The 56,947-nt window shown below is 68.5% G+C and carries 52 protein-coding genes (1 of these 52 cut by a window edge); 31 read left to right on the top strand and 21 right to left on the bottom strand.

Annotated elements, in window-relative coordinates; all coding sequences use genetic code 11:
• From L978_RS13315 to L978_RS13290, 6 genes are all read left to right on the top strand, one after another.
• Nucleotides 1-106: the end of a Gfo/Idh/MocA family protein gene (locus tag L978_RS13315; RefSeq protein WP_047523715.1), read on the top strand. The gene continues 896 nt to the left of window position 1, outside the view; the window shows 106 of its 1,002 coding nt (coding positions 897-1,002); the start codon falls outside the window, past its left edge; its stop codon occupies nt 104-106.
• A gap of 34 nt (nt 107-140) precedes the next feature.
• Nucleotides 141-1,172: a Gfo/Idh/MocA family protein gene (locus tag L978_RS13310; RefSeq protein ID WP_047523711.1), complete on the top strand. Its 1,032-nt coding sequence runs from the start codon at nt 141-143 to the stop codon at nt 1,170-1,172.
• A gap of 15 nt (nt 1,173-1,187) precedes the next feature.
• The gene (locus tag L978_RS13305) at nt 1,188-2,051 is read left to right on the top strand and encodes a Gfo/Idh/MocA family protein (RefSeq protein ID WP_047523709.1); all 864 of its coding nucleotides are present in this window, start codon (nt 1,188-1,190) and stop codon (nt 2,049-2,051) included.
• 234 nt (nt 2,052-2,285) lie between these two features.
• Entirely contained in the window at nt 2,286-3,563 is a 1,278-nt protein-coding gene (locus L978_RS13300) for an extracellular solute-binding protein (protein WP_052193733.1), read from the top strand.
• Nucleotides 3,563-4,543, top strand: coding sequence for a carbohydrate ABC transporter permease (locus L978_RS13295; protein ID WP_231555067.1), 981 nt, complete (start codon nt 3,563-3,565; stop codon nt 4,541-4,543). Before L978_RS13300 ends, L978_RS13295 begins: the two co-directional genes overlap by 1 nt.
• Entirely contained in the window at nt 4,540-5,445 is a 906-nt protein-coding gene (locus L978_RS13290) for a carbohydrate ABC transporter permease (protein ID WP_081997056.1), read from the top strand. Before L978_RS13295 ends, L978_RS13290 begins: the two co-directional genes overlap by 4 nt.
• Nucleotides 5,446-5,521: 76 nt before the next feature.
• Here the strand turns inward: L978_RS13290 and L978_RS13285 are convergent, their stop codons facing one another.
• Both L978_RS13285 and L978_RS13280 read right to left on the bottom strand, forming a co-directional pair.
• Entirely contained in the window at nt 5,522-6,874 is a 1,353-nt protein-coding gene (locus tag L978_RS13285) for a mannitol dehydrogenase family protein (RefSeq protein WP_052193731.1), read from the bottom strand.
• Nucleotides 6,875-6,923: 49 nt separating this feature from the next.
• Entirely contained in the window at nt 6,924-8,045 is a 1,122-nt protein-coding gene (locus L978_RS13280; RefSeq protein WP_052193728.1) for a GntR family transcriptional regulator, read from the bottom strand.
• 230 nt (nt 8,046-8,275) lie between these two features.
• On the opposite strand from L978_RS13280, the gene L978_RS13275 reads away from it, so the two are divergent.
• From L978_RS13275 to L978_RS13265, 3 genes are all read left to right on the top strand, one after another.
• On the top strand, nt 8,276-9,934 hold the full coding sequence (locus tag L978_RS13275; protein WP_156118295.1) for a fibronectin type III domain-containing protein: 1,659 nt from the start codon (nt 8,276-8,278) through the stop codon (nt 9,932-9,934).
• A 166-nt stretch (nt 9,935-10,100) separates the two neighbouring features.
• Entirely contained in the window at nt 10,101-10,976 is an 876-nt protein-coding gene (locus L978_RS13270; RefSeq protein WP_081997061.1) for an alpha/beta fold hydrolase, read from the top strand.
• Nucleotides 10,973-12,079 carry a M20 family metallopeptidase gene (locus tag L978_RS13265; RefSeq protein WP_047523706.1) on the top strand — a complete coding sequence of 369 codons (1,107 nt, stop codon included), beginning with the start codon at nt 10,973-10,975 and terminating at the stop codon, nt 12,077-12,079. The genes L978_RS13270 and L978_RS13265 overlap by 4 nt, the downstream gene beginning before the upstream one ends.
• A 256-nt stretch (nt 12,080-12,335) precedes the next feature.
• Here L978_RS13265 and L978_RS13260 read toward each other — a convergent pair whose 3' ends face one another.
• Nucleotides 12,336-13,052, bottom strand: a complete 717-nt coding sequence (locus tag L978_RS13260) for a TetR/AcrR family transcriptional regulator (RefSeq protein WP_047523767.1) — start codon at nt 13,050-13,052, stop codon at nt 12,336-12,338.
• A gap of 163 nt (nt 13,053-13,215) precedes the next feature.
• On the opposite strand from L978_RS13260, the gene L978_RS13255 reads away from it, so the two are divergent.
• The 7 genes from L978_RS13255 (at nt 13,216) to L978_RS13225 (ending at nt 22,018) form a co-directional block, all read left to right on the top strand.
• The gene (locus L978_RS13255; RefSeq protein ID WP_052193723.1) at nt 13,216-15,060 is read left to right on the top strand and encodes an alpha/beta hydrolase family protein; all 1,845 of its coding nucleotides are present in this window, start codon (nt 13,216-13,218) and stop codon (nt 15,058-15,060) included.
• Nucleotides 15,061-15,179: 119 nt separating this feature from the next.
• Entirely contained in the window at nt 15,180-16,880 is a 1,701-nt protein-coding gene (locus L978_RS13250) for an ABC transporter substrate-binding protein (RefSeq protein WP_052193720.1), read from the top strand.
• Nucleotides 16,881-16,923: 43 nt separating this feature from the next.
• A complete protein-coding gene (locus L978_RS13245) occupies nt 16,924-17,889 on the top strand; it encodes an ABC transporter permease (RefSeq protein ID WP_047523704.1) in 966 nt (321 codons plus the stop codon).
• Nucleotides 17,886-18,788 carry an ABC transporter permease gene (locus L978_RS13240; protein WP_081997055.1) on the top strand — a complete coding sequence of 301 codons (903 nt, stop codon included), beginning with the start codon at nt 17,886-17,888 and terminating at the stop codon, nt 18,786-18,788. Before L978_RS13245 ends, L978_RS13240 begins: the two co-directional genes overlap by 4 nt.
• The gene (locus tag L978_RS13235; RefSeq protein ID WP_047523702.1) at nt 18,785-19,792 is read left to right on the top strand and encodes an ABC transporter ATP-binding protein; all 1,008 of its coding nucleotides are present in this window, start codon (nt 18,785-18,787) and stop codon (nt 19,790-19,792) included. Before L978_RS13240 ends, L978_RS13235 begins: the two co-directional genes overlap by 4 nt.
• Nucleotides 19,789-20,814 carry an ABC transporter ATP-binding protein gene (locus tag L978_RS13230; RefSeq protein ID WP_047523701.1) on the top strand — a complete coding sequence of 342 codons (1,026 nt, stop codon included), beginning with the start codon at nt 19,789-19,791 and terminating at the stop codon, nt 20,812-20,814. Before L978_RS13235 ends, L978_RS13230 begins: the two co-directional genes overlap by 4 nt.
• Nucleotides 20,815-20,932: 118 nt before the next feature.
• A complete protein-coding gene (locus L978_RS13225) occupies nt 20,933-22,018 on the top strand; it encodes a tartrate dehydrogenase (RefSeq protein ID WP_047523700.1) in 1,086 nt (361 codons plus the stop codon).
• A gap of 107 nt (nt 22,019-22,125) precedes the next feature.
• Here L978_RS13225 and L978_RS13220 read toward each other — a convergent pair whose 3' ends face one another.
• The 3 genes from L978_RS13220 to L978_RS13210 form a co-directional block, all read right to left on the bottom strand.
• Nucleotides 22,126-22,563, bottom strand: coding sequence for a VOC family protein (locus L978_RS13220; RefSeq protein ID WP_047523697.1), 438 nt, complete (start codon nt 22,561-22,563; stop codon nt 22,126-22,128).
• A 37-nt stretch (nt 22,564-22,600) separates the two neighbouring features.
• Complete coding sequence (locus L978_RS13215) at nt 22,601-22,951, bottom strand: TraR/DksA family transcriptional regulator (RefSeq protein ID WP_047523696.1); 351 nt, start codon at nt 22,949-22,951, stop codon at nt 22,601-22,603.
• A gap of 104 nt (nt 22,952-23,055) precedes the next feature.
• Nucleotides 23,056-25,602: an MMPL family transporter gene (locus L978_RS13210; RefSeq protein WP_052193717.1), complete on the bottom strand. Its 2,547-nt coding sequence runs from the start codon at nt 25,600-25,602 to the stop codon at nt 23,056-23,058.
• A 69-nt stretch (nt 25,603-25,671) separates the two neighbouring features.
• Between L978_RS13210 and L978_RS13205 the strand changes: the two genes are divergently transcribed.
• Nucleotides 25,672-26,244 carry a TetR/AcrR family transcriptional regulator gene (locus L978_RS13205; RefSeq protein ID WP_047523691.1) on the top strand — a complete coding sequence of 191 codons (573 nt, stop codon included), beginning with the start codon at nt 25,672-25,674 and terminating at the stop codon, nt 26,242-26,244.
• Between the two features lie 33 nt (nt 26,245-26,277).
• Here the strand turns inward: L978_RS13205 and L978_RS18980 are convergent, their stop codons facing one another.
• The gene (locus L978_RS18980) at nt 26,278-26,418 is read right to left on the bottom strand and encodes a hypothetical protein (RefSeq protein WP_165875457.1); all 141 of its coding nucleotides are present in this window, start codon (nt 26,416-26,418) and stop codon (nt 26,278-26,280) included.
• Nucleotides 26,415-28,745: a phosphoribosylformylglycinamidine synthase subunit PurL gene (gene purL, locus L978_RS13200; protein ID WP_047523690.1), complete on the bottom strand. Its 2,331-nt coding sequence runs from the start codon at nt 28,743-28,745 to the stop codon at nt 26,415-26,417. The genes L978_RS18980 and purL overlap by 4 nt, the downstream gene beginning before the upstream one ends.
• Before the next feature lie 262 nt (nt 28,746-29,007).
• On the opposite strand from purL, the gene L978_RS13195 reads away from it, so the two are divergent.
• From L978_RS13195 to L978_RS13175, 5 genes are read left to right on the top strand one after another with little or no spacing between them, the layout of a single operon-like run.
• Nucleotides 29,008-30,633 carry a glucoamylase family protein gene (locus L978_RS13195; protein ID WP_047523688.1) on the top strand — a complete coding sequence of 542 codons (1,626 nt, stop codon included), beginning with the start codon at nt 29,008-29,010 and terminating at the stop codon, nt 30,631-30,633.
• Nucleotides 30,634-30,691: 58 nt separating this feature from the next.
• A complete protein-coding gene (locus tag L978_RS13190) occupies nt 30,692-31,972 on the top strand; it encodes a sugar ABC transporter substrate-binding protein (RefSeq protein WP_047523761.1) in 1,281 nt (426 codons plus the stop codon).
• Nucleotides 31,969-32,889 (top strand): carbohydrate ABC transporter permease, encoded by a 921-nt coding sequence (locus L978_RS13185; RefSeq protein WP_081997053.1) that lies wholly within the window; start codon nt 31,969-31,971, stop codon nt 32,887-32,889. Before L978_RS13190 ends, L978_RS13185 begins: the two co-directional genes overlap by 4 nt.
• A complete protein-coding gene (locus tag L978_RS13180) occupies nt 32,889-33,710 on the top strand; it encodes a carbohydrate ABC transporter permease (RefSeq protein WP_047523687.1) in 822 nt (273 codons plus the stop codon). The genes L978_RS13185 and L978_RS13180 overlap by 1 nt, the downstream gene beginning before the upstream one ends.
• A gap of 41 nt (nt 33,711-33,751) precedes the next feature.
• The gene (locus L978_RS13175) at nt 33,752-36,868 is read left to right on the top strand and encodes a hypothetical protein (protein ID WP_052193714.1); all 3,117 of its coding nucleotides are present in this window, start codon (nt 33,752-33,754) and stop codon (nt 36,866-36,868) included.
• 6 nt (nt 36,869-36,874) lie between these two features.
• On the opposite strand, the gene L978_RS13170 is transcribed toward L978_RS13175, so the two are convergent.
• The 10 genes from L978_RS13170 to L978_RS13125 form a co-directional block, all read right to left on the bottom strand.
• Complete coding sequence (locus L978_RS13170; RefSeq protein WP_047523686.1) at nt 36,875-37,525, bottom strand: TetR/AcrR family transcriptional regulator; 651 nt, start codon at nt 37,523-37,525, stop codon at nt 36,875-36,877.
• A 274-nt stretch (nt 37,526-37,799) separates the two neighbouring features.
• The gene (locus L978_RS13165; RefSeq protein WP_047523683.1) at nt 37,800-38,528 is read right to left on the bottom strand and encodes an SGNH/GDSL hydrolase family protein; all 729 of its coding nucleotides are present in this window, start codon (nt 38,526-38,528) and stop codon (nt 37,800-37,802) included.
• Nucleotides 38,525-39,712 (bottom strand): DUF4185 domain-containing protein, encoded by a 1,188-nt coding sequence (locus L978_RS13160; RefSeq protein ID WP_047523758.1) that lies wholly within the window; start codon nt 39,710-39,712, stop codon nt 38,525-38,527. Before L978_RS13160 ends, L978_RS13165 begins: the two co-directional genes overlap by 4 nt.
• 50 nt (nt 39,713-39,762) lie before the next feature.
• On the bottom strand, nt 39,763-41,880 hold the full coding sequence (locus L978_RS13155; RefSeq protein WP_197055667.1) for a hypothetical protein: 2,118 nt from the start codon (nt 41,878-41,880) through the stop codon (nt 39,763-39,765).
• Between the two features lie 32 nt (nt 41,881-41,912).
• A complete protein-coding gene (locus L978_RS13150; RefSeq protein ID WP_047523681.1) occupies nt 41,913-42,725 on the bottom strand; it encodes a carbohydrate ABC transporter permease in 813 nt (270 codons plus the stop codon).
• The gene (locus L978_RS13145) at nt 42,725-43,600 is read right to left on the bottom strand and encodes a carbohydrate ABC transporter permease (RefSeq protein WP_047523679.1); all 876 of its coding nucleotides are present in this window, start codon (nt 43,598-43,600) and stop codon (nt 42,725-42,727) included. The genes L978_RS13150 and L978_RS13145 overlap by 1 nt, the downstream gene beginning before the upstream one ends.
• An 8-nt stretch (nt 43,601-43,608) precedes the next feature.
• Nucleotides 43,609-44,877 carry an ABC transporter substrate-binding protein gene (locus L978_RS13140; RefSeq protein WP_047523678.1) on the bottom strand — a complete coding sequence of 423 codons (1,269 nt, stop codon included), beginning with the start codon at nt 44,875-44,877 and terminating at the stop codon, nt 43,609-43,611.
• 129 nt (nt 44,878-45,006) lie between these two features.
• Entirely contained in the window at nt 45,007-46,845 is a 1,839-nt protein-coding gene (locus L978_RS13135) for a class I mannose-6-phosphate isomerase (protein ID WP_081997052.1), read from the bottom strand.
• On the bottom strand, nt 46,842-47,723 hold the full coding sequence (locus tag L978_RS13130; protein WP_047523677.1) for an ROK family protein: 882 nt from the start codon (nt 47,721-47,723) through the stop codon (nt 46,842-46,844). Before L978_RS13130 ends, L978_RS13135 begins: the two co-directional genes overlap by 4 nt.
• Nucleotides 47,724-48,005: 282 nt before the next feature.
• Nucleotides 48,006-49,028 carry a LacI family DNA-binding transcriptional regulator gene (locus L978_RS13125; protein ID WP_047523676.1) on the bottom strand — a complete coding sequence of 341 codons (1,023 nt, stop codon included), beginning with the start codon at nt 49,026-49,028 and terminating at the stop codon, nt 48,006-48,008.
• A 262-nt stretch (nt 49,029-49,290) separates the two neighbouring features.
• On the opposite strand from L978_RS13125, the gene L978_RS13120 reads away from it, so the two are divergent.
• The 7 genes from L978_RS13120 (at nt 49,291) to L978_RS13095 (ending at nt 53,924) form a co-directional block, all read left to right on the top strand.
• Nucleotides 49,291-50,478 (top strand): MalY/PatB family protein, encoded by a 1,188-nt coding sequence (locus L978_RS13120; protein WP_047523675.1) that lies wholly within the window; start codon nt 49,291-49,293, stop codon nt 50,476-50,478.
• Between the two features lie 96 nt (nt 50,479-50,574).
• The gene (locus L978_RS13115) at nt 50,575-50,802 is read left to right on the top strand and encodes a hypothetical protein (RefSeq protein WP_047523674.1); all 228 of its coding nucleotides are present in this window, start codon (nt 50,575-50,577) and stop codon (nt 50,800-50,802) included.
• 47 nt (nt 50,803-50,849) lie between these two features.
• The gene (locus L978_RS13110) at nt 50,850-51,572 is read left to right on the top strand and encodes a 3-keto-5-aminohexanoate cleavage protein (protein WP_047523671.1); all 723 of its coding nucleotides are present in this window, start codon (nt 50,850-50,852) and stop codon (nt 51,570-51,572) included.
• A gap of 35 nt (nt 51,573-51,607) precedes the next feature.
• Nucleotides 51,608-51,766 carry a hypothetical protein gene (locus L978_RS18790; RefSeq protein ID WP_156118294.1) on the top strand — a complete coding sequence of 53 codons (159 nt, stop codon included), beginning with the start codon at nt 51,608-51,610 and terminating at the stop codon, nt 51,764-51,766.
• 96 nt (nt 51,767-51,862) lie between these two features.
• A complete protein-coding gene (locus L978_RS13105; protein ID WP_052193707.1) occupies nt 51,863-52,768 on the top strand; it encodes a hypothetical protein in 906 nt (301 codons plus the stop codon).
• Nucleotides 52,769-52,976: 208 nt separating this feature from the next.
• Complete coding sequence (locus L978_RS13100) at nt 52,977-53,633, top strand: hypothetical protein (RefSeq protein ID WP_156118293.1); 657 nt, start codon at nt 52,977-52,979, stop codon at nt 53,631-53,633.
• Between the two features lie 9 nt (nt 53,634-53,642).
• Nucleotides 53,643-53,924 carry a hypothetical protein gene (locus L978_RS13095; RefSeq protein WP_047523669.1) on the top strand — a complete coding sequence of 94 codons (282 nt, stop codon included), beginning with the start codon at nt 53,643-53,645 and terminating at the stop codon, nt 53,922-53,924.
• Nucleotides 53,925-54,076: 152 nt separating this feature from the next.
• Here L978_RS13095 and L978_RS13090 read toward each other — a convergent pair whose 3' ends face one another.
• Nucleotides 54,077-54,463, bottom strand: coding sequence for a VOC family protein (locus L978_RS13090; RefSeq protein WP_047523667.1), 387 nt, complete (start codon nt 54,461-54,463; stop codon nt 54,077-54,079).
• Nucleotides 54,464-54,532: 69 nt separating this feature from the next.
• On the opposite strand from L978_RS13090, the gene L978_RS13085 reads away from it, so the two are divergent.
• On the top strand, nt 54,533-54,829 hold the full coding sequence (locus L978_RS13085) for a hypothetical protein (RefSeq protein ID WP_047523665.1): 297 nt from the start codon (nt 54,533-54,535) through the stop codon (nt 54,827-54,829).
• A 59-nt stretch (nt 54,830-54,888) separates the two neighbouring features.
• Here the strand turns inward: L978_RS13085 and L978_RS13080 are convergent, their stop codons facing one another.
• Complete coding sequence (locus L978_RS13080) at nt 54,889-55,890, bottom strand: SDR family NAD(P)-dependent oxidoreductase (protein ID WP_047523662.1); 1,002 nt, start codon at nt 55,888-55,890, stop codon at nt 54,889-54,891.
• 75 nt (nt 55,891-55,965) lie between these two features.
• On the opposite strand from L978_RS13080, the gene L978_RS13075 reads away from it, so the two are divergent.
• Nucleotides 55,966-56,535 carry a TetR/AcrR family transcriptional regulator gene (locus L978_RS13075; RefSeq protein ID WP_231555066.1) on the top strand — a complete coding sequence of 190 codons (570 nt, stop codon included), beginning with the start codon at nt 55,966-55,968 and terminating at the stop codon, nt 56,533-56,535.
• A gap of 6 nt (nt 56,536-56,541) precedes the next feature.
• On the opposite strand, the gene L978_RS18975 is transcribed toward L978_RS13075, so the two are convergent.
• Nucleotides 56,542-56,947, bottom strand: a 406-nt coding sequence (locus L978_RS18975) for a hypothetical protein (protein WP_047523655.1), incomplete at its 5' end; no start/stop codon positions are given.

Here is a 56,947-nt window from a genome sequence, read left to right as displayed (position 1 = left end):
TGTGGGCACGATCGCCTCGGTCCTCGCGACGCGATTGGCGTTGCTGGCTCAGGCCTCTGCAGACCAGGGCGGCGCGGTGCTCGCCTGGGCACGTGCCGCCGACTGATCCCCCGACTCGCCACCTCACGACAGGAGCCATCATGTCTGAACCGCTGCGCATCGCCATCGTCGGCGCGGGGGTGATCGGTGCCGTCCATGCCCGCCTGGTCACAGCGCTCGGAGACGAGGGACGCCTGGTGGCCGTCGTCGACCTCGACGAGGAGCGCGGACGTGAGCTCGCCGCCGCCCACGGCGTCCCCTTCCACTCTTCGGCTGCAGAAGCGTACCGATCGGAGCAGATCGACATCGCATCGATCTGTTTGCCCAGCGCTTTCCATGCGGATGCGGTCGTCGAGGCGCTGGAGGCGGGGGTCGATGTGATCGTCGAGAAGCCGATCGACGTGACCCTCGACGCCGCCGATCGGGTCCAGGCGGCCGAGCGCGCCACCGGACGTACGGTCTCGGTCATCAGCCAGCGCCGCTTCCAACCGGTCGCCTCGTTCATCCGCCGGTCGATCGACCGGGGGGCGCTCGGGCGCATGACCTCGGGTGTCGTCGAGTCGGCGTTCTTCCGGCCGCAGGAGTACTACGAGTCGGGTGACTGGCGCGGGACGGCGTCGATCGACGGCGGCGGCGCGCTCATGAATCAGGGCATCCATGCTCTCGATCTCCTGCTGTGGATGCTCGGTACCCCGGTCTCGGTGAGCGCGAAGACCGGCCGCCTCGCACACGAGGGCATCGAGGTCGAGGACGTCGCCGGCGCCACGATCGAGTTCGAGAGCGGCGCCATCGGCCTGTTGCTGGCGAGCACCGCCGCCTATCCCGGGTTGCCGGTCCGGCTCGCGGTGCATGGATCCGCGGGGACGGCGGTCATGGAGAACGACGGTCTGTCGTTCTTCGCCTCCGCGACTGCTGCGGAGCCTGACCCCGATGCGCTCGTCGAGCACGACGTGCCGGAGGGGTGGAGCGACGTCGACGTGGCGCATCATCGGCAGTACCTCGACGTCATCGCGGCTATCCGCGAAGGGCGTCGTCCCGCGATCACCACCGACGACGGACGACGAGCGCTCCAGGTCGTCCTCGCGGTCTACGAGTCGGCGCGTACGGGTCGTCCGGTCGATCTCCACGAGTGAAAGAGGATCTGGAACATGGAAACGAAGAACGTCGCGATCGTCGGCATCGAGAACAGTCACGCCGAAGAGATCATCCGCTACCTCAACGTCGAGCAGCCGACCGATGTGCCGGTGCGCGTCGTCGCACTGGTCGCGGGTGAGGATGAGCGTACGCGGGAGCTCGCGGATCTCGGAGGAATCGATCGCATCGCCGCAGAATCCGCCGACCTGCTCGGTGGTGTCGACGCCCTGATCGTGACCTCCCGCGACGGCGCGCTCCATCGGACACACGCGGTGCCGTTCCTCGAGGCGGGGACGCCCGTGTGGGTCGACAAGCCGCTCGCCGCGAGCGTGTCCGACGCGCGGGAGATCCTCGCCGCGGCCGATCGCGGCGGTACGACCCTCACCTCGTCATCCGCCCTTCGCTGGGTCCCCGACACGGAGGCCGTCGCCGAGGATCTCGCGACGATCGGCGAGTTGCAGGCGGTCACCATCACCGGCCCAGCGGATGCGGCGAGCCCGTACAGCGGCATCTTCTTCTATGGCATCCACATCGCCGACGTCGCACAGCGTCTTGTTCCTGGGGAGCCCGAGGACGTCGCGGTGGAGCGACTGCGCGGCGGCCTCGTCGCACGGTACGGAGTGGGCGGTGTGCTCGTGACGCTCGAGTTCATCCGTCCGGACGGGGAGGGTCAGGTGCCGTTCCGCGCCACCGCGGTCGGAGCACACGGCGTCGTCAGTCGCGACATCGTGCTCGGACACGACTACGTGCAGCCCGGGGTCGATGCCTTCGTCCGCATGCTCGCGACCGGGGTGCGCCCGATCGCGGACGCGCAGCTCCTCGCACCGATCGCGGTGCTGGAGCAGGTCGCCCGCGCGGGAGCGCCCCTGCCGGCGTGAGGCGTGCAACGCAGTGCACAACCGGACCTCGAGCTGCGGATGATCGAGGTACCCCGGGGTGCGCGGTGGTGACAAGATGCCTGGAAATACAACAGAAACAAAACCGTTACACCCTCTTCAATGAAGAAGCCCTTGTAATGCAACCGATTGCACGTTAGCGTGAGATTCGGTTGAACCACCCGTTCATCGGGCGCCCTCTCGGCGTCCGTCGAGGAAGACCATGGAGGAACGAGAATGGCAAGACGCACCCTGATCGCGGCAGCCGCTTCGCTGGCCGCAGTGCTCGCCGTCACCGGCTGCAGCTCCGGCAGCGGCGACGGAGATGGTGAGGCCGAGAGCGGAGACCTCCGCGTCTGGCTGATGCAGGACTCGGTGTCCGACGACGCGGTCGCCTGGCTCGAAGACGAGTTCGCGGCACAGAACCCCGGTTCCACCCTGACGGTCGAGATGCAGCCGTGGGACGACATCGTCTCGCGCCTGCAGACATCTCTGGCCAGCGCCTCCGAGACGCCGGACATCGTCGAGATCGGCAACACGAAGACCGCGACCTTCGCCAATGTCGGCGCTCTCGCGGACATCTCCGACCTGTACGACGAGGTCGGCGGAGATGACCTGATCCCCAGCTTCGTCGAGCAGGCGACTCTCGACGGCAAAACCTACGCCTACCCCCTCTATGCCGGGACGAGTGTGGTGTTCTACCGAACCGACCTGCTGGAGAAGGCCGGGGTCGAAGCACCGGAGACACTCGACGATCTGGTGGCCGCCGCCGCGACGGTGCAGCAGGCGAACCCCGACGGTGTCGACGGTTTCAAGGGCATCTACTTCCCGGTCGTCGATGTGCACGGCCTGGAGGGCTGGCTCTTCTCGCATGGTGCGAACTACGCCGAGGAACGGGACGGTGCCTGGGTCAGCGGTCTCGACACCCCCGAGGCCAAGGCCGCGCTCGAGCAGATGCAGACCATCTGGCGGGGCTCCGCACTCGGGGCGCTCGATGCCAAGGAGACCGCAGGGAACCCCTGGGTGCCCTACAACAACGGCGAGGTCGCGATGTTCTCCTACCGCGTGTTCGCGCAGGACAGCATCTCTCCCGAGCTCGCGGATGTCACCGGCGTGATGGCGCTTCCGCCAGTGGAGGCCGGAGGCGAGAGCCACCAGTTCCTCGGCGGATCCAATGTCGGCATCTCCGCGAATTCCTCGCAGCAGGCACTCGCGAAGAAGGCGATGAAACTCATCCTCAGCGAGGACTTCATGAGCCAGCTCGCCGAAGACTCCGGCTGGGTGCCCGGCAATACCGAGTACGCCTCGTCGATCCCCGACGGCATCGTCGACGCCGAGCTGCAGCAGCAGATCGCCGAGACGAGCGCACTGACCCCGGCCGCCCCCAACTGGGCGATCGTCGAAGGCAACAACATCCCGGTCGATCTGTACTCGGCGATCGCCAAGGGTGAGGACATCGACGACGTGGTCGCCCGCATCGGCGCGAAGATCGAAGAGACCCTCAACGCGGACTGATGATGGCCACCCCTGTGCTCGAAGCTGAGGTCGCCCCTGAGGCGGCCCCGCGGCAGCCCGCTCCCCGCACGCGCCCGCGTCGCGTGCGGGGAGCGCTGCTCCCGTACCTGCTGATCGCCCCGCTGATCGCCGCGGTTCTGGTCGCCCTGGGATGGCCGCTCCTGCAGCAGTTCCTGATGTCGCTGCAGAAGTTCGGACTGGCGCAACAGTTCGGCGCCGAACCGGAATGGGTCGGCCTCGCCAACTACGGCAAGATCCTCACCGATCCCAACATGTGGGTCGTGTTCTTCCGCTCCGTGGTGTTCTGCGCCGTGTGCGCCTCGCTGTCGATGGTCATGGGGATGTTGATCGCCCTCTTGTTGACGAAGGTGAGCAGCTGGGCGCGCATCGCACTGCAGGTCACGTTGCTGCTGGTCTGGGCCACCCCGGCCCTGGTGACCATGGTCATCTGGCAGTGGTTGTTCGATGCGCGCTACGGGCTGGTGAACTGGGTCCTCGCGCGCATCGGGTTCCCCGACATGGCCGGCTACCCGTGGACGTCCACCCCGATGGGTGTCTTCACGATCGCCGCGATCACCGTGATCTGGGGCAGCCTCCCCCTGATCGTGTTCATGATCTACTCCGCCCTGACGCAGGTGCCCGCGGAAGTGCTCGAGGCCGCGGAACTCGACGGCGCTGGACCGTGGACGCGTTTCCGCAACGTCACGCTCCCGCTCATCACCCCTGCCGTCATGATCGTCGGACTCCTGCAGATCGTGTGGGACCTGCGCGTCTTCACGCAAATCTACGTACTCCAGCAGGCCGGCGTGTCGATCGAGGAGACCAACCTCCTCGGCACCTACATCTACCGGATCGGCATCGGCCAGGGGGAGTACGGCGACGCGTCCGCGCTCGCCACGATCGTGCTCATCCTCACCCTGCTGCTCACCTGGAAGTACATCGCCAAGATGTTCGCCCAGCAGAAGGAGGTCTCGGAATGAGCGCCCCGACCATGACCAAGACCACCGACATCCCCGCCGTCGTGCCCGTGCGCGCGCGTCGCACGCTCGGCAACCGTAACGACACTCGCCGCCGCACCTGGAACGGCGTGGCCGTCGCGGCTGCCTTCCTGCTCGTCTTCCCGATCTACTGGATGGTCAACACCGCACTGTCGGAGAACGAGGAGCTCTTCTCGCGCACACCGCGGTTCTTCCCGTTCCCGCTGAGCTTCGACAGTTTCGCGGGGATCCTGGCCGACCGTGGTTTCTGGTCGGCCCTCGGCATGAGCGCGGGGGTGACCGCGGTCGTGGTCGTCGTCGCGGTGCTGTTCGGGTTCTTCGCGGCCATCGCCGTGAGCCGCTTCCGGTTCAAGGGCGGCGGCGTCATCATCCTGCTCGTCCTGATCGTGCAGATGATCCCGACCGAGGCGCTCTTCATCTCGCAGTTCCGTATGCTCGACGGCTGGCACCTGCTCAACACGGTCGGGGGGCTGTCGCTGCTCTACATCGGCACGGTCGTTCCCTTCACCGTGTGGCTGCTGCGCGGATTCATCCACGGCATCCCCGCCGATCTCGAGGAGGCAGCGATGGTCGACGGCTGCAGTCGTTTCGGAGCGTTCATGCGCGTCACCCTGCCGCTGCTCGGGCCCGGGATCGTCACGGCATCCGTCTTCGCGTTCCTGCAGGCGTGGAACGAATACACTCTGGCGCTCGTCGTGATGACCAAGCCCGGTAACGCCACCCTGCCGCTGTGGCTGCAGACGTTCAGCAGCGAGCTCTCGGCCACCGACTGGGCGGGCATCATGGCCGGTGCCACACTCATCTCGGTGCCCGTCGTGATCCTGTTCCTGATCGTGCAGGGTCGCCTCGGTGCGGGCATGATGGCCGGAGCTGTGAAGGGCTGACGCTCCGGCCCCGCATTGCGGGATCGAAAACGGTCCTCCGGAGGCATCCGGAGGACCGTTTTCGCGCCCGCAATGGTCAGGCGCCGAGGTCGAGGTCGGGGGCGAGGAAGTCGAGCAGTGCGAGGTGCGGATCCGCGGCGCGGGCGCGGCGGGTCAGCTCGGCGGCCGCGACGTCGTCGAGGATGCGTCCGGCGCGGGTCTCGGCCACGACGAAGCGCGCCCATGCATCGATGAGACCCCGAGCGGCCGCGTCGTCGTGGCCCTGCTCCCGCGCACGCCGCAGCGGATCGAGCGCGCGTGTGCGCAGCTTCACGCTGCCATCGCTCGCGATCTGCCGCAGTCGATGGGCGATGGCCGGATTCGAGAACCGTTCCACGAGTGCGTCACGGTAGCCGCCGAGGTCGAGGTCGGATCCTGCGGATGCCAGGAGCGCCTCCCCCAGGTCCCACAGCTCCCGCACCCGTGTGGCGCACACGGGATCGGAGATCGCGTCGGAGACGGTCTCATGCCCGCGCAGGAGCCCCTCGTAGGCGAGCGACGAGTGCGCACCGTTGAGCAGCCAGAGCTTCCGCCGCTCGAACGGGCGGATGTCGGACACGAACGCGGCACCGGCATCCTCCCAGCGTGGGCGCGTGCCGCGGACCGTCCCCGAGAGGATCCAACTGTGGAACGGCTCCGTGATCACCAGGGCGTCGTCGCGGACGCCCATGCGCGCCGCCGCCGCGTCGATCTCCTCCGTCGTGGTGCGCGGAGTGATGCGGTCGACCGAGGTGCTCACGACATCGACCTGTGTCTCAAGCCAGTCGCCGAGAGCGGGCGAGAGGGTGTTGGCGAGATCGCGCAGCACGGTACGCAAGGCGGGGCCGTTGTCATCGATGTTGTCGCAGGGAATCAGTGCGATGGTCGCGTCAGGCACGGCGCGGCGGCGTGCCTCGAGTCCCCACAGGAGTCGCCCGGGCATGGTCGCGAGCGCACCCCGCGCCACGGTCGGCGTGTCCGCGGTGAACGCGGCGGCGAGCACGCTCTGGTCGGAGGCGACCTCCGGGTCGTCGAAGTCGAGACCGCCACCGGTCGCCCGGCGGTAGCCCTTCTCGGTGACCGTCAGGGTGACCACCGTCACCTCGGCGCGGGCGAGATAGTCGCACAGCGCATCGGTGTCGGCGCCGTCATGCGCGGCGACGATGGTCTCGATGGTCTCGGTGGTGTCCCCTCGACTGCCCCGGGTGAGCAGTGTGTACACGTCGTCCTGTCGCTCGAGCGCGGCGGCTGCGGCGGGTGAGCGCCCCGTGAATGCGGCGATCCCCCACTCCCGGTCGGGATCGGCAAGCGCGGTGTACCAGGCCTGATGGGCCCGATGGAACGCGCCGAGTCCGAGGTGCACGATGCGTACGGGGGCGCGGGGAGAGCGGCGGCTCGGGGTGGCAGGCACGGATCACCTCTGGTGTGCGTGGGGGCCGAGTGTGCCCCTGCACACCAATCTAAGATGCGATCGGTGTAGATGCAAGCGGTTGCATTGCACGGGGGCCGTGGGGAGCCGTCGAGGCTCGCACGCGCACGGTGGGCTGCACCATCATCCGCACCGGCGCACCACCGTCCGACCGGGCGATTCGACGGAGCAGTGTCGATGCGGCCAGGCGCCCGATCTCGCGCTTCGCCGGCGAGACCGCGGTCAGCGGCACCACCGCGTCCGCTGCCTCCTCGTCGTCGTAGGCCACCAGCGCGACGTCGTCGGGAACGGTGAGGCCTTTGCGATGCAAATGGGGGAGCAGGGCGACCGCCTCGCGATCGCCGAGGCACACCACCCCGTCCAGATGCAGCGAGTGCGCCGTCTCCGCATAGTCGGCGAGCGACGCTGTCGACCATGCGTCGCGACGTGCAGATGCCCCGGGGAGGTCGGCGATCGCGAGGTCGGCGACGGCGCGGCAGAACCCGAGCCACGCCGCGTCGGCTGTCGCGGTGTCGCGGCGTCCGAGGAAGCCGATGCGCCGTCGCCCCTGTCCGACGAGGTGGCGCACGGCCGCATACCCGCCCGCCACGACGTCGGTGCACACGGCGGAGAGGGTGTCGTCGGGCGGGGAATCTCGGGGCACACGCTCCATCAGCACGACGGGAATCGGAAGCGCACGCAGCAGGTCGAGGCGGGCGGAGGGGTCGGTCAGGTGCAGGGTGGGCGTGATGAGCAGTCCCGTGCACCCCGCGGTCAGCAGCGCGCGGATGTGGCGGATCTCGAGGGCGTCGTCGTACTCACTGGACTCGACCCGTACCGTCGCTCCGGCAGCCGCGGTGACCTCGGTGATCCCGCCGACGACGGTGGGGAAGTAGTACCCGTGCGACGGCACGATCACCCCGATGACCGCGGGCGGGCGTCCGTCCTGAGTGGATACATACGTGCCCGAGCCCTGTCGGCGCACCACGATGCCCTCCTCGACCAGCATCCCGACCGCACGGCGGACCGTGTTCACCCCGACGGCATGGGTCGCCGCCAGCGCCGCCTCCGTCGGCAGGCGCTCACCGGTCGACCACTCGCCGGTCGTGATGCGAGTGCGGAGCTGTTGCGCCAGGCTCACGAACAGCGGCTGCGTCTTCGGAAAAGCTCCCATGTCGCCCTCCCTGGGACCGACTACCGCACATCCTCCAGTGCAACCGTATTCATTCGGGGGCCTTCTGGCAAGGATCTGACGCTCTCCGCACCGCACGGGGACGACGCGCAACGCCCGAGTCCTTCCTCGATTCCTTCCTCCTGCGCGGCGGATCGTTGACCCTCACCGGGTGCCGGGTCACGGTGGCAGTCACGACGCCTCCGCAATCGGCGGAGCGGAAGGAGACACTGATGAGACGCACACGCTGGTTTTCGGTGCTTGTCGCCGCGAGCTTTCTCGCCGCAGGCGCGGTCACCGCGGGCGCACCCGCCCCCGCACAGGCCGTCGCGACCGAGCTCACCATCACCTCGCCCGTCGACGGCGACGCCGTGAGCGGGTCCACCCTCACGGTCGAGGGCACATTCGCGAACACATCCGAGCTGGTGCTGGTGGTGGGGGCGCAGGAGCTCATCCCGATCCCCGTCACCGGCACGCAGGGCACGTGGACCGTCGACCTCGACATCGCCGACGTCGACGGGCGACTCGACCTCGCCGTCCGCGCGCGCGATCTCACCACGCTCTACACGACCTGGTCGGAGTTCCTCGCCGTCGAGGTGGACAACCCCGCAGCCTCCCGGCCGGTCGTCACCATCACCTCGCCGGATGAGGGCGCGTACGCGGGGGCGACTCTGGACGTCGAGGTCGATGTCGACTCGGACCGTCCGCTCGATGTCGTCGAGGTGCGCGTGAACGGCGGTGCGTGGCAGAGCGCGACGGCTCAGGGCGGATGCGCCTATGCGGCGTCCTTCCCGGTGAGCGGGTCCGGGTTCGCGAGCATCGAGGCGCGGGCGACGGACTCCTCGGGGCACAGCGCGGATTCCTCGACGACCTACGTCGCGCTCGGCGGCGCGACCCCCGTCGCTCCGGCGGTCTACGACCAGGACCGGGCTCTGTGGATCTGGGAGCGCGCCTCCTACGAGGCTGTCTTCGACCAGGACGCCCGCGATCGGCTCGGCGCCGTGATGGATGACACCGTGACCTTCGGATCCGACCCCATCCGCACCATCTACCTCGGCGTCGACAAGTACGGCTCCACCGACATGCTGCGCGATTCGCGGGCCGAGGTCGCAGCATTCGTCGAGTGGGCGCGGGGGCGCGGATACCACGTGCAGGCCACGGTCGCGGGAGGCACCCGCCCGCCGTATATCGGTGCGCTGGAGCAGTTCGAGCACTTCGCGGTCGACGAGTTCGAGAAGGTGCTCGACTACAACCTGGCCGTTCCTGCGGCGGCGCGCTTCGACGGCATCAACGTCGACATCGAGCCGTACATTCTCAGTGCCTGGAAGGAAGCGGGCAACGGCGGCCTTCCGAATCGGTGGCTCGAGATCCTCGACACGCTGATCGAGCGCCGTGACGCCTCGGGGCTCCCCGTGCTCGTCGGTCCTGCCATCCCGCGTTGGCTGGACTCGTCGGCCTGTTGCACGACGATCACCTGGAACGGGCAGACCAAGGCGCTCAGTGATCACATCCAGGACATGACCGACTACATCGCGATCATGGACTACCGCGACACGGCTGAGGGCGGCGCGGGGATCATCGCCCAGGCGCAGCACGAGATCGACTACGCGAATCAGATCGGCAAACCGAACTCGGTCGTGGTCGGCATCGAGACGAAGGACCTCTCCGGTACGGGCGACCCGGAGACGGTGACGTTCTGGGAGGAGGGGCGCACCTACCTCGAGGGTGAGCTCGACAAGACGTACGCGGCGTTCGAGGGAGACGCGTCGTTCGGCGGCATCGCGATGCACCACTACGACGACCTGCTGATGCTGCCGTCGGCATGGGACGACGCCCCGCCGGTCTACTATCCCGTGCCCGGTGCGGGTCCGGGCGGTCCTGCGCTTCCCTGACTGATCGACCCTCAGCTCCCGTCGCACTTTCGCGCGTCTCTCGGTCCGATTGCGTGCGAAAGTGCGACGGGAGCTGGCGCTTCTTCTGGTCAGCGGTATAGTCAACGAGAATGACTTGATGACTGGGCCGCGCATGGACCGCGAGCGAGACCGGAACGAGTGGACGATGATGACCCCTTCCCGCACGACGATGACGCTGGACTGCGACGGCATCAGCATCGCCGCAGAAGTCCGTGGATCGGGCCCCGCCGTGCTGCTGCTGCATGGGTATCCGGAGACCAAGGCCATGTGGGAGGAGGTCGCGGCGGAGCTCGCCACCACGCATACGGTCGTCGCGACGGATCTGCGCGGCTACGGCGACTCGGCGAAGCCGCGCGGCGAGCGCTACTCCAAGCGTGAGATGGCGGCGGATCAGGTCCTCGCGATGCGGACGCTCGGCTTCGAACGCTTCGCCGTGGTGGGCCACGACCGGGGCGGGCGGGTCGGGCATCGGATGGCGCTCGACCATCCGGAGGCCGTGACGGCGCTGGCCGTGCTCGACATCGTGCCGACGCTGCACATGTTCGAGAACGTCGACCGCGAGATGGCGACCGCCTACTTCCACTGGTTCTTCCTCGCGCGCGCTGACGGGCTGCCCGAAGCGCTCATCTCCGCCGACCGCGAGACCTGGCTGCGCAGCCGCTTCACCGGTCGCCGACATGACGGTGATCGGCTGCCCGAGGCGTACGCGGAGTACCTCCGCTGTTTCGACGTCGACACCGTCCACGCGTCCGGCGCCGACTACCGCGCGGCCGCGGGCATCGACCTCGACCACGACCGCGCAGACCGCGCCGCAGGGCGCAGAGTGGATGTGCCCGTGCTCGCGCTGTGGGGAGAGCACAGCTACGTGGGGCGCAACTTCGATGTGTGCGCGGCGTGGACTCCCTACGCGCCTGCGGTCACCGGCGCCCCGGTCGACGCGGATCACTACCTCGCCGAAGAGGCCCCGCGGGCCACGGCGGCCGCGCTCCGGGTCTTCCTCGCCGAGGCGGTCGCGGCATGAACGTCCGCGCCCAGGCGATCGAACGCCTCGACGCACTCGTGTCCATCGAGACGCCGACCGGGGATGCCGCTGCGCTCGCCGAGGCGCAGGCTCTGGTGCGCTCCTGGATCGAACCCGTGCTGGGGGTGCGCGGCGAGATCGAGAGCGTCGACGGGGTCGAGCATCTGCTGTGGCGAGGGGAGTCCGCGCCGTCGGTGCTGCTGCTCGGGCACCTCGACACCGTGTTCCCCCAGGGCACCATCCGGCACCGGCCGTTCCGGCTCGAGGGCGACCGCGCGACCGGCCCGGGCGTCTTCGACATGAAGGCCGGCATCGTGATCATGGCCGCGGCCCTCGAACGTGTCGCTCATCCTGGTGAGGTCGCGGTGCTGCTCACCAGTGACGAGGAGGTCGGCTCGCTCACCTCGCGCGCCCTCATCGAACGCGAAGCCGCTCGCGCAGGCACCGTGCTGGTGCTCGAGCCGAGCCTCGACGGGGCGCTGAAGATCGCCCGCCGCGGTGGAAGCATCTATCGCGTCGCGCTCACCGGGCGCGCGGCACATGCCGGACTCGAGCCGTGGAAGGGGCGCAGTGCCCTCATTGAGCTGGCGCACCACGTGCTCGCGCTGCCCGAGCTCGCCGATGAGGAGCGCGGCACCACGGTCAGCCCCACGGTCGCCCACGCGGGAACCGCGACGAACGTCATCCCCGAGCACGCGGAGGTGCGCGTCGACGTCCGGGCCTGGACGCTCGACGAGCTGGAGCGGGTGGATGCCGCGATGCAGGGCCTCGACCCGCATACCGAGGGAGTGGGGGTCGAGGTCATCGGCGGGATCAACCGTCCGCCGATGGAGGAGCGCTCATCGATCGACCTGCTGGCCTGCGCGCGGCTCGTCGCCGAACGGCTCGGGCATCCGGAGGTCGAGGCGGTGTCGGCCGGCGGTGCTTCCGACGGCAACTTCACGGCAGCCGTCGGTGCTCGCACCCTCGATGGTCTCGGACCCCGCGGTGCCGGGGCTCACGCCGACCACGAGTGGGTCTCGATCGACTCCATGATCGAGCGGATCGACCTGCTCACCGGCATGCTCGACGAGCTGTCATCCGCTCGCACCCCCGCATCCTGAAGGAGATCTCTCACTCTGAAGGAGATTTCTCGCTCTGAAGGAGACTGCTCGCGCCGAAGGGCTCTCTCATCCTGAAGGAGATCTCTCGTTCTGAAGGATTCCTAGCCCAGAACGCTCCTTCAGGACGTGTTTTCTCCTTCAGGACGTGTGTGCTCCTTCAGGATGCGTGGTCTCCTTCAGGGCGTGTTTTCTCCTTCAGGACGTGTGTGCTCCTTCAGGGCGTGCGTCCCTCCAGGCGCGCACACGGGCTCGGGCGTCAGGTCCCGGGAGCGTGCCGTTCGATGCTCTCCAGCAGCAGGTCGAGGGCGGTCTCCCAGGCACGCGGATCGCGCACGGCGGGAAGGGTGTCTCCGGCCCAGGTGATCGCGGGGAACTCTTCCGGGTCGAGCCGGCGGAAGTCCATCTGCCAGGTGAGCTCGTCGGAGTCCTGGACATCGGCGGGAAGAGCGGTCAGGGCGGCCTGGATGCTGGACGCTGAGCGGATCAGCTGCCCGAGCGCGCGGGCGTACAGCGCAGCCTGCTCACGGTCGTACCCGCCGCGGCGGAGAGCCCCGATCGAGAACTCCATCGACGAGAAGTCGGTCGGGCGGCGCAGCGCCATCTGCAACGCGAACTCCGGGTAGCGCATGTAGTGGTCGTGGATCAGGTGCGCCTGCCGTCGCAGGTCGTCGAGCCAGTCGTCGGTCGCCACCAGGCCGCCGCTGTAGGAGCGGGCGCGGAGGGTGTCGATCAGGGCGAGGAGCAGTTCGTCCTTGTCGCGGAAGTGACGGTAGATCGAGGTCGGGTGGGCGCCGAGCTCCTCGCCGATCGCCTGGAAGGTGAGGCGGTCGAGCCCGTCCCGTTCGACCACCCGGTCGGCAGCGGCGACGATGATGTCGCGGCTGAGGGAATCGCGGGCGCGGCGGGGGCGGGCGGTCGAGCTCGTGGCGCGTGTCGGCGTCTTCGCCGGTTCCGCGGCCTTCCGTGTTGCCATCGGGAGCACTCCGTTCGTCATCGCGTATCGGTCACGCAGAGATCACGGTACCCCACCGTCGTCACGGTGTCTGTCAGTGGCATCGACAATGCGGTGAGACCCTATCCGAATCGATTAGCCAGTGTTATAGTCAACGTCATTGACCAGGTGAGAAGGAGCAAGGATGCTGCAGAGCCCGGAAGAGCCGACGACGGATGCGGTCGAGGAGCACTTCACCGTGCCGTACCTCATGACCGTGCGCCCCGCCTCGGGCGCCGAAGACCTCGCCCTGGTCGTCGAGAATCATCCGGACGGTGCTCGCGGACGCCTCTGGCATGCACCCGACGCTCCGGGGGAGCCGTTGCCCTTCGAGGTCAGCACGGGCGCGATCGTCACGAACGACGGACGGTGGATCGTCGACCTCGACGACGGCGGCGGCTCCGAGGTCGGGACCCTCGTCGCCTCCTCGATCGACGGTCGTGAGCGCGTCGCGCTGACCCCCGGCCGCGAGCCCTACGTCCTGCGCGGCCTCACGATGTCGCACGACGGCTCCGCCCTGGTGGCCACCGTCGTCGATGAGGACGGCTTCCACGTGCTGGTGATCCCGGCGGCTCCGTGGGGTGAGCCGAAGGTCGTCTACTCCCACCCCGTCGAGGCCTGGTTCGGTCTGCCGTCGGCCGACGCCTCGCTGGTCTCGATCGACACGACCGCCCACAACCCCGGTATCCGTCGTCCGCTGATCACGGTGGTCGACGCCGTGAGCGGCACGCCCGTCGCCACGCTCGACGACCTGCCGGCCGGGCCGGTCCGTGCCGTCGGCTTCTCCTCGGAGCCCGGGGATGAACGCCTGCTCCTCAACACCGAGCGCAGCGGTTTCTCGCGTCCGGCCATCTGGCATGTCCGCACGGGCCAGCGGCACGACTTCGACCTGCCCCACCTCGCCGGAGAGGTGATCGCCCTCGACTGGAACGCCGCTGCCGGGCGGGTGCTCGCTCTGCACGTCGACGGCGGCATCCATCGGCTGCTGGAGCTCGACGAAGCCGACGGCACGGCACGGACCGTGCTCGAAGGAGGGAGTTTCGCGGAGCCGGACGTCGCGAGCCTGCATCCGTACTACTGGACGTCGTACTACGCGCCTCGGGGAGCGGTACGAGCGCTGCGCTCGAGCTGGGACGTGCCGCTGCGGGTGACCGAGGTCACCGCGGACGGGCGTGAGGTGACGCTCATCGCACACGCGGAGGTTCCCCCCGGGCAACCGTTGACCTCGACCCTCGTCACGAGCGCCGACGGTACCGCGGTGCAGCTGTGGTCGGGGCGTCCCGCGGGGCGCGCACCGATCGGCACCGTGCTCGAGATCCACGGCGGCCCCAACCTGGTCGCCGTCGATCACTACAACCCGTCCGCGCAAGCCTGGATGGATGCCGGCTTCGCTTACGCGTCGCTCAACTACCGCGGCTCTGTGACGTTCGGGCGTGCGTTCCGCGAAGGTTTCTGGAACGCCGGGGGCGACCGGGAGATCGAGGATGTCGCGGCGGCGATCGCCTGGCTGCGCGCGCAGGGCCTCGCGGATCCGGCTTCCACGTTCATCACCGGGGCGTCCTACGGCGGGCACATGACGCTGCTCAGTGTCGGACGTCTCCCTGAGCTGTTCGCCGGTGGCTTCGCCCACGTGGCGGTCGCCGACTGGTCGGTGACGATCGAGGCCATGAACCCCGCGGTGCGCACGGTGTGGAGTTCATGGGTCCCGCCCGAGCTCGTCGAACGCTTCTCGGCCATCACCTACCTCGACGACGTCACGGCCTCCGTCTGGGTCAATCAGGGCTCCGTCGACACCCGCACTCCGGTCATCGGCGTGCAGGGCTACGTCGATCGCCTGCGCGCCCGCGGCGGTGACGCCGTGCTCGAGATCTTCGAGGGCGGGCATGAGCCGACGGGTCTGAAGGGTGCCGCGCACGACCAGCGCCGCATGCACGAACTCGCCCTGCGGACCCTCGCCGGCGAGCGTTGGGATAACGAATCTCGCTACTAGTCACGAACATTGACTAAAAGGCTTGCTATCTATTCCGGTCAGTCCTAGAGTCGGACCAATACCCGCACGACAGCACGTTCGCACTGTCCCTCAGTCGCACGATCACTGGAGATCCGTCCATGTCGAAATCACCGCTTCGCACCGCTGTACCCGCATCCCGCCGCGTGCTCATCGCCGCGCTCACCGTCACCGCGTTGGTCGGTTCCCTCGCCGCCTGCGCACCGTCGTCCGCGACGCCCGAACCCAGCGAGGTCGCCGTCGTCGACGGTGGTGAGCTCGTGATCGGCGCCGAGCAGGAGCCCGACTGCACCGACTGGATCGCCACGTGCGCCGGGTCGATCTGGGGCACCTACGTCATGCAGGTGCCGACCATGCCCGCCGTCTTCCAGACCCGCCAGGTCGATGAGGAATGGGTGCCCGTCCCCTCCGACCTCGTCACCGAGGAGCCGGTGGCCGAGGTCGCTGCCGACGGCACGCAGACCATCACCTACTCGATCAACCCCGAAGCGGTGTGGTCGGACGGCGAGCCCATCACCTCGGCAGACTTCGCCTACACCGCACTGCAGATCCGTGATGGCGACGACATCTTCGACAAGACCGGCTACGACCGCATCACCGCCGTCGACACGAGCGATCCGCAGACCGCGGTCGTGACGCTCGACTCCGCGTATGCCGGTTGGCGCACACTGTTCAGCGTCTACGGCATCATGCCGTCTCACCTGCTCGAAGGGCAGGACCGTGCGGCGCTCATGACCGACGGCTACGACTTCAGCGGCGGCCCCTGGAAGATCGAGAAGTGGACCCGCGGCACCTCGGTCACCCTCGTGCCGAACGAGAACTATTGGGGTGAGAAGCCGCACCTCGACAGGGTGACCTTCCTGTTCCTGCCCGACACCACCGCGGCGTTCCAGGCACTCAAGAGCGGTCAGGTCAGCGCGCTCTACCCCTCGCCGCAGCTCGACGCGCTCACCCAGATCGAGGCGGGTCTGCCCGGCATCCGGTCCCAGGTCGATGCGCGCAGCGGCAACCTCGAGGCGATCTGGCTGAACAACGCCGCCGCCCCCTTCGACTCGGTCGCGGTGCGTCAGGCGCTCGCGTACTCGATCGACCGCGACGCGATCGTGAAGCGCCTGTTCGGAAGCCTCGGCATCGAGGAAGCCCAGCAGAGCTTCAACTCCCCGATGGTCGCGCCGTTCGCCGCCGACGACTTCTCGCGGTACACGCTCGACCTCGACAAGGTCGACGAGCTGATGGAAGGCGACGGCTGGTCGAAGAACTCCGACGACGTGTGGGCGAAGGACGGCGAGACGGCCACCTTCGCGGTCAAGACCCTCGCCGGCAACAAGCGCCGCGACCTCACCGTGCAGGTGCTGCAGTCGCAGCTCGCCGACGCCGGCTTCGAGATGACGATCGATCAGGTGACGCCCGCCGACCTGTTCGGCACGACCGCGCCGCAGGGCGACTTCCAGGCCGGCCTGTGGGCTCTCGTGGACACGTTCCCGGACCCCACGCTCAGCTCGACGTTCTCCTCGGTCAACATCCCGAGCGAGGCGAACGGCTACTCCGGCATCAACTTCTACCGCGTCGACATCCCGGGTCTCGACGACCTGCTCGGCCAGGTCGACAGCGAGATCGACACGGATGCCCGCATCGCGGCGTCGCACGAGGGGGACGCGTTGATCGCGGAGAACGTGCCGTCGCTGCCGCTGGACACGGTGCCGAACGTGCTGCTGTGGAGCGAGACGGTCGGCGGTCCCTTGCAGATCAACCCGGTCGAGGGTCCGTTCTGGAACCTCGCCGAATGGGGCCTGGCCGGCTGACGCCGACCGGGTTCGAGAGCCAGGACAGGGACGGGGCGACGACGTGATCACCTTCATCACACGGCGAGTGCTGTACTCGGTGCCGGTGATCCTCGTCGCCTCGTTCATCCTGTTCTGGGCCGTGCGCTCGACGTTCGATCCGCTCGCGAAGCTCCGGCAGGCGCAGGATCCGACGGCGATCGCCCGGGAGATCGAGCGGTTGGGGCTCGACCGTTCCATCCCCGAGCAGTACTTCCTCTGGCTGCGTGCGATGGTGACGGGCGACTGGGGGGTGAGCACCCGCACCGGCACTCCCGTGCTGCCCTTGATCGGCGAAGCGTTGTGGCCGACGCTCCAGCTCGCGTTCTGGGGGCTCGTCGTGGCCGTGCTGATCGCCGGAGGCGTGAGCGTCTATTCGGCCGTGCGACAGTACTCGCTCGGCGACAACCTGCTCACCGGAGCCTCGTACATCGGTATCGCGATGCCGGCGTTCTGGTTCGGGCTGATCCTCATCCAGACCTTCGCGGTGTGGCCGAAGGAGCAGTTCGGGCTCAGCGAGCCGCCCCTGTTCTTCATCGGGTTGCACTCCCCGGGGCAGACCGGAGCGCTCGACTACATCCGCCATCTGGTGCTGCCGGTCGCCGCGCTGATGATCGCGCTCGTCGCGTCGTGGAGCCGGTTCGGGCGCGCGGCCATGCTCGATGCGCTGTCGAGCGACTACGTGCGCACCGCACGGGCGAAGGGCGTCCCGCGACGACAGGTCATCTGGCGGCATGCGGTGCGCAACTCCCTCGCGCCGTTCGTGACGGTCGTGGCGCTGGATGCCGCGATCCTGATCGGCGGACTCGTCGTGACCGAGCAGATCTTCGCGATCCCCGGCATGGGGCGGCTGTTCCTGCAGTCCCTGGTCGCCGGTGACGTGTTCGTGCTGCTGCCGTGGATGCTCGTGGTCGCGGTCGCGGTGGTCCTCAGCAACCTGATCGCCGACATCGCCTACGCGGTGCTCGACCCGAGAGTGAGGCTGTCATGAGTGGTGCAGGCATCGCCGGAAGCGAGGAGCTGCTGACCGAGCAGGATCCGCAGAAGGCTCCCACCCGCCAGCTGCTGAAGGGCTTCCTCCGACACCGGCTCGGCGTCGTGAGCCTGGTCGTCCTCGTGGTCCTGGTGATCGCGTGCTTCGGCGCCGGTCTGATCGCGCCGTATGCGCAGGGACAGCAGGACCTGCTGCTCGGACCCACGCCGCCGTCGGCGGAGCACTGGCTCGGAACCGACGAGCTCGGGCGAGACTACTTCAGCGAGATCCTGTTCGCCGGCCAGGTGTCGCTTGCGATCGGGCTGGCGGTGGCGTTGCTCGCCACGGTCGTCGGCACGGCGGTCGGCGCTATCGCCGGCTACGTCGGCGGCTGGATCGGCGAACTGCTCATGCGCATCACCGACCTGTTCCTGATCGTCCCGGCGATCGCGCTGCTCGCCGTGATCCTGCAGGGGCTCGGCCCTTCACCCACGACGATCGTGTTCGCGCTCACGGCGCTGGGCTGGACCTACATCGCCCGCGTCGTCCGCGCACAGGTGCTGTCGCTGCGGGAGAAGGACTTCATCGACGCGGCCAGGGGCATCGGCGCATCGGGCCCGCGCATCGTGATCTCGCACCTGCTGCCGAACCTCGCGGGGGTGATCGCCGTCGCGATGAGCCTGGCCGTGGCCTCCTCGATCATCGCGGAGTCGACGCTCAGCTTCCTCGGCTTCGGGGTGCAGCCGCCGCAGACCAGCTGGGGATCGATGCTGAGCCAGGCCGCCGGCTACGTCGGAACGCCCCAGGTGTATCTGCTGTACTTCCCCGGACTGTTCATCCTCGTGACGGTGCTGTGCGTGAACTTCATCGGCGACGGACTGCGCGACGCGCTCGACCCGCAGGGGAAGAACCTGTGAGCGGGCGGGAGGTGCTCCTCGCGGTCGAGGACGTGTCGATCAGCTTCCCGACCGATGTGGGGCTCGCCAAAGCGGTCGAAGGAGTCTCCTTCGTGCTGCACGAGGGTGAGACGGTCGGCATCGTGGGGGAATCAGGTTCGGGCAAGTCGATGACCGCGATGGCCATCATGGGCCTGCTGCCGAAGAAGGCCGTCGTCACCGGATCGATCCGCTTCCGTGGACAGGAGCTCGTCGGGCTCTCGGATGACGAGCTGCGGGAGATCCGCGGCAACGACATCGCGATCGTGTTCCAGGACGCCCTGACCGCGCTCAATCCCGTCATGCGCGTCGGGGACCAGCTGATCGAGGCTGTGCGCGTGCACCGGCCGGAGTCGACCGCGGCCGAGCGCAGGGCCAGGGCGGTCGAGCTGCTCGACCTGGTCGGCATCCCCTCGCCCGAACTGCGCGTCGACCGCTATCCGCACGAGTTCTCCGGAGGCATGCGGCAGCGCGTCATGATCGCGATGAGCATCGCGAACGAACCCGACCTGCTGATCGCCGACGAGCCCACGACCGCGCTCGATGTGACGGTGCAGGCGCAGGTGCTCGAGGTGCTGCGCGAGGTCCAGCGCCGGACCGGCACCACGGTGCTGCTCATCACGCACGACCTCGGGGTCGTCGCCGGCACCGCCGACCGCGTGCTCGTGATGTACGCGGGCGGGCTGGTCGAGACGGCCGACGTCGACCCGCTGTTCTACGAGACCGCACACCCGTACACCGCGGGACTGCTCGCCTCGCTGCCGCGCATCGACCGGCGGGCGTCGCGGGACGAACGGCTGTATCAGATCGCCGGGCAGCCCCCCGTGGCGACGGCCTGGCCCGCCGGATGCCGCTTCGCGCCGCGGTGCGCCCACACGGTGGTCGGCCGGTGTGACGTGGCCGTGCCCGAACCGGTCGCGGTCGGTGAAGAGCACACGGCCGCCTGCGTGCGGGGCGGCGAGTGGCAGAAGGAGATCGTCACATGAGCGCGCCCCTCAGCGTCCCGGTCCGCAGCGCGGGCCTCACCGTGCAGGACCTCGTCAAGGAGTACCGCGTCGGCGGTGGCCTGTTCGGTCGGACCCGTGACGTGGTGCAGGCCGTGTCGGAGGTGAGTCTGTCGATCGAGGGCGGGCAGACCTTCGGGCTCGTGGGCGAGTCCGGATGCGGCAAGTCTTCCCTCGGACGCAGCGTCGCCCGTCTGCAGTCCAGCGACGGCGGGTCGATCCGTCTCGGCGAGGACGACATCACCCGGGTCGAGGGGACGCGCCTGCGGGCCCTGCGTCGCCGCGTGCAGTTCGTGTTCCAAGACCCGTACGCCTCGCTGAACCCGCGCAAGTCGGTGCGGGCGACCCTCACCGAACCGCTCGTGATCCACGGTCTGCACCGTGGGGACCACGACCGCCGCGTCGAGGAACTGCTCGCGCAGGTCGGGCTCGACCCCGCGCACGCCGACCGCTTCCCCCATGAGTTCTCGGGCGGACAGCGGCAGCGGATCGGCATCGCCAGGGCGCTCGCCGTGGAACCCGAGGTCATCGTGCTCGACGAGCCGGTCAGTGCGCTCGACGTCAGCGTGCAGGCGGGCGTGCTCAACCTGCTCGACGATCTGCAGCGCGACCTCGGGCTCACGTACCTCTTCATCGCGCACGACCTCTCCGTGGTGCGGCACCTGAGCGACCGGGTCGGGGTCATGTACCTCGGCCGACTCGTCGAGGAAGGACCCGTCGACGAGCTGTACGAGCGGCCGCTGCATCCGTACACGCAGGCGCTGCTGTCGGCCATCCCGGTGCCCGATCCCCGAGCCGAGCGGGCACGCGAGCGCATCGTGCTCACCGGTGACGTGCCGAGCCCGGTGTCGCCGCCGAGCGGATGCCGCTTCCGCACCCGCTGCTGGAAGGCCACCGAGATCTGCGCCGAGGTCGTGCCGCCGCTCGTGGAGCCCGCGCTCGTCGCCCCCGGCAGCACGCATCGCGTCGCCTGCCACCACCCCGCCGAGCGCGACGTCCTCTGACCCCGCCCCCACCTCCTCTCATCCCCTCGTGTGTTCCGGTCGCGATATGTCACCCGAAACGACCGAATCAGGTGACATATCGCGACCGGAGCAGGGGATATCCCGGAAGGAACCACCCATGACGACCACACACCGCATCGCCGTGATCGCCGGAGACGGCATCGGCCCCGAGGTCATGCCCGAGGGGTTGCGGGTGCTGCGAACCGCGGCCGCCCGCTTCGGCATCGCGCTCGAGTTCGAGGAGTTCGACTTCGCGAGTGCCGCGTACTGGCAAAGTCACGGACAGATGCTGCCGGACGACTGGTTCGAGACTCTCCGCGGATTCGACGCGATCTTCTTCGGCGCGGTCGGCTGGCCCGATGTGGTGCCCGACCATGTGTCCCTGTGGGGGAGCCTGATCCAGTTCCGCCGGGCGTTCGACCAGTACGTGAACCTGCGCCCGGTCCGGCTCATGCCCGGGGTGGTCTCCCCGCTCGCCGGACGCGCCCCCGGAGACATCGACTTCTACGTCGTGCGCGAGAACACCGAGGGCGAGTACTCCTCGATCGGCGGACGCATGTTCGAGGGCACCGACCGTGAGTTCGTGCTGCAGGAGACCGTGATGACCCGCACCGGCGTCGACCGGGTGCTGCGCTACGCGTACGACCTGGCGCAGCGCCGCGAGGCGAAGCACCTGACCTCGGCGACCAAGAGCAACGGCATCTCGATCTCGATGCCGTACTGGGACGAGCGGGTGGCCGCGGTGGGTGCCGACTACCCCGACGTGCGCCGCGACCAGTTCCACATCGACATCCTCACCGCGAACTTCGTGCTGCACCCCGACTGGTTCGACGTGGTCGTGGCCAGCAACCTGTTCGGCGATATCCTGTCCGACCTCGGACCCGCCTGCACCGGCACGATCGGCATCGCCCCGAGCGCCAACATCAACCCTGAAGGGGTCTTCCCCAGCCTCTTCGAACCGGTGCACGGCTCCGCGCCCGACATCGCGGGCCAGGGTATCGCCAACCCGATCGGCCAGATCTGGTGCGGCGCGATGATGCTCGAGCACCTCGGATATCCGGAGGCCGGAGCCGCCGTGCTCGCCGGGATCGAAGACGTGCTGGCCCGGGGCGCGGAGGCGGCACCGTTCACGCCGGACCTCGGCGGCACGGCAAAGACGACGGAGCTGGGCGCGGCGATCGCGGCGGCCGTCGCCACCGTCTGAGGCGGATCGCGGAGAGCCGGGCGGCACCCCGTACGCTTCGTTGCGGGATCGAGAACGCGCCTCCGCCGGGGGTTTCCGGTGCGGTTCTGATCCCGCAACGGCGGCGGTCAGCTCTTCGTGAGGTCTTGCGCGAACATCACGAGGATGCCGCTCGGGCCGCGCAGGTACGTGAGCTTGTAGAGGTCCTGATATGTCGCGACGCCGCGGAGCGGGTGGAATCCGTGGCGGGCGGCGATGGCGAGGGACCCGTCGATGTCGTCGACGGAGAACGCGATACGGTGCATCCCGATCTCGTTCGGAAGCGTCGGGTCCGTCTCGATCGCATCGGGGTGGATGTACTCGAAAAGCTCGATCTGGCCGCGTCCATCCGGTGTCTGCAGCACCGCGATCTTGGCGTGGTTGCCGTCGAGCCCGACGGCGGTCGCCGCCCACTCTCCGCTGACTTCGTCACGACCGAGCACGGTGAGACCGAGGTCGGTGAAGAAGGAGATGGTGGCTTCCAGGTCGCGGACCGCGATGCCGACGTTCTCGAGGGTGATGGGCATGACGGGATGCTACTGGGGATCGCCGCGCACGGCAGGGCTAGCCTCCGAGTTTCTCGGCGCAGGCGACGCAGTACTCGGCGAAGGGCCGTGCCTCGAGGCGGCCGGCGGGGATGGGGCGTCCGCAGTTCGCGCAGAGGCCGTAGGTTCCGGCATCCACCCGGACCAGCGCGTCGTCGACCTGCCGGAGTTCGGATGCCGCGGCCTCGGCGAGTCCGGTCAGGCGCGACCACTCCGACGACAGGGTGACGCCCTCGGGGTCGTGCTCGTCGTCGTCGTTGGAGCCCTCACGGTCGTGCGTGAGCTCGTCGAGCGTCGCAGCGGTGGCCTGCACGCGCGCCTCGGCCCGAGCGCGCAGTGCGAGCAGGCGATCACGGGCGTCGGCGGTCATTCGACCACTCTAGGCACCGGGGGCTGCCCTCGGCTCGAATCGCGCAACGGGCTCGATACGGCCCCGGGATCGAACCATTCACGCGATTCGAACGGCGGGAGAAGCTACACCGTCGGGGTTCGCGTCGGTACCGAGTCGGTCGTGGTCGGCACGGCCACCGCCTTCATGCCGGGGTGGTCGCGTTCGAGCGCGGCACCTTCCATGTCGACGTTCGGCAGCAGGCGGTCGAGCCAGCGCGGCAGCCACCACGCCGAGCGTCCGAGCAGGTGCATGAGGGCGGGCATGAGCAGCATCCGCACCACGAAGGCGTCGAGCAGCACCCCGAACGCCAACCCGAATCCGATCGAGCGGATGATCGTCGACTCCGAGAAGATGAACCCGCCGAACACCGACACCATGATGAGCGCGGCGGCGATCACGACCGAGCGGCCGGCGCGGAAGCCCTGGGCGACGGCATCCCGCGCCGAGGCCCCGTGCACATACGCCTCGCGCATGCCGGAAGCGAGGAACAGCTGATAGTCCATGGCGAGCCCGAACAGGATGCCGACGAGGATCACGGGCAGGAAGCTCAGGATCGGTCCGGTGCTGTGCAGTCCGATGATCTCGGCGCCCCAGCCGAACTGGAACACCGCCACGATCAGCCCGTAGGTCGCGAACAGGGAGAGGACGAACCCGCCCGTGGCGATGATCGGCACGAGCAGCGACCGGAACACCACGATCATGATGAGCAGGGAGAGCCCGACCACGACCACGAGGTACAGAGGCAGGACTCCCGCCAGGGCTTCCGAGATGTCGATGTTGATCGCGGCCTGACCTGCCACACCGAGGGTGATCCCGTCGTCGATCGCCGGCATCGAGCGCAGGTCCTGCACGAGTGTCTCGGTCGACGCGCTGTTCGGTCCCTCCTCCGGCACGACCTGGAACGCGAGCAGGGTGTTGTCGTCGGAGGTCGCGATCGGTGCGACGGCGACCACGTCATCCTGGTCGGCGATGGCCTGCGCGATCGTGACCTGCGTGGCGAGCACGTCGTCGTCGCTGACCGCATCGTCCAGGGTCGCGGTGACGAGCAGAGGGCCGTTCGCGCCCGCGCCGAACTGTTCGTCGACGGTCTGGAAGGCGCGGTAGCTGGTGGAGTCGCTCGGCTCGCTCGAACCGTCCGGCAGTCCGAGTCGCATCGACATCGCGGGGATCGCGATGATCAGCAGGGCGACGACACTCACGACGGCGGTGACCACGGCTCGGAGCGTCGACATGCGCTTCACCGGCTTGCCCGCGGCGTGCTCCTCGCCGATCGTGCCGCGCGCGCGACGGCTGAGCAGGCGCGGACCGACGAGGCCGAGGATGGCGGGGGCGAGGGTGATCGCGACCAGCACGGCCACCGCGACGCACACCGCGCCGACCGTTCCCATGAGGCCGAGGAAGGGGACGCCGGTGACGTTGAGGGCGAGGAGGGCGACGATCACGGTCGTGCCGGCGAAGACGACGGCCGTGCCGGAGGTTCCCGTCGCGAGCCCGATCGACTCGCGCACCGGGACACCGGCGAGCAGTTGCTTGCGGTGTCGGTTCACAATGAACAGGGAGTAGTCGATGCCCACCGCGAGGCCGAGCATGACACCGAGGACCGGGGTCACGGAGGCCATGTTCACCACGCCCGAGAACGCAAGGGATGCCGTCACGCCGACGCCCACACCGACGATGGCCGTGACGATCGGGAGGGCGGCGGCGAGGAGCGAGCCCAGCATCACGATGAGGACGATCGCGGCGAACGCGAGACCGACAGCCTCTCCGACGCCGAAGATCTCCGGGACGCCCTGTGCGATGTCGGTGCCGAAGTCGACCTCGACGCCGTCGATCGGTGCGGACTCGAAGTGCTCGATCGCGCCCTGCTTCACCTCTTCGGAGAGCTCGAGACGCGGGTCGACGAAGGAGATGTTGACGATGGCGGTCGATCCGTCTTCGGAGACCACGCCGATGCCGTCCGAGAGGGCGAGGAGGGTCGTGCCCAGCTCGACCTGATCGGAGTTCTCGTCCAGTTCGATTCTCTTCGACGCGAGAGTCGCCTGCTGGGCCTCGAGTTCGGCCGCCTGTGCGTTCAGCGCGGCCAGCTGCGCATCGAGGGCGGCCAGCTGCTCGGGGCCGGCTCCGGACTGCTCCGCCTGGGCGCGGGCGGCGGTGAGCTGCGCGATCCCGGCCCCGAGCTGAGCCCTGCCGTCATCGAGCTGGGTCTGGGCCGCATCCAGCTGCGTGCGGCCGTCGGTGATCTGCGCCTGACCGTCGGCGAGCTTCTGCGCCTGCTCGTCCTGCTGCTGCTGCGCGTCGAAGGGGTCGATCACCCGGGCGACGCCGTCGAGGTCCTCCGCGCTCACGGCGAGGTCGGAGATATCCTGCTTCTGCTCGTCGGTGAACGGGGATCCGTCTTCGGTTCGGTAGACGACGGTGCCGGTGCCGCCGGCGGTGTCGGGGAGCTTGTCGGCGAGCTCTTCGATCACGGCGCCCGAGGCGGTGCCGGGGATGTCGAAGCTGTTGCTCAGCGTGCCGCCGAGGGTGAGGAAGGCACCGACGCCGAGGCCGAGGATCACGACCCACGAGACGATCACCGTCCAGGCCTTGCGCGCAGCGAACGAACCCAGACGGTACAGCAGTGATGCCACAGTGGTCTCCTTCAGACCCAAAGATCATACGGCACGTCTCGTCTAGGGATCTGTGGCTATCCTGAGTCCATGGTCAACGAGCATCGCAGCGGGCCCGTGCGCAGCACCGCGGCGCGCGAAGCGATCCTCGACGCGACCTCCCGCCTGTTCCACGCCCAGGGGTACGACCGGCTCACGATCGAGGGCATCGCCAAGGAAGCCGGGGTGGGCAAGCAGACCATCTACCGCTGGTGGCCGTCGCGGGGTGCCCTGATCGCGGACTGCATGGTCGACGGGCGCCTCATCCCCGTCGATTTCGTCGTGCCCGACACGGGTGACCTGTTCGCCGACGTCGAGGCCTGGCTGCAGTCGGTCTTCCGAATCCTCGAGACGACGCAGGGTCAGGCGTTGCTGCAGTCGCTGGTCGCCGCCGCCGCGGAGGATGCCGCGGTCGGCGCTCACCTCGGAGGGAGCCTCGGCGTCGAGCAGCATCTCTCCGAGCGTCTGCGCGGCGGGATCCGCGACGGCGAGCTGCCGGAAGACGCGCCCGTCACGCAGATCGGTCGGGCGATCCTCGGGGCGATCATCGTGGAGTCGCTCGGCCGCGAGAGCCACGGACCCGGCGGGATCATCGAGCTGATCCGGTACCTCTTCACGCGCTGAGTCGCGCGCGTGCCGTGATGTCGGCGCTGAGCCTCAGCCGAGGAGCAGCGTCAGCACCGTCGCGCCGCCACCGGCGAGGATCAGCGCGATGATGACCGTCCACGCGACGATGCGGATGCGCCGGTTGCGCTTCTCGCCGAGGTCGCCGTAGTCCTCGCTCAGGTTGTCGCTCATGCGCTGACCTCCGTGACGGTCGGACCGAAGTAGGACGGGAGCGTGGCCTGCGAGCGCTCGCGGAGCTCGTCGGCCGAGACGGTGAAGACGCCCTGGACCTCGAGCTTCGCACCCTCGTCGTCCGTCACACCGATGCGCATCACCGGGTAGTCGCGTCCCTCGCAGAGGCCGCGGAACTTCACGTCGTCCTCACGGGGCACGGTCACCAGCACGCGGCCGGTCGACTCGGAGAACAGCGCGGATGCGGCATCCACCCCATCGCGCTCGAGGATCTCGTTCAGCCAGACGCGGGCGCCGACGCCGAAGCGCATGACGCCCTCGGCGAGAGCTTGCGCGAGGCCGCCCTCGGAGAGGTCGTGCGCCGAGGAGATCAGCCACTCGTCGCGAGCTGCGGAGAGCAGACCGGCGAGGCGCTTCTCCGCCGCGAGGTCGACCGCAGGCGGCAGACCGCCGAGGTGCTGGTGCACCACGTCCGCCCAGGCCGAACCGGAGAGCTCGGTCGAGGTGGTGCCGAGCAGGTAGATGTTCTGCCCTTCGTCCTGCCATCCGGAGGGGATGCGGCGCGAGACGTCGTCGATGATGCCGAGCACGCCGACCAGCGGGGTCGGGTGGATCGGCACGTCGCCGGTCTGGTTGTAGAACGAGACGTTGCCGCCGGTGACCGGGGTCCCCAGCTCGTAGCATCCGTCGGCCAGGCCGTCGACCGTCTGGCCGAACTGCCACATGACCTCGGGGTTCTCGGGAGAGCCGAAGTTGAGGCAGTCGGTGATCGCGGTCGGCACGGCGCCGGTGACGGCGACGTTGCGGTACGCCTCGGCGAGGGCCAGCTGCGCGCCCGCGTACGGGTCGAGCTGGCAGTAGCGGCCGTTGGCGTCGGTCGAGACCGCGAAACCGAGGCCGGACTCCTCGTCGACGCGGATCATGCCGGCGTCGTCGGGGAAGCTCAGCGCAGTGTTGCCGAGCACGTAGTAGTCGTACTGGTTGGTGATCCAGCTCGTGTCGGCGAGGTTCGGCGAGGCGACGATGTCGAGGAACTGCTCGCGCAGTGTCTCCGGGTCGTTCGAGCGGGGGAGGTTCTCGGCGGCGTCCGCCTGGAGGGCGTCGATCCACGTCGGGTAGGTGACCGGGCGGTCGTAGACGGGGCCGTCGACCGCGACCGTCGAGGGGTCGACGTCGACGATGCGCTCACCCTGCCAGTCGATGATGAGGCGTCCGTCACCGGTGACCTCGCCGAGCACGGAGGTCTCGACCTCCCACTTGTTCACGACCTCGAGGAAGGCGTCGAGCTTCTCGGGCGCGACGATCGCCATCATGCGCTCCTGCGACTCCGACATGAGGATCTCCTCAGCCGTGAGCGTGGGGTCGCGCAGCAGGACGTTGTCGAGCGAGACCTTCATGCCGCTGTTGCCGTTGGCCGCGAGCTCGCTGGTCGCGCAGGAGATACCGGCGGCGCCCAGGTCCTGGATCGCCTCGACGAGCTCGCCGCGGTACAGCTCGAGGCAGCACTCGATCAGCACCTTCTCGGCGAAGGGGTCGCCCACCTGCACCGCGGGGCGCTTGGTCGGCCCGGTGGAGTCGAAGGAGTCGGAGGCGAGGATGCTCGCGCCGCCGATGCCGTCGCCACCCGTGCGGGCACCGAACAGGACGACCTTGTTGCCGACGCCGGTCGCGTTGGCGAGCTTGAGGTCTTCGTGACGCAGCACGCCCACCGCGAGCGCGTTCACGAGCGGGTTGGCCTGGTAGACGGCGTCGAAGACCGTCTCGCCGCCGATGTTCGGGAGGCCCAGGCAGTTGCCGTAGAAGCTGATGCCGCTGGTCACACCATGCACGACGCGGGCGGTGTCGGGATGGTCGACCGCACCGAAGCGCAGGGCGTCCATGACCGCGACCGGGCGGGCGCCCATCGAGATGATGTCGCGGACGATGCCGCCGACGCCGGTCGCCGCACCCTGGAAGGGCTCGATGAACGACGGGTGGTTGTGCGACTCGGCCTTGAAGGTGACGGCCCAGCCCTCGCCGACGTCGACGACGCCCGCGTTCTGGCCCATGCCCACCATGAGGCGTTCCTTCATCTCGTCGGAGACCTTCTGGCCGAAGCGGCGCAGGTAGTTCTTCGACGACTTGTAGGAGCAGTGCTCGGACCACATCACGGAGTACATCGCCAGCTCGCCCGAGGTGGGCCGGCGGCCGAGGATCTCCTTGATGCGCTCGTACTCATCGGGCTTGAGTCCGAGGGCCCCGTAGGGCTGCTCCTTCTCGGGCGTCGCGATCGCGTTCTCGACGGAGTCGGGGACGTGCTGGGGGGAAGGTGCAGGGGCGGTGGTCACGCGCACTCCAAGGGAAGGGGCCGGCGGGGCATGTCCAGTCTACCGGCGCGGGTTCGGCGTGCATTGCGGGTGCAAAAACGCTCCGTGGAAGACCGCGTCCGGCGCGTTTTGGATCCCGCCACGGGTCGACGGATCCCCCGGAATGGGGGTTGTCGAGAGAAAACCGTTCACATGAACGGTTTTCTGCGCTATGGTCGGTGCACGGCGCAGCGAGGCGTCGCCTGAGCGGGGCAGAGCTGTCCTGTGGAACGGAGCAGAGCACATGAACGACCGTCGAGCCTTCGACCGGCGCACCTTTCTCGTGGCCGGAGCGGCCTCGCTCGCGACCGTCGCGATGACCCCCGCGCTCCCGGCTGCTGCCGCACCCGTCGAGTCGCCGGTCGCGGCGCCCGCTCTTCTTCGCGGCGGCCTGAACGCGCAGACGCGCCGATTCGACACGCGCCAGGTGCGGGGCTGGGCGGCCGACACCTGGCGGAGCCTCGTCGCGATGACCGACCCGCGCACCGGCCTCCCCGCCGACAACATCACCGAGGGACTCAGCGCCGGGGAGCGCTCCGGCTACACGTCTCCGACGAACATCGGTGGATATCTGTGGTCGACGCTCGTCGCCCGAGAGCTCGGCCTCATCTCACGGGGCGAAGCGACCGGGCGTCTCATCCGCACCCTGAAGACCCTCGACCGCATGGAGCATCACGCCCCGAGCGGCATGTACTACAACTGGTACGACGAAGCCACGGGCACGGCGCTGCGCACGTGGCCCGATTCGGGCGATGTCATCCATCCTTTCTGCTCCAGCGTCGACAACGGATGGCTGGGTGCCGCGCTGCTCACGGTGAAGAACGCGGATCGGGGCGCGGCGCGCTGGGCGTCCAAGGTCTTCGACCGGATGCGGTGGGACGCGTTCTACAACGACAACAGCGACTCCGAGCACCCGGTGCGCGAGGGCGGACTCCTTCACGGCGGCTTCTTCCCCTTCGACCACGACCGGCCGGGCGGCGTCTACCGGGGCACGCACGTCGGCGGCGAACCGGTGTGGCTGACCACGCACCACTACGACACCGTGGTGTCCGAGACGCGCATCACCACCTATCTCGGGATCATCACGGGACAGATCCCCGGGAAGCAGTACTACGCGTCCTGGCGCACCTTCCCGGCCTCCTGTGACTGGTCGTGGCACGAGATGCAGCCCGTGGGTGAGAGTCGCACCTACTTCGGTCTCGACGTCTACGAAGGCGCGTACACCTACCGCGGGATGCGCATCGTGCCGGGCTGGGGCGGCAGCATGTTCGAGGAGCTCATGCCCGACGTGTTCGTGCCGGAGGCCCGGTGGGCGCCCGGGAGCTGGGGGCGCAATCACCCGCTGCACGTGCGGGCTCAGCGCGAGCACGGTCTCGACGAGGCCGGCTACGGCTATTGGGGGTTCAGCCCGTCGAGCAACCCGGCAGGCGGGTACCGCGAGTACGGCGTCGACGCGCTCGGACTCAATCCCGACGGCTACCTGTCCGACCAGGAGGGAACGAATTTCGACCCCGGCTTCGGCGACTGTCGGCCGGCGACGAACCCGACACCGACGTACGGAGACGGCGTGGTCACCCCGCACGCCGCGTTCCTCGCGATGATGCACGAGCCGGCGGAGGCGTTCACGAACCTCGCGAACATCCAGCGGGACTTCGACGCGTACGGGCGCGGCGGCTTCTTCGACGCCGTCGCCGTGCGATCGGGCACGGTCGCCCGTCGTCACCTCTCGCTCGATCAGGCGATGGTGATGGGCGCGATCGGCAACGTGCTCTGTGACGGCGTCGTCCGTCGAGGCTTCGCGACGCGGGCCGTCGAAAGCCGGCTCCGCCCGGTCATCGGTATCGAGAGGTTCGGTGCCGGACGCGCCTGAGCAGCGTCCGCCAGGCGTCGACGAGAAGCAAGACCCCATCAGATCGGAAGGCGATCACATGAGAATCAACAAGAGACTGGCGGCGTTCGCGCTCGTCGGCGTGACACTGGCGACATTGACGGCCTGCGGGAGGGCGGATGCCGGGCCCGCGGAGGGCGCAGGAGCGGAGGACATCTCCGACGGACCAGCCACCGGCAGCCTCACCGTCTGGGCCATGGGAGCCGAGGGGGAGAACCTCGACGAGCTGACGAAGACCTTCGAGGAGCAGAACCCCGACGTCGACGTCGAGGTCACCGCGGTGCCCTGGGGTTCTGCGCACGACAAGTTCATCGCCGCGATCGCGTCAGGCACCACACCGGACGTGGCTCAGGTGGGCACGACCTGGATGGGTGAGTTCGCCGGCCTGAACGCGCTCGACCCGGTGCCCGCGCAGATCGACGACAGTGTCTTCTTCGAGGGCGCGAACGCCACGAACCTGGTGGACGGCGTCTCCTACGGCGTGCCGTGGTACGTCGAGACCCGCGTCGTGTTCTACCGCACCGACATCGCCGAGGCCGCCGGCATCACCGAGCCGCCGACGGACTGGGACGGACTGCACGACATGGCGGCCGCCATGAAGACGCAGCCGGGAGTGGACTGGGGCATCAGCCTGCAGCCCGGCGGAACCGGTTCCTGGCAGACACTGCTCCCGTTCATGTGGCAGGCGGGCGGCGACATCACGAACGACGCCCTGACCGAGTTCTCGTTCGACTCCCCGGAGAACGCGGACGCGTTGTCCTATTACCAGTCGTTCTTCACCGACGGTCTCGCCGACAGCGCCCCCACCGAGGGCACGACGGAGGCGGACTTCGTCGATGGCCGTGTGCCGATGTTCATCTCCGGTCCCTGGATGATCGGCAGCGTCGAAGCGCTGGGCGGCGAGGGGTTCGCCGACGAATACGGCGTCGCGGTGATGCCCTCTGCCGAGAAGGAGGCCTCGTTCGTCGGCGGCTCGAACCTCGGCGTGTTCTCGAACACGAAGAACCGGGATGCCGCGTGGAAGCTCGTGCAGTTCCTCACCGAGGAGGAGACCCAGGCCTCGTGGTTCGACATCGTCGGCGACCTGCCTTCCGTCAAGGGGGCATGGACGACCGATGCATTGAAGTCGGATGAGAAGCTCGCCGTCTTCGGGACGCAGCTCGAGACCGCGAAGGCACCGCCGTCGATCACGACGTGGGAGCAGATCGCGACGAGCCTCGACGCGCAGGTGGAGGCGGTCACCAAGACCGGGTCGGATCCGGCGGAGGCGCTCCGAGCCGTGCAGCAGGAGGCCACATCGATCGGGTTCGGCGGCGAATGACCGTCGCCGCTCGGCAGCCTCGCTCGGGTCGAAGCAGGAGCTTCCGCTCGAGCGAGGCACGGGCGGGCCTGATCCTCGCCCTCCCCTTCTGCCTCCTGTTCGGGGTCTTCACCGTCTGGCCCGTGTTCCAGTCGATGTTCATGAGCTTCACCGATACTCGGGTGACCGACATCAAGACTCCGTTCAACGTCGGCTTCGTCGGCCTGGACAACTACGCCAAGGCTCTCGGAGACCCGCTGTTCCTGCGCGCCGCCACCAACACCGCCGTGTTCGTGGCGGTCGGGGTCCCGCTGACGATAGCGGTGGCGCTGCTCGCGGCCGTCGTGCTCGACAAGGGCATCAAGCGCTTCCGCAACTTCTTCCGGGTGGGCTTCTACACACCCGTGATCACCAGCATCGTGGCGGTCGCGGTGGTGTGGAAGTTCCTCTATCAGCCGGACAACGGTCTCATCAACACCGTGCTCGGATGGGTGGGGATCGACGGGCCGCACTGGCTCGGAGACCAGCGCACCGCGCTGGCCTCGCTGATCGTCATGGCTGTGTGGCGGAACTTCGGCACCGGGATGATCATCTTCCTCGCGGGCCTGCAGGCTGTGCCGCCGTCGCTCCTGGAGGCAGGCTCCCTCGACGGCGCCGGTGCATGGAAGCGCTTCTGGCACATCACGTTGCCGACGCTGCGGCCGACGATGCTGTTCGTCGTCGTCACCACCACGATCGGATACCTGCAGTTCTTCGAGGAACCGTTCGTCATGACCGACGGCGGTCCGCTCAACAGCACCCTCTCCGTGTCGCTGTACACCTACCGGCAGTTCGGATTCGGCAACTTCGGGCTCGCGGGCGCGATGGCGTACATCACGTTCATCGTCGTCATCGTCGTCACTTTCATCCAGTTCCGTGTGAGTAGGGAGAAGAGCTGATGCGCGCATCCCGGAACCGGGTGTGGATCTACATCGCGGTGATCCTCGCTTTCGTGATCGTCGTGATGCCGTTCCTCTGGATGGTGCTCGGCGCGTTCAAGACTCAGGGCGAGCTCCTCGCGTCGCCGCCGACCTGGTGGCCGGCGAACCCGACGTTCGACAACTTCGTGCGACTGTTCGAGCGGCTCGACTTCGGACGGTTCTTCTTCAACTCGGCGACCGTGGCCGTCGTCGTCACCACGGGCAACATCCTCTTCTGTTCGATGCTCGGGTACGCACTGGCGATGCTGGACTTCCCGGGCAAGAAGGCGATCTTCATCGCGGTGCTCGGCACGTTGATGATCCCCGGGCTGGTCGTGTTCATCCCGCAGTTCGTCCTCGTGGTCAATCTCGGACTCGCTGACACGCTGACGGCGTTGTTCATCCCGTTCCTCGCCGGCGCGTTCGGGGTGTTCCTGATGCGACAGTTCTTCCTGGGCACTCCGCGCGACCTCCTGGAGGCGGCGCGACTCGACGGCGCGGGGGAGTTCCGGATCTTCTTCCGTGTGTACCTGCCGCTGGCGGGCCCCGCCATCGCCACGCTCGCGACCCTCACCTTCCTCGGCTCCTGGAACAACTTCCTCTGGCCGCTCGTCGTCGCCAGCAGTGAGAAGACCTACACGCTGCCGGTCGCGCTGTCGCTGGTGTCGACGGGGCAGAACGCGACGGACTTCGGCCTGCTGCTCGCGGGCGCGACGGTCGTCGTGCTGCCGGTCCTGGTCGTCTTCCTCTTCTTCCAGCGATTCATCATCGAGGGCATCGCCACCAGCGGCATCAAGTGATCGTCGCCGCGCCGCCCACACCCCAGAGAGATTGAAGGAAAGTGCACTACTCCCTCCCCGTCATCCGAGCGCAGTTCACGTCGGCAGGAGCCCTGGGCTCTCTGCAGGCCGGGCCCCTCAGTCTGCTGCAGTATCCGGCCAGCGAGCTCGAACCGGGGCCGCACCAGGTCTGGCTCCGGTTCCGCAGCGCGGAGGGGGTGCACGCGCATCCGCTCACCGGCCCCGCGTGCGAGGGCCGGGTCGCTCGCGGTGACGGCTCGGCGCTGGTCTCGGGGACGACCCGCGGAGTGGAGTGGCAGGTGTGGTGGGAGCACCCCGCGGACGGCGTCGCCGGCTGGAGCGTCCACCTCCGCAACGCCGGGTCCGAGCCGGTCGCGCTGGACGTCGTGCACCTGATCGATCCGGCATTGACCGCGGCCGAGAGCCTGCGTGAGAACGAGTTCTACGTGTCGAACTACCTCGATGTCCAGCCGCTCGGCGAGCCGGAGGTCGCGTGGCTCGCCGTCCGGCAGAGCATGCCGGGACCGAGGAATCCGTGGATGGCCGTGGGGAGCACCGAGCGGGTGGTGGGGTGGTGCACGGATGCCCGACAACTGGCGTTCCCTGACGGAGGACTCGATCTCTCGCGGGACCTTCCGTCCCGCCGCCTGCAGGGCGAGCACACGTTGCTGGGCCTGCAGACGGAGACTCGGACGCTGGCGTGCGGCGAGACCCGTGCCTTGAGGTTTCCCATCGTGGTCGTGGACGACCACGCCGGCAGGACGGACGCGAGTGACCTGGCGTTCGTGGAGGGGATCGATGGAGGAACGCCGTGGCGCACGGAGCCGCCGCGGCTCGGACCCCTCGCCGCCGTCGTGCCGACGCTCTTCAGCCCGGTGCGCACGGCGATCGTCGAGGACCTGTCCGAGGAGGACTTCCTCGCGGTGGGCGGCGCGCACGCCGAGGGGGTGGAAGACGGGCCGGACGGCGCCTGGGCGTACTGGGCGGGCGGCCGCCACGTCGTGTCCGGCGCGAAGGAGCGTGCCGTCATGCGTCCGCACGGTCACATCTCGCGGGTGTCGGCGGGCCCGCATCCCGCTGATCTCACGGTCGCCTCCACGGCGTGGATGAACGGTGTCTTCGCCTCGCAGCTCACGATCGGGCATGCCAGCGCTGCGCCGCTCCTCTCGGTGCGGCGCAGCGCCGTCGGGCTCAAGCGCGCCGATGGGCTGCGGCTCTTCGTCCGCGGAACCACCGGCCCGTGGCTGATGCTCGGCACCCCGAGCGCGTGGATCGTCGACGGCCCCCGGGTCCGCTGGGTCTATCGGTGGGATGGACGGCACATCGAGGTGGTCAGCACGCTGAGCCTGCGGGAGCTGATCGTCGAGGTGGAGGTCGTCGAAGGCCCGCCCATCGAGCTCCTCGTATCGGCCCATGCCGATGCGATCACGGCCCCCGGAGAGGACGGCTCGCTGTTCGCCGACGGCCGCAGCCGCGACGACCGGTGGCGGGCGAGCGTCCATCCCGCGGGGACGGTGTTCCGGCACCGCATCGTGCTCGTCGATCAGGCGGACGCGGGTGAGCGTGGGGCGCCGTGGCGTGCTCCCGAGCTTCACGGCGATGACGAGAGCATCCGCCGCCTGAACCGCATCCTGCCGTCGTTCGTCGCGGACGCGGCCGTTCACTACCAGGCGCCGCGAGGGCTCGAGCAGTTCACGGGCGGCGCATGGGGTACCCGTGACGTCAGTCAGGGACCGGTGGGACTGCTCCTGGCCACCGACAGTCCGGCAGTGCTGCGCGACGTGCTGCTCACGGTGTTCTCCGCGCAGCAGACCGACGGTGACTGGCCCCAGTGGTTCCAGTACCTCCGTGACCACCGTGCACCCGGGCATCGGGACAGCCACGGCGACGTGGTCTATTGGCCGCTCCTGGCGCTGGGGGAGTACCTGGAGGCGACGGGGGACGACGGCATCCTGCACGAGCCGGTGTCGTCCGTCGGGACGGACGAGCTGTCGCCGCCCTCATCGATCCTCGATCACGTGGAGGCGGCGTTCGGACGACTGGCCTCACGCCGCAGCGCCGACCCGCGCCTGCCTGCCTATGGGCACGGAGACTGGAACGACGCCCTTCAGCCCGCCAGCCCCGCCCTCGCGGCCTCGCTGTGCTCGACCTGGACGACCGAGCTGGAGATCAAGGCACTCGAGACGCTCGGACCCCGTCTCGTCGATGCCGCCCCTGACCTCGCCGACCGGATGGCGTCGCTCGCGGCCGGCACGCGCACCGCGTTCCGCGAGCGCCTCCTCGTGGACGGGGAGCTGTGCGGGTACTCGATCATCACCCCGGACGGGCTCGAGCCGCTCGTGCACCCCGCGGACGACCGGACGCACATCGGGCACGGATCCCTGCAGGTGATCCACGCGATCGGCGACGAACTGCTCACCCCCGAAGAGGCCTCGCACCACCTCGGCCTCGTGGACCGGCACCTCGACGGCCCCACCGGCATCTACCTGTTCGACCGGCCCCTTCCCTATCACGGTGGGGTCACGCGGACGTTCCTGCGGGCTGAGGCGGCGTCGTTCTGGGGGCGCGAGATCGGGCTCATGTACTCGCATGCCCACATCCGGTGGGTGCAGGCGCTGCTGCGACTCGGCTTGGCGGAGCGGGCGTGGAAGGCATTGCAGCTGCTGATACCGCAGGGGGTGCGATCGGCTGTGCCCGGAGCCGCGGCGCGGCAGTCGGATTGCTACTACTCGTCCTCCGATGCGGGGTTCGCCGACCGCTATGAGGCGCAGGAGCACCCGGATCGTCTCTTCGATCCGGAGTTCTCGTTCGAGGGAGGGTGGCGCGTGTATTCGTCCGGGCCGGGACTCATCCTGCGGATCCTGGTCGAAGAGGTGCTCGGATGCCGGTGGACCGTGCACGGGCTCCAGATCGACCCGGTGCTCCCCGAGGTGTTCGACGGCTCCTCGGCGCAGATACGGTGCGGGGGCAGAGACGTCGTCGCGACCTACCGGGTCACGGGGGAAGGGCACGGTGTGCGGCGCGTGCTGCTCGACGGACGCCCCGTCGACACGACCCCTGTGCCGCGACGATACCGGCGGGGCGGGGTGTTGATTCCGCGCGCGACCTGGGATGCGCAGGAGGCCGGCGAGGTGCGCCTCACGATCGAGGTGGGCTGATCCCTGTCACCCCTCCGCGGCGGGCGATTCCTCCGGCGCATCCGACGGGAGGAAGTATCCGCGCACGAACTCCTCGAAGAGCGGCACCATGTCGACGGACTCGTCGAGCAGCCACTGCAGCTGGATCCCGTCCATCACCGCACTGATCAGCCGCCCCGCGAGGTCCGGGTCGAGGTCGGTGCGCACTTCGCCCGCCTCCTGCGCCCGGCGGAGGAGGTCTCCCGCCCGGTCCGCTGCGGAGCGGTAGCGGTCGACGAACTCGTCGTGCAGGGGGTGATCCGGGTCGGAGGCCTCCGCCGACACGATCGCATACAACGATGCGAGGCCGCGGGATGACTGGTTGTGTGCGACGACCTTGCCGGCCTGATCGATGAGCGTGTGCTCGGCGGGCTCTCCTGCGGCTCCGCGGACGGTCTCGTCGCGTTGGTGCAGCACCTCGGCGAAGAGTTCCTCCTTGTCGGCGAAGTGGTGCATCAGTCCGGACTGCGTGAGCCCGACCCGCCGGGCGATCTCACGCATCGAGCTGTTTCGATACCCGGTGCGCGAGAACAACTCCAGCGCTTCGTCGACGATAGCCTGCCGCCGCGCCTGGCCCTTCGCGTAGCCTTTGCGCTGCTCCGCCGCGGTTCCCCGCTGCTCCGTGTCGCCTGTGTCCACCGCTGCGCTCCCGCCTCGATACCCGACTCAAAACCTAACACCCGAACGGCTTTGCAGCTGTCGCCCGATGCCGCGGTTCACAACTCAGGAAAGGTCGCGCCGATTCAGCCCGCGGGGGCCGATCCGGGCAGGAGGGCGACGCTGTTCCTGAGTTGCGCGCCGCTGTCGCCGTGAACAACTCCTCAAATGCGGGGTCGTTTCGGTCTGCAGTCGGCCATCCGGCGTCGAACACGCACGTTTTTGAGGAGTTATGCACGCGGCCGCGCGGAAACCGTCACGCGGGCGGCCACTGCGGATGCCGGGCCACGGCCACGCGTGCGGCGAGGTCCGTGCGGACGGGGGAGGACGCGTCGTCGAACCCGAGGGCATCGGCCCACCCGAGTGCCAGGAGTGCGTGTCCGGCTGCGTTCGGGTGGAACGCGTCGTCGAGCAGCCCCCACGCCATGTCGTCGTTGCCGGGGCCGGTCCCCTCGGAGAAGGCGGTGAACGCGGCGTGCTGGTCGACCAGGATCACCCCTTCGCGCGCGGCCACGTCACGGATCACCTGCGCGAACTCGCCGATGCGGGCGCGGTCGGGTGCGTGATGCAGGTCCACGGTCGGCGGGGTCTGCAGCACGGGGATCCCGCCGTCGTCCCGGACGCGCCGGACGACCTCTGTGATCGAGGCCGCGAACGCCGTCACCTCGATCACGGGGTCGAGCCATTGTGTGGTGCAGTCGTTCGTGCCGATCATGAGCGTGACGACGTCGGGCCGCCAGTGCGTCACACGGCGCGGGAAGTCGCCGAGGATCAGGTCGGCCCGCCACCCCGTGATCGCCGTGTTGAGCACCGTGTCCTGCACCCGACCGGCATCACCGCGGATCAGCTCGTGCAGGTGGTCGACGTAGGTGCGGGCGCCGCGGGTGTGGATGAGGCCGTGCGTGATCGAGTCACCCGTGAACACCCAGGTGAGCGGTGCTCCGGAGGCGAGCAGCCCCCGGAGCACCGGAAGGTCATCGGTCATCCGGTGACCTTCAGCTGCACGTCGATGAACCGCGGACGGTAGATCGAGGCGTCGTCGTACACGTCGCCGACGTTGTCGAAGGTGTTCACGTTGTACGACACGAGGATGCGGTTGCCGTGTCGCAGGTTCGGGTGCTCGTGCGCGTTGTAGGTGAACACGTCGGGGTCTGCGTAGCTGCCGAGCGCGCCGGTCTCCGGGGTGCGGTAGAGCTCGACCGGGTCGGTGAACGGTCCGGTCGGCGAGCACGAGGTGCGTGCGACGATGCGGGTGCTGAACAGCTCGGAGGTGTCCTGCGTGACGAGCAGGTAGCCGTCGCGGAACCGGGCCACGCTGAACTCGTTCGCCACATACGGCACCACGGGTACGGCATCAGCCTCGGACGCCGACCAGGCCGTGCCGTTCCAGTAGGTCCACGTGCCCGTGAGACCGTCTTTGCCCTGCACTTTGGCGACGTAGGCCGAGCGCACCCCGCCGGGGTCGGCGATGCCGTAGATATAGGTCGTGCCGCGCTCCTCGAGCGTCCACGATCCCCAGTTGATGCCGGTCGCGGAGGGCAGATCCACGATGCTGTCGAGCTGCAGCGTCCGCCCGTCGAGCGTCGCGAGCCGGTTCGCGGTCCACGCGAAGTCCCACTGCCCGGTGCCGGTGCGCGCGAACTGCAGCAGCGGAACCTGCACGGTGCCGTGACGGCCGGGCGTCGGGTCACCGATCCAGTACCACTTGCCGTCGGGCTCGGGCGGGATGATGCCGGCCGGGTCCTCCGGCGTGCCGCCCGTGATGGTCGTGAGGTCGCCGCGGCGGTCCTGCACCACGACGGAGTTGTTCACGAAGGGCGAGTCGGTGGGACGTGATCCGTCGGGGTTCACCGTGCCGAGGAAGGTGTCCGAGAAGAACCAGCCGGTCTTCCCCTTGCCGAGGGGCAGCGAGTAGGTGCTGTCACCGCCGGTCCACTCCCCACCGGTGTTCCCGTAGGTCGTGAACGTCTCGGTCAGATCCTGGTTCACGCTCGCCGTCGCCGTGAGCGTCTTGTCGACCAGCGAGCACTGCCCGTTCCCGTTGCCGTGTCCGTGCCCGTTGCCGTGCCCTCCGCCGGCGGGGACGGCCGCGCTCGCCGGGGCGGCGAACAGGGCTCCCGCGCACAGGGAGGCGACGGCCAGGCCGGCCGCGATCATGCGTCTTCTCATCTCGATCACTCCTTCGTGTTCGTGTGGGTACTGCGTGGTGGTCGGCCGGTTCAGCCGGCGGTCTCGCTGATGCTTCCGGACGCGTGGATGTCGTAGTGGCGCTCGCCGACGCGCAACCCGCGCAGCACCGCCTGCGGGTCGAGAGCGGCGACGCATCCGGCGGCGCGCACCGTCCCGTCTGCCGCGACCGAGACGCCGAACAGGGCGTCGATCACGAGCTCGATCCAGGCGCCGGACGAGGAGCACGACCAGTCGATGATGTACGGCAGCTGCGGCGGGGCTTTACGGGCGCCGCCGTTGATCCCGGGTACGGCCTCCTCCACGAAATGCGCCTGACCCATCGGGCCCTGGTTCGCGGTGCGCGACAAGCCCTCGACCCAGGAGGTGAGCACCTCGGGGGCACCGAGGGCGGCGAGCGCGCGACCGGCATCCGCAGGCCAGGCGGGGTAGGCGCCGTTCCACTGGTGGTCGGGGCGCGGACTGTAGCTGGCATCGGCATCCCACGGGGAGAGGGCGCGCATCCAGTTGTCGGTCTGCAGCTCGCGCTGGAAGAACGAGACCATGTCGTCGCGCACACCGGGGGTCAGGTCGTCGGCGATCGTGGTCCCGACCACGCTGAAGTCGTAGCAGTGCCGGACCGGGAGCTGCGTGCCGTCGGGCTGTCCGGCGGTGAAGATGCCCTCGCCGGGGACGTAGCGCGCGATCACCGCGGGCAGCAGGGCCTCGGCCTCGGCGCGCAGGTCGGCCGCGGAGGCGCTGTCGCCCTGGAGCTCCGCGAGCGAGGCCGCCGTGCGCATGCTCCACACGTTCGCGGCGTTGAGACTCGCGACCTCGTGCGTGTACGAACTCACGCACTCGAGCAGGTTGTCGATCTCTCCGTAATCGGCCAGGGGTGTCCCTCGGCGCAGGTCCTTCCAGGCGGTCGCCCATTCCCGGACGGATTCGGCGACGGTCTGGCCGCCGACGACCTCGTCGAGGAACGCCGTGTCCCCGGTGAAGCGCACATAGTCGTGCACGAGCCGCGTCATCGCGTAGTCGTTGACGGAGTACCACCGGCCGACCGGTCCGCCGGTGAGGGACGAGGTGCCGAAGTGCGAGTGGATGTCGAGGGAGATCCAGTGCCGCAGCTGGGAGCGCATCTCGCCCGGGTCGAGCAGCGCGTGGCTCACGGAGCTCAGGCTGTAGTCCCAGATGAACGTGGTGGTGCCCCAGTAGTTGGGCATCAGGGTGTCGTACGAGCGCCCGAGCACGTTGCCCGCGAAGTCCCGGCGGAACCAGATCACGCCCAGAGCGGCCCACCAGTACAGGCGCTGCAGCGGAGCGGAGGTCGTCTCGAGCACGGGCAGCGCGCCGGTGAACTCTGCGTCGTCGGGGTCGAACGCGGCGTGCAGCTGGCGGTTCCAGAACTCCTCGGCATCGGTCACCGCGCCGGGGACGTCGGCCGTGACGAGGTTGAAGGTGTGAGTGGCGTCGGCCGCGGAGGTCCCGATCGCCTGCACGTATCCGGTGCGGCTGCTTCCTCCGGCCGGCACGGCCAGCGACACCGTGAGCTCTCCGCCGCGGCCGTTGCCTCCGATGCCGGCGTCGAAGGCGTCCGGCAGCTCGGCGACACCGCTCAGGGCGGCGGATCCCCCCACGATCCCCTGCACGCTCCACGCCGTGCCATCCGCCGAGGAGAACACGAGGCGCTCGCCGTCGACGGTCGCGGTGTCGCGCTCCGAGGGGGACTCGGCGTCGAGCCAGGCCGTGTCCGAGCGGGTCGCCCGAGCGGCGGCCGAGAGTCCGAGTCGCACCACCCTGTCCATCGCCCCGGTGTTGCGCACGACGATGTCGATCGCGACCGCCGTCCTCCCCGGCACGCACACGGTGGTGGTCTCGATCTCCAGGTCGCCGACGGTCGCCCGCCGCACCACCCGGTCCGGACGCCACTCGTGCGTGACGGGCGCTCCGTAGGAGGCGAACAGTCGACCGTCCACGAACAGCACCGCCGTCTGGGTGAGTCCCTGCGACACGGGTGGGAACTGCACGGCGCTCACCGCGGTCAGGTCATGATCCACGCGCACCGTGCCGAGCATGTTGGTGAGGCCGGTCGGCGCGATCATGTCGTCGAAGTGGTGGGTCACCGCATCGGCGGCGAGATCATCGACGGTGGGGATGAGGGGATGCATGATGCCTTTCGAGGGGCGGGAAGCGTGTGGGGTCAGTACTGCCCGAGCGCGAGGCCCTTGGCGAAGAACCGCTGCGTGCACAGGAACAGCACCACGGTGGGGAGGGAGACGAGCACGGCCGCGGCGAGCACGACCGACATCTGCGCACCGCCGTAGGTGCTCTGCATGCCGGACAGGGTCGTGATGATGGGGCGGATGTCGTCGGACTGGCTGAGCGTGAGGCCGAGCAGCAGGTCGTTCCACACGAAGGTCGCCTGCAGGATGAAGATCGCCACGAGGGCGCTCGACGCCATCGGCAGGTACATGCGCGTGAAGATGCGCCAGGTGGTGGCGCCGTCGAGCACCGCGGCCTCGAACACGTTGTGCGCGACGCCGGTGAAGAAGTTGCGCATCACGAACGCCGAGAACGGGATCGAGATCACGGTGTAGATCATGATCATCCCCAGGCGGGTGTCGAACAGGCCGGTGCGGGAGTACGCGTCGAACAGCGGCAGCAGCACCATCTGCAGCGGGAACACGGTTCCGCCGAAGATCACGACGAACCAGAGGAAGCCGCGCTTGAGCCGCAGGGCCACGATCGCGAACCCGGCGGCGGCACCGACGAGCACCGCGATGGTCGGCGAGACGATCGAGTAGATGAGGGTGCTCACGATGCTGTCGCCGATGCCCGAGAGCTCCAGCGCCTGGCCGAAGTTCTCGAACAAGTGGAAGTCGGTCGGGATCCACGACTCCTTCGACGTGAAGGTCAGCGGGTCCTTCATCGCATTCACCACGAGGAGGTACGCCGGCAGCAGCCACACGATCCCCAGGAGGACGAGCACGGCCGTTCTGATGATCTTCGACATCACATCTCCTTCTTCGGGGAGAGCTGCTGGCGCAGGTACAGCACCGAGGCGATCAGGGTGATGACCGTCAGGAACACGGCGATCGCGGATCCGAGTCCGTAGTCGCTGTTCACGAAGGTCTCCTTGTACATGGTCAGCGCCAGGGTCTCCGAGACCGTGCCCGGTCCGCCCTTGGTCATGCCCCAGACGATGTCGAAGGTCTTGAGGCTCGCGACGATCGAAAGTCCGACGACGACCGCGGTGAGCGGACGCAGCATCGGCCACAGGATGCTGGTGAACAGGCGCGGACCCCCGGCGCCGTCGATGCGTGCGGCCTCCAGCGGCTCCTTCGGGATCGCCTGCAGTCCGATGGTGAACAGCAGCGCGTTCACGCCGACGCCCTGCCACGAGGAGGCGATGATCATGACGATCGTGTTGAGCGGAGCATCCAGCAGCCATCGGGGCGGGTCCGTGATGCCGAACGCCGCGAGCGCCTGGTCGAGCGCGCCGCCCGAGGAGAGGATGAACGACCACACCACGCCGACGCCGATGCCGGAGAGGGCGTAGGGGATGAGGAAGGGGAGGCGCAGCCAGATGCCGCCGCCGAGGTTCCAGGTGAGCAGAGCGATCGCGAGACCGATGCCGACCGGGATGATCAGGGTGCCGATCACCCAGAGCACGGTGTTCAGGGCCGAGCCCACGAAGTCGCCGTCGGTGAACATCTCGACATAGTTGTCGAGGCCGATCCAGGTCGGGCTGCCGAGCCCGTTGTACTTCGTGAAGCTGAGGAACACCGTCCACAGCAGCGGGAGGTAGAGCAGGACTGCGACCAGGATCACGCCCGGGGCGACGAAGCCCCGGGCGGACCACTGGTACGGCGTCTTCTGGTGCGCCATCCGCTCGCTTACTCCTGCTCTGCCCAGTACTTGTCCGCCGTGGCCTGGATCTTCTCCAGGAACGGCATCGGGTCACCGGGGTTGGCGTTGAAGGCACCGAACTGCTCGATCGCGGTGGTCACGATCTCGGTGGGCATGGCTTCGAAGAACCGGTCGTAGAGCGAATAGCCGTCGCCGGCGATCTGCTCCCCGATCTCGGCCAGGGCGGGGTCGGACACCGTGGCCTTCGGGTTGAACGCGACGTCGCCGTGCGCATCGTTCCAGGCCGTCTGGGCATCGGGTGACATCCACCACTCGGCGTAGGCGAGACCGAGGTCGCGCTGCTTCGAGTTCTCGGCCGTGCAGATCGGACCGGACTCGACCGCCACCGGAGTGGTGTCGAGGCTGTCGTTGACGGCCGGGATCGCGAACATCCCGTAGTCATCGGTGGTCATGCCGGCGCCCTCGAGGTTGCCCGCGAAGAACGTGCCGAAGTTGATCATGGCGTAGTCGCCCTGCTTGAGGCCGACGGCGGGGTCGGTCGTGCTCCCCGCGTCGCTGAACCAGCCGGCCTTCTGCTCGTCGAGCCACACGTTCATGATGTCGACGATCTCGGGGTCGGTGTACTTGACGTCGCCCGTGGTGAGCCCGGCGTACAGGTCGGGATCGGTGGAGGCGACCAGGTGCTGGAACCACTGGAAGGTGAACAGCACGCTGGTCTGGTAGTACGGCGTGACCCCGGCCTCCTTCAGCGTCTCGGCGGTGGTGTTCAGCTCGTCCCAGGTGGTGGGCACCTCGACGCCGTTGTCGGCGAAGGCGGCCTTGTTGTAGAACATGATCCAGTAGGCGATGTTCATCGGCACGCAGTACTGCTTGCCGTCGAAGGTGTAGCTGTCGCGCAGGTCTTCGCTCACCCAGCCCTCGTCGACGGCCTGGGACCAGATGTCGGTGGTCTCGGCGACCAGTCCCTCGTCGACCAGCTGCGTGAGCGAGTCGCCGGTGTGCCAGGTGAACAGGCCGGGTGACTTGTCGGTGCGGAACGACTGCTTGATGAAGGCGTCGTACTGGTTGGCGTCGGAGTACCCGGTGGTCTTCAGCGTGATGTCGACGGCGTCGCCGCTGACCTCGTTGAGCGACTCGAAGTCGGGCTTCCACGCTGCCTTGTCGGTGTAGAAGTTGAGCGTGCCGGTCACCTCTCCGGCCTCTCCGGAACCGGAGTCGCCGGCGCACCCGGCGAGCGCCAGGGTGCCGAGGAGGAGACCGGCCGCGGCTGCGGCGATCGTGCGTCGCGAAATCATTCAGAACTCCCTTGTTCGTTTGGTATCGTTACCAGAAATCTGGATTCACGCTACCAAGGTGATGGATGCGGTGCAAGGGATTCCTGTGGTGGGAGTCCCCGGCGGTGGATGCTGCATGGTGCGCGGTGTTCAGTTGTCACTCGTGCGCGAGCCGCGCACGTAGGCCTTGACGGTCGCGAAGCGGGCGCTGCGCGAGTTCTCGGTCCGTTCGATCCGGTACGCTCCCACCGCTGCCGGGACGATGAACGTCTCGGCGTAGTGGATCACGAAGGGTGCGAAGGCGTCGGTCGGGCTCACCACGCGCACCTCGTCCCCCTCCACCAGGTTGAGTACGTTGACCGTGCCCTCGGTGTCGTGGTCGGCGCCCTGTTCGAACCAGTGCCGGCGCACCTCGATGAACTCCAGTTCGTGCAGGCCGGTGCTCTCCTCGATGACGTCACCGTCGGTGCGGATGGTCTCGACCTGGTCGAGGAGGTTGTCGCCGACCCACGTCGTGTCGCGGTCCCATTGGATGTTGCGGGCGCCGTGGTCGAGGTGCACGGGACGAGGCACGCCGTCGAGGCCGACACGGCCCCAGTCCCAGAGCTTGAAGGTGAAGATGAACGGCGTCGCCGAGATCTCGAGAACCATCGAGTTCGCGCCCGAGCAGTGGATGGTGCCCGCCGGGATCGCGAAGTGGTCGTGCTTGCGGGCCGGGAAGGAGTTGACGTACTTCTCCGCCGGGAAGGGGTGCTCGCCGTCCTGCGCGGTGGCCAGGTCCTGCAGCATCTCGGCGCGGTCGATGCCCTCCTTCGTGCCCAGGTAGACCACGGCGTCGTCGCCGACGTCGAGCATGTAGTAGCTCTCGTCCTGCGTGTAGTGCATGCCGAACGTGTTCTGGATGTAGTCGGTCAGCGGATGCACCTGCAGGCTGAGGTTGCCGCCGTCCATCGTGTCGAGGAAGTCGAAGCGGATCGGGAACTCCGCGCCGAAGCGGGAGAAGGTCTTCGCGCCGAGCAGATCGACCGGGCGGCTGAACACCAGGTCGAGCGCGGGGATCTCGACCACTCCGCCCTCGCCTTCGAGCAGCAGCGAGTTCTCCTCGGGGACGCAGTCGAAGCACCACGCGTAGTTGTCCTTCGACGGGTCGAGGCCGATGAGGTTCTTCATCCACTGCCCGCCCCAGACGCCGGGGTCGAAGAACGGCACGACGCGGAACGGCCGGGACGCGGCATCCTTCAGCGCCTGCCGGAAGGCGGTGCCCGTGATCATGCCCGCCTCCGGGGAGTCCGGATGCGGCTCGGCCGGGGCGATCGCGTTGCCGTCGAGCACGAAGTCGAGTGTCTCGAAGAGGCTGCGCTTGTGGCGGTCGGCGACGCGCCACTCCACGAAGAAGCCGCGCTTGTACTTGCGCAGGTTGTCTTCCGCCGCGTTGTCGGCGCGCCAGTTGGTGGCACCCTTGCGCTGGCGCAGCTGGATCTCCCAGCGGGCCATGTCGACGAGCACCGTCGCGGCGGAGCCGTCCAGGCGCGACGCCAGGAGAGCGGCGCCCCAGCCGATCACGACCGTCGGGGTCTGCGAGATGCCGGCGGCGAGGGCGTCGAGCTGCGCGGCGTCGTAGAACTCGGCGAGGGTGAAGTGGCTCATGACGCCGAAGACCCGGTCGTCGGTGAGGTTCGGTGCGATCAGCTGTTCGACCTCGGCGACCGGGCGAGCGGCGGTCTCGACATCCTGCACGGTCCACTCCGGCAGGGCGGATCGCACCTGTGCCGTCAGGGTCGGGAGGTCGACGCCCGGGTACGTGTCCACGAGGAGCACGGGGGCGGTGCCGGTCACGCGCGCACAGGCTTCGGCGAGCTCGGCCGCTGCTTCCCAGCCCTCGCCGCCGCGCAGGATGCGCTCGCCCTCCGGCAGGGCCACGGTGGGCTGGGTGTCGTAGCGACCTCGGGTCGTGTGCCCTTCGTGCATGTCGCTGATCGGGGTGGTCACTTTTCCTCCTGCGGTGTTGCGGTGTGGGTGGTCGTCGAACGGGCCAGGACGCTGAGTCCGCGGGCTACCGAGAGCTCGGGCTCCGGCGGGACGACGAAGCGCGGGGGCGTGATCGAGGGCCAGAGGTGTGTGCGGACGTGGGCTTCGATCGGCGCACGGACCGCGTCTCCTGCACGGAGGATCCCGCCGGAGAGGATCACCACGGCCGGGTCGTAGGAATGCACGAGCGACGTGACGACCGCGCCCCACACGTGCAGGAACCTCACCCGGAGTGCCGCATGCGCGTCGGTGGTGAAGACCTCGGTCATCGTGACGGCTTCCGGGAGGGCACGCGTGCTCGCGAGGGCTTCTCCGCATCCGACGTTGCCGCACGGACAGAGGGGCCCGTCGAGGTCGACCGTGAGGTGTCCGCCGAGGATGCCGGCGTGCCCGGTGCGTCCGCGCAGAGGTGTGCCGTCGATCATGGCCGCCGTGCCGATCCCGGTGCCGAGGGTGACGAGCACCGCATCGCGTTCTCCGGGGGCGCTGCCCGACGACGTCTCGCCGATGAGGGCGGCCCTGGCGTCGTTCTCGACCGTGGCGGCGAGCCCGAACTCGGTCAGGGACCAGGTGCTCAGGTCGAAGTCGCGGAGGAAGTCGTACTTCGCGTTGGCGTGCAGCATCCGCCCGGAGTGCGGGTCGACGACGCCGGGGACCGCGATGCCGACGGCCTCTGCGGGGCGATGGGCTTCGTCGAGGAGACGGTGGGCTGCCGCGGCGGCTACGGAGAGGTCGGCGCTCGTTCCTTCGATGCGGACGCTGCGTGCTGCGACGACACGGCTGCCGTCGATCAGGGCGAGTTTGATCTCGGTGCCCCCGAAGTCGATGCACAGCTCCATCGGTCCTCCTCGTCGATGATTGGTAACGTTATCAATACGGTGGAGGGGTGTCAACACCTCGGTACCGGTACCGGTGGCCGGTGGCGGTGGCCGGTGGCGGTGGCGGTGGCGGTGACGGTGGCGGTGGGTGTGGGTGCCGGATGCCGGATGCCGGTGGTTCGGTGCCGGATGCATGACTCGCGGACGCGTGCATGACGCGGTGTGAGCGCACGCTCATGCATCCGGTGCGGGATCATGCATCCGGAAGGTGCGAGGTGCGAGGTGCGAGGCGCGCGGAGGGAGTCAGCGCACGCCGCGGAGTGAGACCGGCAGCTCGATCTCACGGGCCGGGGTGTCGAGCTTCCCTCCGTCGAGACGGTCGAGCAGCAGACGCGTGGCGGCGCGGCCCAATTCGCGCGGGTCGTGGTCGATCACGCTGATCGGCACCGGAGAGAGCTCGGCGAGCTCGAAGTCATCGAAGCTCACGATCTCCGGGAAGTCGGTGGCACGGCGCGATCCGGCGTTCAACTGGGCGCTGATCTCCTTCAGGGCACCGATCGCGTTGCGGTTGTTGGCGCAGAAGATCGCGGTGGGGGGATGTGCGGCGTCGAGGAGGGTGCGGGTGGCGTCGCGGGCCTGGTCGACGGTCTGCTGATTCGTGGCGACGATGTCCGGGTCGACGGTCAGACCGTGTTCCGACAGGGCGCGGACGAAACCGGCGTAGCGGCGCTCACCGGTGAAGATCGAGAGCGCGTTGCCGAGGTAGCCGATGCGGGTGTGGCCGTGCTCGATGAGCGCGCTCGTTCCGCGGTGGGCGCCGTCGTCGTCCGCGAGTACGACGCTGTCGGCGGCGAGTCCCTCGATGCGGCGGGAGGCGAGGACCACGGGGACGCCCTGACTCTGGGAATGGGCGAGGTGCGCGGACGAGGTGCCGGCGGGGACCACGATGAGCCCGTCGACCCGGCGGCCGAGGAAGTCACCCACGAGGTCGGCCTCGCGTGCGACGTCCTCGGACGTGTTCCCGAGGAGGATGCGACGACCGGTCAGGGCGGCTTCCTCCTCGACGCCCAGCGCGAAGGTGCTGTAGTACGGGTTGGCGATGTTCGTGATCGCGACGCCGATGAGTCCGCTGCTGTGGCCGGGGCGGATGCTGCGGGCGTTCTCGTTGCGGTGGTAGCCGAGCTCGGCGACGGCCTCCATGACGCGCTGCTGCACGTCGGGCTTCACGTTGAGTCCGCCGGAGAGGGTGCGCGACACGGTCATGGGGCTCACGCCCGCTCGGGTCGCGACTTCCTTGACGGTCGGGCGGCGCGCTCGTTCGCTCATCACTGCCCTCCGAGGTGTGGTGTCGCCGATCAAGGGAACGTTACCAGCGGGGCAGCCGCGGCGCGTCGCGTTCACAACTCAGGAGAAATCTTGCTGATGAGTCTCCCGGACCCGGTTGAGCGCCAGCGGAGCGCAATCTTCCGGAGTTGTGAACGCTGCAGATCCGAGCCCCTCCCCCTGGGGCGTCGTCACGCACCGAAATCTGACCTGCACCGGCACGCGGCCGTCCGTAGATTGGTCGGATCCTGCCCGGGAGGAGACCATGCCTGACGACTGTCCGTCGCATCCGTTCGATGCGCGCACCCGAGTGCACCTCGATCGTCCGCAGAGCCGCAAGTGGAGCCTGCATCCCGGTCGGATCGGCGCGTGGGTGGCGGAGATGGACTTCGGGATCGCGCCCGAGATCGCCGACGCGCTGCACCGCGCGATCGATGACGAGAACCTCGGCTACCTGTCGCCCCCGCAGGCCGCAGGACTCGGAGAGGCCACCGCCGCGTGGATGCAGGACGAGTACGGCTGGGCGGTCGACCCGGAGCGTGTGCACCCGGTGTCGGATGTGATGGCGGCTCTCGGCGTCGCGGTGCGGGAGTATGCGCCCGCGGGATCGCCCGTGATCGTGCCCACTCCGGCGTACATGCCGTTCCTGACATATCTTCCGGCGATCGGCCATCCGGTCATCGAGGTCCCGGGTGTCGAGGTCGACGGGCGGTGGCAGCACGACCTGCAGCGCATCGACGAGGCCTTCGCCGCGGGAGCTCGCACGCTCGTGCTCTGCAATCCGCACAATCCCACCGGCACGCTCCTCGGTCGCAAAGAACTCGAGGCGATCGCGGAGGTGGTGGAGCGGCACGGCGGACGGGTCTTCGCGGACGAGATCCACGCCCCGCTCCGCTATGACGGCGCCCCGTTCGTGCCGTATGCCTCGATCTCGGATGCCACCGCCGCGCACACCGTCACGGGGACGAGCGCCTCGAAGGGGTGGAACATCCCCGGACTGAAGTCGGCGCAGCTGATCACCTCGAACGACGCCGACCAGGCGCGGTATCGACGGTTCGGCTTCGCGGTGCAGCACGGTGCGTCGACCCTGGGGGTTGTGGCCTCGACCGCCGCGTACCGTCACGGTGGGCCGTGGCTGTCGGACGTGACCTCGTACCTCGACGGGTCGCGGCATGCGCTCGCGGCGCTGGTGGACGAACACCTGCCTGGTGCGGTTTACCGCATTCCCGAGGCGACATACATCGGCTGGATCGATACCGCTGCCCTGCGGATCCCGGGGCCGCCCGCTGAGTTCTTCCGTGAGCGGGCCGGGGTCGTGCTCACCGAGGGACGGCTGCTGGGGCGCGGTGCGGAGAGCCATGTGCGAGTCGTGTTCGCGACGCCCCGTCCCATCCTCGCGGAGGCTGTCACGGCGATGGGTGCGGCGGTTCGGGAAGCCGGTCTCCTGCGCTGACGGCCTCCGCCTCGAGCTCCTGTCAAGAGGGTGTCAAGGGGCTCTACCGGTGTCGGTGGTCTGGCCTAGAAAGGAATGCGAGAGAAGGGATTCCGCATGGCCGCCGGCGATATCGAGACGTTCCACCGCAACGGCATCTGGTTCAACCGCATCGAGGGTGAATCGCAGACGTTGGGCAGCAGCTTCGAAGATGAGGCCGAGGCGGTGAAGGTCGGTCGCAGCGCGGCGGTCGCGCGCCAGGTCGCGCACACCGTGCGCACGGAGGAGGGGCCCTCGCCGGAGGCGCACATCTACGATCTCCACCCGCGTGAGCTGATCGGGTGATCGGGGCGCCCTCGGATCCGCCTTCGCGCCAGGAGTCCGAAGGAGGGATGCTGCTGCAGGCATGTGTCAACGGTGCCCGCGATCCGGTCGAGCATCCGTGGTTGAGCGCGGATGCGAGTGTCGTCGCCGAGGATGCGGCGCGGGCTGTGGATGCGGGCGCGCGGGAGGTGCACGTGCACCCGAAGAACGCGCGCGGGCAGGACAGTCTCGCAGCGCCGGACGTCTCGCGGTGGGTCGCAGCCGTCCGCGCGGCGCAGCCCGGCGTCGCGGTGGGAGTCACGACAGGGGCGTGGGCGGAACCCGATGTCCAGCGTCGCCTGGCCGCGATCGAGTCCTGGACGGAGGCGCCCGATCATGCCTCCGTGAACTGGCATGAGGTCGGTGCTGACGAGGTGGCTGCACTGCTGCTGCATCGTGGCATCGCGGTGGAGGCGGGGCTGTGGGATGCGTCCGGATTCGAGGTGTGGAAGCGTTCGCCCGTCCGGGGCGAGTGCCTGCGGGTGCTGATCGAGTTGCCGGACGAGCCGGCGGAGACGGTGCGCGCGCATGCTGAGGCGATGATCGCGCATGTCCGGCTGGAGGAACCTGACATCCCGATCCTGCTCCACGGTGAAGAGAGGTCGACCTGGACCGTGTTCGATCTGGCGGTCGAGCTCGGCCTGGCCTCACGGATCGGCTTGGAAGACACGCTCCTCCTTCCCGATGGCAGCACGGCGCCCAGCAATGCGGCGCTGGTGCGTGTGGCTCTGGAGCGGATGCGGGGAGTCTGACCGATCCGGCAGCTCCTCGGGGGCATCCTGGGGCCATGTTCGGTGAAAACGTGCTTCTCTTCATCCTGTTCTGGGCGGCCGTGTTCCTCAGCGGCATCCTCATCTCGTGGCTGGTGATCTACTCGGCCGTGCGCGCGGCTCTCTCCTCGCATCGGCAGGCGATGGCGCGCACCGCGCGACCCGGTCCGATGTGATCTCCGGGCTCTTCGGCTGAGCTGTGCGGGCGCCGACCGGGCGGACTCGGTCGTGTCTTCCCGGGAGCCCGGTCTGCGTGTGACACGTTCTTCTCTATGACTGAAACGCCCGTCGTCGTTGCCGATCCGATCGAGCGGTCGCGCGCTCTGCCGCTGTTCCTCGGCATCGGGGGTGGTGTGCTGGGTCTCTTGCCGTGGGTGATCGCCGGCACGTTGCCGCTACAGAACCTGTGGGCGTCGCCGACGATGCCGGAGGACATGCCGTTCGTGCTGCTGCCGCTCAGTCAGTACTTCGCGACGCTGCTCTTCTCTCTGGTGCTGCTCGGCGGGGTGTTCGCCGGCGTCGCCGTGCACGTGGTCGCGCGGCGCCGCGACGTCGCCGTCTGGCCGGCGGCTCTCGGCGTCGCGGTCGTGCATCTGGTCGCGATGATGCAGAGCTTCGGTGTCTTGGCCCAAGGGCTCGCGCTCGGCCGTGGGGGTGACCCGCGTGCGATGGTCTACTTCGCCGGGCTCCTGGGCGGCGTGATCGTGGCCGCCCTCCTGGCGCAGCTGGGCTTGCGGATGACGTCGCGCCGTTCGGTCGGCGTCGCTGCGCTCGGTGTCGCGCTTGCGGCCGTGCCGTTCGGAAGCTGGGTCGGCCGGTGGTTCCTGGCCTTCACCGGCGAGGTGTTTCCGCCCGTGTTCCTGCCCGAGCTGCTGCGGTGGATCCCGGCCATCGTGGTCGGCGCTGCACTCGTGTGGTGCGGGGTGCGGCCGGCGTCGCGGATCGTGGTGTGGGTGGTGGCGCTGCTCTCGCTGTGGCTGGTGCCCGCGCTGTTCACGGCGATCCAGTACGGGCTCGGGATGCGGGTGCTCGACGGTGATGTCGCCGAGATGGCACGGGTTTCGGTGCAGTTGTTCCCGATGGTGCTCGCGGAGGTGTGGCTGCCGGTGGTCGTGGCTCTCGTGATCGCGGTGGTCGGGACGGTGGTTCGGTTGGTGGTGGAGCGCGACCGTCCGTAGCTCTGCATCAGGTTGAGCGGTGGCCCACCGAACCGTGCCGAGCCGCTAGCGGGCTCGATCAGTTTCACAGCGTTGATCCCGATCAGTCAGAGCGTGTTCGACTTTCGTCTGCCCACCGAAGTGGGGAAGCGCGCTTCCAGTGCCTCCAGATACGTTGACATCGCGGGTTGAGATTCAGCCTGCGTAGATCGGAGATAGCGTGCGACGAATGAAGATTTGCACCTTGGCCGTAGTCGGAATGCTGTCGGTGGGGACACTGTTCGCGGCATCACCTGCACTGGCTAGTGGTACGGATTCTGACTCCATTGGACAGGAGGACGTGCTTGAGTTGGCTGCAGCGCTCGATGTGACGGCAGAGACAGAAGCTGCGATCGGCGAAGCGTACATGTCGCTGAGCGCCGCGGAGCGAGATGTCGTCCTCGAAACGCTGGAGAGCGATCCCGCGGCATTGATCGAGTGGCAGGCGTCGTCCTCTAGTGAGGTTGGTGCAGTAGCTTTGCCGACGCGTGAGGAGCAGTCGCGTTCTGCCCGAGCAGCCAAGGCGACCGCCTTGGTCGCCAAGGACAGCAAGACTGCGTACATGCTAGGGATCCCGATCGGCACCTGGGTCATCGAGTACAAGTACTACGCGACTTCTACGGCAGTGACGGGGAACATTGACTGTCAGGGCTGGTTCAACGGGATCGCCGTATCCGACACAGTAAGGGAGTCCTCATACATCGTGAGTGGCCGAGGAACGTGCAGCGCCCGTCACACGATGAGCTTCATCTTCAAGGGATCCCCGGTTTCCTGGAACAAACTCCATACCTTCACGACGAAGTCAGGCAACCCTCGCTCCCTTAGCGGTTCCCTGACGAACGTTTAAACTCAGGGCATGCTCCAGACAACGACACGATCGAAGGCACCCTGGATTCTCGGGCTTTCTCTCGGCGCAGTCGTGCTGACTCTCGCAACGTCATGGGGTGCGATTCTCCAGATCGCGCTGCTTGGAGTGGCGATCTACCAGCTGACGCAGAAGCCGACGAAGAAGGATCGGAATCTGCTTCTCATCGCGTGCGCAGTGATCGCAGTTTCGCTCGCGTGGCTCATCGCGACGACACTCGTGACCTATGGCTTCTCGAGCGACGTCGACGTCACTTCGGTGCCCTTGAACTAGTCAGATCCACACGAAGAGGGCTCCACCAGATGGAGGGTCCTCTTCGTGTGATCGCGGAACGCCGGGATTTTCGTCCAGAGCCGAGCGACTAAGGCTGTTGGGGCGAAGGTGCCCCGGCGCGGAGGAAGCGACCCGTGCTCTGACAGGGGAACTCACGAAGAACTCGAGGATTCCCATCCTGCCCAGTCAGGACGGTCGACGATGCAGAAGCGGTTGCCTTCCGGGTCTTCCATGATCACGTAGTCGGCATCGGCGGGGCGGCCGTCCCAGTGCACCTCACGCGCGCCGAGTCCGGTGAGGCGTTGGACCTCGGCGGTCTGGTCGTCGGCGTAGATGTCGAGGTGCATGCGCGGCGGCAGCGCCCTCTCGGAGTGGTGCGCGTCGAGGGAGATGCACGGAGTCTCGGCCTCGCGAGGCTTGAGCACGACCCAGTCATCTACCGCCGGGTCGCGCTCGATGTAGTCGAGGGCTTCTTTCCAGAAGCGCGTCTGCGCGGGGAGGTCGGTGACGCGGATCACGATCGACGCGAGCTTCAGCATGGGTCGAGTGTAGGGCGGGTTTGGCCCGGGCGGGAGGCTCGGGGCCGCCGGCCCCGATAGGGTGCAGGCATGGATGCGACACAGGGTGATGCGACTACCGTCTCAGCGGAGGAAGCGCAGCGGACGATCTTCCGCCGCTGGTCCTGGACGGTTGCGGTGGGACTCCCGCTGATCGCGTCGATCGTCGGTATCGCGCTCACGAGCACGGGGACGGTCGAGCAGTGGAACTCGCTCGGCGATGACATGTACGACGTGGTCATGCTCGCCGTCTGGCCCGCCGGACTCGTGCTGCTCAGTGTCGGACTGCTCGGTCTGATCGCCACGGCTCTCACCGCCGCAGTACTCACGACGAAGCGCTCCTCCTAGCCGAGACGCGAATGCCCCGCCTTTCGTGTCGGCGGGGGCGTCGGTCTCGCGGGTGCGGCTTACTGCACCGACCATCCGCCGTCCGAGGCGAGGATCGCACCGTTGATGTTCACGGCATCGTCCGACAGCAGGAAAGTGATGGATGCCGCGAGGTGCTCGGCCGTCGCCACAGTCGGGATGGCCTGCTGGAACGGGGCGAGCCGGCCGGAGCCGTACTCGGACATGTGCGGGGGCATCGGGATGCCGGTCGCGACGCCGCCCGGGGCCACGGAGTTCACGCGGATGCCCTTCGGTCCATACATGAAGGCTGCCGACTTGGTGACGCCGATGATGCCGTGCTTGCTGGCCGTGTAGGCGTTGCCCGAGGCGTTGCCGCGCAGGCCTGCCTCGCTCGAGACGTTGAGGATCGCGCCGCGACCGGCCGCCTCCATGACGGGGATGACCGCGCGCATGAGCTTGAACGGAGCGGTCAGGTTGATCGCGATCACGCGGTCCCAGACGGCGTCGGGGGTCTCTCCCGCGGGGGAGAAGTCATCGTTGATGCCGGCGACGTTGGCGAGACCGTCGATGCGGTCGCCGGCGGCGGCGAGGACGGCGTCGATCGCGTCCTGCTTCGTGAGATCGCCCGCGACCGTGACGATGTCGGCGTCCGGAAGTTCGGTCTTGAGCGCGTCGAGCTTCTCGGCGGCGATGTCGCTGGCGATCACGCGTCCGCCTTCGCGGGCGATGCGCGCGGCGGTGGCCTTGCCGATCCCGGAGGCGGCGCCGGTGACGATCACGGTCTTGCCGGCGAAGCGACCGGATGTGGGCTTCTCGGTCCAGCCCTCGGAGGCGTCGTCTTCGGGGATCTCGCCGCCGTTGGCCGCGCGGACGAGGTCGTCGACGACCGACTGGGGGAGCTGGCCCTGGCTCATCGCGACGAGCTGCTGAAGGGGGAGTCCGAGCACCGGGGTGAGGAGCTCGGGATCGGCGCCGGTCTTCTCGAAGAGTCCGCGGATGAGGGGCCCGCCGGTCGGGTCGTTCATCCAGTCGCCGATGGTGGAGTGTGCGGTGAGGGCCATGCTCGTTCTCCTTGTTCGGGTTACGCAACGGTGCGTCTACTTATGTTCCAGTGTACGCCTGAGTACGCTCGGAAGGTGCCTCGTCCTCGTAGTGAAAAAGCCCGCCAATCCGTGCTGGAGGCGATGCGGCGCGCGCTCGCCGCGGGTGGCTACGACGCCGTGACCATCGAGGGGCTCGCGGAGGCTGCGGAGGTCTCGAAGCAGACGATCTACCGGTGGTGGCCGTCGAAGGCTGCGATCCTCGGTGAGGCGCTGCTCGAAGGCGGATTGCCCGGTGCCGAGGTGTCGGTCCCGATGACGGCCGATCTCGGGGCGGACCTGCGGGCGTGGTTCTCGGCGATGAGCGCCGCGCTGGCGGATCCGGAGGGCGTCGCGGTTGCTCGCGCGTTGATCGTGGTGACCGCGTCGGATCCCGACCTCGGGCTGGCGTTGAACGAGAAGCTCGCGGCGCCGATCCGCGAGTGGGTCGCGGGACGGGTCGCACGGGCGGTCGAAGCCGGAGACGTGCGGGCCGATGTGGATGCGGCGGCCATCGCGGATCAGTTCATCGCGATGGCCAGCTATGCCGCTCTGCTGGGGCGACCGCTGAGCGACGGACGGGTGGATGCGACGGTGGCCGTGCTGCTGCGGGGTATCGGCGCGTAGGCGGGACTAGATCTCGTGCCGGTGGAGCAGCAGGAGAGCGGCGGCGGCGACGCGGATGGAGGCGTCGTCGACGTATCTTCCGCTGATGATGGCGAGCAGCAACCCTTCGATGGAGCGGAGGATGGCATCCACCTGGCGTGCGTGTGAGGGGTCGCGGCGGATCCCCTCCCACCGGGATCGGAACGAGCGGAGCAGTTCCAGGATGAGTCCGATGAACGCGGCGATCCGGCTGTCGATCCCCAGCTCGGCGGTGGCCGGCCACCATTGCTCGCCCATCGATTCGTCGAGGTTCGCCAGGGCGCGCTCGAGGGCGTCCTGACCGAAGAGGTCTTCGCACGTGCGCATGAGGCTCTCGCGGTCGAAGCTGTCCCAGTGCGGGGTGGGCGGCAGGGGGACGGTGTCGGCGGGGAAG

The organism is Microbacterium sp. ZOR0019, assembly GCF_000800925.1.
GTDB classification, from domain to species: domain Bacteria; phylum Actinomycetota; class Actinomycetes; order Actinomycetales; family Microbacteriaceae; genus Microbacterium; species Microbacterium aurugineum.
Note: the sequence above shows the minus strand (reverse complement) of the source record. Positions and strands in the feature narration are given on the sequence as shown.

Excerpts from the sequence above, each read along its gene's own strand:
- L978_RS13265 (WP_047523706.1), top strand. The coding sequence starts at position 10,973 with ATGAACGTCCGCGCCCAGGCGATCGAACGCCTCGACGCACTCGTGTCC.
- L978_RS13110 (WP_047523671.1), top strand. The coding sequence starts at position 50,850 with ATGCTGCTGCAGGCATGTGTCAACGGTGCCCGCGATCCGGTCGAGCAT.
- L978_RS13280 (WP_052193728.1), bottom strand. The coding sequence starts at position 8,045 with ATGGGAGCTTTTCCGAAGACGCAGCCGCTGTTCGTGAGCCTGGCGCAA.
- L978_RS13250 (WP_052193720.1), top strand. The coding sequence starts at position 15,180 with ATGTCGAAATCACCGCTTCGCACCGCTGTACCCGCATCCCGCCGCGTG.
- L978_RS18790 (WP_156118294.1), top strand. The coding sequence starts at position 51,608 with ATGTTCGGTGAAAACGTGCTTCTCTTCATCCTGTTCTGGGCGGCCGTG.
- L978_RS13140 (WP_047523678.1), bottom strand. The coding sequence starts at position 44,877 with ATGATTTCGCGACGCACGATCGCCGCAGCCGCGGCCGGTCTCCTCCTC.
- L978_RS13220 (WP_047523697.1), bottom strand. The coding sequence starts at position 22,563 with ATGCCCATCACCCTCGAGAACGTCGGCATCGCGGTCCGCGACCTGGAA.
- L978_RS13095 (WP_047523669.1), top strand. The coding sequence starts at position 53,643 with ATGCTCCAGACAACGACACGATCGAAGGCACCCTGGATTCTCGGGCTT.
- L978_RS13100 (WP_156118293.1), top strand. The coding sequence starts at position 52,977 with ATGAAGATTTGCACCTTGGCCGTAGTCGGAATGCTGTCGGTGGGGACA.
- L978_RS13275 (WP_156118295.1), top strand. The coding sequence starts at position 8,276 with ATGAGACGCACACGCTGGTTTTCGGTGCTTGTCGCCGCGAGCTTTCTC.
- L978_RS13155 (WP_197055667.1), bottom strand. The coding sequence starts at position 41,880 with ATGCATCCCCTCATCCCCACCGTCGATGATCTCGCCGCCGATGCGGTG.
- L978_RS13215 (WP_047523696.1), bottom strand. The coding sequence starts at position 22,951 with ATGACCGCCGACGCCCGTGATCGCCTGCTCGCACTGCGCGCTCGGGCC.
- L978_RS13085 (WP_047523665.1), top strand. The coding sequence starts at position 54,533 with ATGGATGCGACACAGGGTGATGCGACTACCGTCTCAGCGGAGGAAGCG.
- L978_RS13305 (WP_047523709.1), top strand. The coding sequence starts at position 1,188 with ATGGAAACGAAGAACGTCGCGATCGTCGGCATCGAGAACAGTCACGCC.
- L978_RS13180 (WP_047523687.1), top strand. The coding sequence starts at position 32,889 with ATGCGCGCATCCCGGAACCGGGTGTGGATCTACATCGCGGTGATCCTC.
- L978_RS13300 (WP_052193733.1), top strand. The coding sequence starts at position 2,286 with ATGGCAAGACGCACCCTGATCGCGGCAGCCGCTTCGCTGGCCGCAGTG.
- L978_RS13260 (WP_047523767.1), bottom strand. The coding sequence starts at position 13,052 with ATGGCAACACGGAAGGCCGCGGAACCGGCGAAGACGCCGACACGCGCC.
- L978_RS13165 (WP_047523683.1), bottom strand. The coding sequence starts at position 38,528 with ATGACCGATGACCTTCCGGTGCTCCGGGGGCTGCTCGCCTCCGGAGCA.
- L978_RS13125 (WP_047523676.1), bottom strand. The coding sequence starts at position 49,028 with ATGAGCGAACGAGCGCGCCGCCCGACCGTCAAGGAAGTCGCGACCCGA.
- L978_RS13150 (WP_047523681.1), bottom strand. The coding sequence starts at position 42,725 with ATGTCGAAGATCATCAGAACGGCCGTGCTCGTCCTCCTGGGGATCGTG.
- L978_RS13255 (WP_052193723.1), top strand. The coding sequence starts at position 13,216 with ATGCTGCAGAGCCCGGAAGAGCCGACGACGGATGCGGTCGAGGAGCAC.
- L978_RS13130 (WP_047523677.1), bottom strand. The coding sequence starts at position 47,723 with ATGGAGCTGTGCATCGACTTCGGGGGCACCGAGATCAAACTCGCCCTG.
- L978_RS13190 (WP_047523761.1), top strand. The coding sequence starts at position 30,692 with ATGAGAATCAACAAGAGACTGGCGGCGTTCGCGCTCGTCGGCGTGACA.
- L978_RS18980 (WP_165875457.1), bottom strand. The coding sequence starts at position 26,418 with ATGAGCGACAACCTGAGCGAGGACTACGGCGACCTCGGCGAGAAGCGC.
- L978_RS13270 (WP_081997061.1), top strand. The coding sequence starts at position 10,101 with ATGATGACCCCTTCCCGCACGACGATGACGCTGGACTGCGACGGCATC.
- L978_RS13310 (WP_047523711.1), top strand. The coding sequence starts at position 141 with ATGTCTGAACCGCTGCGCATCGCCATCGTCGGCGCGGGGGTGATCGGT.
- L978_RS13090 (WP_047523667.1), bottom strand. The coding sequence starts at position 54,463 with ATGCTGAAGCTCGCGTCGATCGTGATCCGCGTCACCGACCTCCCCGCG.
- L978_RS13185 (WP_081997053.1), top strand. The coding sequence starts at position 31,969 with ATGACCGTCGCCGCTCGGCAGCCTCGCTCGGGTCGAAGCAGGAGCTTC.
- L978_RS13290 (WP_081997056.1), top strand. The coding sequence starts at position 4,540 with ATGAGCGCCCCGACCATGACCAAGACCACCGACATCCCCGCCGTCGTG.
- L978_RS13205 (WP_047523691.1), top strand. The coding sequence starts at position 25,672 with ATGGTCAACGAGCATCGCAGCGGGCCCGTGCGCAGCACCGCGGCGCGC.
- L978_RS13225 (WP_047523700.1), top strand. The coding sequence starts at position 20,933 with ATGACGACCACACACCGCATCGCCGTGATCGCCGGAGACGGCATCGGC.
- L978_RS13240 (WP_081997055.1), top strand. The coding sequence starts at position 17,886 with ATGAGTGGTGCAGGCATCGCCGGAAGCGAGGAGCTGCTGACCGAGCAG.
- L978_RS13115 (WP_047523674.1), top strand. The coding sequence starts at position 50,575 with ATGGCCGCCGGCGATATCGAGACGTTCCACCGCAACGGCATCTGGTTC.
- L978_RS13145 (WP_047523679.1), bottom strand. The coding sequence starts at position 43,600 with ATGGCGCACCAGAAGACGCCGTACCAGTGGTCCGCCCGGGGCTTCGTC.
- L978_RS13160 (WP_047523758.1), bottom strand. The coding sequence starts at position 39,712 with ATGAGAAGACGCATGATCGCGGCCGGCCTGGCCGTCGCCTCCCTGTGC.
- L978_RS13295 (WP_231555067.1), top strand. The coding sequence starts at position 3,563 with ATGATGGCCACCCCTGTGCTCGAAGCTGAGGTCGCCCCTGAGGCGGCC.
- L978_RS13080 (WP_047523662.1), bottom strand. The coding sequence starts at position 55,890 with ATGGCCCTCACCGCACACTCCACCATCGGCGACTGGATGAACGACCCG.
- L978_RS13120 (WP_047523675.1), top strand. The coding sequence starts at position 49,291 with ATGCCTGACGACTGTCCGTCGCATCCGTTCGATGCGCGCACCCGAGTG.
- L978_RS13195 (WP_047523688.1), top strand. The coding sequence starts at position 29,008 with ATGAACGACCGTCGAGCCTTCGACCGGCGCACCTTTCTCGTGGCCGGA.
- L978_RS13230 (WP_047523701.1), top strand. The coding sequence starts at position 19,789 with ATGAGCGCGCCCCTCAGCGTCCCGGTCCGCAGCGCGGGCCTCACCGTG.
- L978_RS13105 (WP_052193707.1), top strand. The coding sequence starts at position 51,863 with ATGACTGAAACGCCCGTCGTCGTTGCCGATCCGATCGAGCGGTCGCGC.